Source organism: Mesorhizobium sp. M1322 (assembly GCF_040318085.1).
Lineage (GTDB): Bacteria > Pseudomonadota > Alphaproteobacteria > Rhizobiales > Rhizobiaceae > Mesorhizobium.
Genome location: NZ_JAMYLP010000045.1, coordinates 1 through 44060, shown reverse-complemented (window position 1 = coordinate 44060; position 44060 = coordinate 1). Strand labels below are relative to the sequence as shown.

Below are 44060 nucleotides of genomic sequence, written 5' to 3'. Positions count from 1 at the left end.
GTTTTTTATACTCGACCGGCCTATGGTGGCGCCGGCGGGTCGCCGTCATGGCCGCGCAGCCAGGCCTGCCGGCTAAAACTTACACAATCCCCGAAACTATTTCATCGGTATCTAGTAATGCGGCGTTGCGCCCGCGGGCGCGCGAAAGCAGGCTACTATCACGTAGCTTTTGGAATCGCGTCACCATCTCCGAGTAAAGGCCACTTTCTTGCGCGAGGAGGCTTTCGAGGGATTTCGATTTCATAGCCGTTCTCCAATTGAGTATGTCGTTAACATTCTCAATTGGAAAACTCAAGTGAGAAATCTTTTTCGGAGACCTCATCTCTCTGGCCCATCCCACGAGCATGAAATCGTCGGGTCCAGGAGATTGGACAGATGTGATCTCTGACCACGGCCGCGAAGCCGCCCAATGTGCCTCAAGTCACAACTGCGGGTTCGGATTCCTGAACCTGAAACAACTTATACAACTGGCCTCTCGTGGACTCGTCGCACAAACCAAGGGTATCTTTCAGCGAAATCATGTAGTCGACTTGCTCTTTTGTATGGTCCTTGAGACAATAAATATTAAGCAACTGCTCAGGTGTAAAATACGCATTGAGGTATTGATAAGGATTCAAGTTTTTCGGCACTGCGATTTGCAGCATAATACCCATTGTAGAGAGATGACCAGCAACCGTTCTCGCCTGCAATATTCGATAATAGTCTCGATAAGAGACGTTCTTGTAAATCCCAGTTCGAAATATGATGATGTCAAAGAACCTCTTTGCCATCTTATAATGTTCATTGATCAGATCGATCACCTGCAAATCCCCCTTGGCCTCAATGAACGGCTTGGTCTCTTGTGGCCAATCGTCATTCTTAAGTATTGCATCTTTGTCGAAAGCGATACCGCTAACGACTTCCTTACTATCTCCATGAGTTATCGTGTAATGAGGGCTGGCTATCAAAATCCGGCTATGGTTGTAGCTGTTTCGTAAATGAGAAAAGAACTTAACAATCTGAGAATCGCCAAACACCTCTACTCGTGTTGTGTCATAGTCGGCTTTGATTTCGGGATTCCCTGATAGGAGGTGCCTGTACGCCTGCACCAAGGACACCGCGGCTATGGAGTAGGTATAGACTTCCTTGGTAGCGACACTCAGCGCAAGTTCGAAGTCGCTTGTTTCCATATGATCATGCATCACGCGCGCATGAAATTTTCCGACAATTTCGATAAAAGCCTCTCGGGAGCGCGTGAGAATATCGAAAGCACGTTTCACGTTGTTGAGGTTTTCGACCAGAATTCGTGCTGGATGGAGAGACAAAACGCGCGAGTGAAATTCTTGGGAGCAAAACGCTGCATGGCGAAGAGCTGCCTTGTCCGTCAGTTCGCCATTTTTCTGCCATTGCTTTTGAAGCAGTTCTAGGGACTCCTTTTCCCTATTCTCCTGCTGCTTTCTAAGAATCTGGTCGATGGAACTTAAAAACGGGGATTCCATAATTGACCTCAGAACAGGTGCTAAATTCCCTCATCGTAGAATGCGGTCGGGCGGTGCAGGCGGCCTCCGGCGCACGCCGTCGGCGCTCTGGTCGCGAGGCCGCTAGTCAACGACAAAGTATATGCCGCTTGCAGCAACAGCCAGCGAAATAGCGATGCCTATTGCCATCGCCAAATGTTGGAGTTCTTGATCTATGCGATTCAAACGCTCCGAAGGACTCACTCACTCTGAGAAGGTTCTCGCCGGCCTGTGCGACCACTCTTTTCTGAAGCTGTGGACCTATCCCAATCTTTTCAAGAAGCCCGCCAAAGAGCTCACAGACCTGCTGGTGGTGTTCGGAAGCGACATTCTCCTTTTCTCCGACAAATCGTGCGGCTACCCCAACACCGGCAAACCGGCATTGGATTGGTCACGCTGGTATCGAAGATCCATTTCCGATTCAGCCCATCAGATCGACCAGGCCGAACGCTGGCTGCGCAGCTATCCGGATAGTGTCTTCCTTGATGCTAAATGCGCAACACCGCTTCCTCTCGCGCTACCGTCCGGAGCGGACACGCGAATTCATCGAATCTGTGTTGCGCTCGGCGCCGCCCGGCGGGCACAGACCGACACCGGCAAGCGCGGGCTGGCCGTCTGCCCGTCGGTTCAGAACGACGCCATGCTGTTCACGGTGGGAAACACGGACAGAGCCCGCGGCTGGGTCCACGTATTCGATGAGGAAAGCCTGGCCATCGTGCTTCGCGAGTTGTCGACAATCTCTGACTTCGTTCACTACCTTAACAGCAAAACGGCTCTCTTTGATGGCGGCCAATTCATCAGTGCCGAATCCGAACTCGATGTTATGGCCTACTATCTCTGGAACGATCGAACATTTCCGCCGACGGAGCAGCCTTTCCGCCTCGATCCGAACCTCTGGCCCAAAGTCGAAGCCGATCCTTCTTTCCTTCGCGGTCGCGCAGAAAACAAGGTCAGCTATTTCTGGGATAGGCTCATCGAATATGTCACCGGGCATTATCTTGGAGAGACGCTGGAGTTTGGCAACGAGATGGAGATGGCCGACCATGAGCGGCTGGTCAGGATAATGGCAGGCGAGACAAGGCTCTTTCGCCGTATCCTCTCCAACATGATCCTCCAGCGCGCGGCAGCCGCCCGGAAGCACGCAATAGGAAGTCTTTTGGAATCTGGCCAGCCTGACGTGAACTATGTCCTCTATGTCGGGCGCGGCGATCAGGGCGGCGATCATGCTACCTATCGAGCAGACCGAGCCTGGAACCTAAAAACTCGGTGCATTGCTGCCAAAGCGGTTAAGCCGGAAAAGCGCTACATCGTTGGCATCGGGCTGGATGCCCTCGGGGTTAAAGGATCGTCGGAGGACTTCGTCTTGATCGACACCGAAGATTGGCCTTCCGAAGCAGTAGAAAAAGCCGCGCAGTTGCGGCAGGAATGCGGCTACTTCCTTCCAGGTAAAGTGATCGAGAGCCAGGTACACGTGGACGAATACCCCGATAATTAGGGCATTCACTTGAAACTCTGCTCTATGGCAGCTTGAGAATGAGATCGCCGATTGCCGCCGCGACGCCGTGAAAGTCTAGGCCGCAGAGATAGAGAACGAGCGCGATTCCACCGTATTTTCCGATGGCCTTGCCAAATTCTTTGCCTGCTTCAGCAGTTCCGCTGTCCAGAAAAGTACCGCACAGCCCCAAGGATCGCGTAACAAAGCCATTGGCGGCCCGAGCGAAGGTGTTTTGCCATTCCGTCAGCGTGTCCCTTTCGGGCTCGCCGCTAGACAATATGCCCAGACCGCGCTGGGAGAGCCGGATGGCCTCTTCAATCTCGCTGGCATGAGGAAGAAAATCACTGTTGCTACCTGTCGCCTGAACGTCTTGGCGGAGCAAAGACAGGTCAATGCTTTCAAGCCGTGCGATTGTTTCCCGAACACGTTCGATAATTTCATGTCGCAGATCGGCAACGGCACCATTGGAGTATCCCGAGCCGTCGGAAAAAAAGCTCCCATCGCTATGGGGGATCGAATACCGGCGGCGCTCTGAAGTCTCAGCCCAATAGTCGTCAATGTCGTCAAGGGCGCGCACCTCGACAAGGTCACTATGTGTTCGCCGTCTCATATTCCGGGCCCAGGGCAGTTACGGGATCAGCCATGAGGACATGATATACATGCAAAACGCCATGCCAAAATAGACTTCCTGGCGAGGATCGCGGCTAGCTACAACGTCTCGCATTCGACCAGGTGCGCGCCTGATCGCGCAAGGAGCGTACACGTGCCGACTTGCCACACCTGCGGCGGCGAAATCGAATTTAGGCGCATGGGCGGCCGGCCTACGCCAATTCATGTCGATGGTCGCTGGTGCTCCGGCTATAGCAGCGGCCCAGGCACGGCAGCGGTCAGGCCGTTCGCCACCGTTGTTTCATATGTCAATCCGAACGCGCGTTGCCCGGTCTGCGGCAAACAGGTGTTTTATTACCAGAGCCCCCACGGCGGCCGAGTCTTCTTCGACAATCTGGGTTGGCCATGGCCTAAACATGGCTGCACCGATAATCCGCGATCTCAGCGCGGTGCGGTCGAAACCGTCGCCCAGAATGTCCACACGGCTTTCAAGAACGCTCAAGGCGAACAGCTCGACCTGTACGAGCTGCTTTCGCTTGCTGAAAAGCGCAACATCGTCCAAATGCGCTTCGGCAGGATGAACGAGAACCGAAGCTTCAGCGTGTCATTGCCGCTCGGCCAGCTACGTGAGCACGACATCACGACGGATGACCTCAAAAATGCACCGTCCTTCGTTGTGCGCACATACGAAACACACCGCATCGTCGAATTTATTTCGGGCAGGAAGAAGCGGATCGACACACTCAAGCTGGCGCGATCCAGCAAGGCCTCAGCATGAAAACTGCTTTGCTATCAGCTGGACGGTTCGATCAACGTCCTGACTGAGGCGTGACCGGCAGATTTCGGCGCTCAACAGCGTTCATCGGTCGTCAACACCTCACTTTTGCGGAGACGCGCGGCCCTTTCAGCGGCAGTTCATGCGCCAGCGAGACGCGACGACCGTGGCGTCTTCTCACCTTAAATTGCGAGAACGACTAAGAACGGCGCGCCAACTTTTCCCACTGAGCGAGTTTCGTGCACGCCTTCTGAAACGTACTTTCGTCTTTGACGTATTGCAGGGGGCTCATTCGGCCGAAATCGTCCTCGCGTGCCTTCAGAAACGCAATGGCGTCCTCGTGGGAAAGTCGGCCTTTTGCCAGATCGGCGATCTTATCGTGATATTTCGCCTTCTCCGCCGCGGCCTCGGCCTCCCGTCGGCGCTGCCTAACAAAGGTCGACAGAGCCTCCCGCGCGCGGGTCAATCCGGCGTCGCTATCCTCCGCCAATTCCACGGGCGACATGTCGTTCATGTCCGCGCGTTTGGTGTTCAGGAACGCATCGAGCTCCGGACCGCTCAAGTCCTTTTCCACATCGACGCAAAACCGGTCGCGTCGCGATTGACGGTTGCGGATCGCCTCTTGGAGCTGCTTCTCGCGACGCCCTTCCGCTTGCTTGGCCATCTGGACTTTGCGGCGGGCGATTGCAGCCTCGACCGGTAACCCCAATGTCGCTGGGGGTAGCGGCCCCTGCCCTTTCAGCATCGCTCCAATCTTCTCGACCTGCCCCACGATCTTCGGCGACTCGATATCCGACAGAAGCGCCTTACGATACGGCAAACCGGATTCCTGGTGGATCGATTGCAACCACACCTCGCCCGTCATGCCTGCACGTTCATTGTCGGGAAGCTCGCCAAGGATCCACTCCACATCCTGCACCGCCGCGTGCATGGCAGCGGTCCTCTCCTTTTCAGCTAGGGTCCGCGCGCTCCATGGTTTGGCGAACGTCACGGCAAGCGCGACATCGTAACCTTGTTGAACCAGGACACCCTCGCCGAGCAGATATTTCAGATAATTGTCGACCGCCTTCCAAGCCGGGGCGAAGCGGGCATCGATCGCGGTGACGTCCTCAGCCACGTCGCTGGACACACGGAGAAAAGGCTTCTGGATCAGACGGCGCTTTTCCAAATGGTTGGCGATCGGCACGGATTTGCACAAAGCGTTGCCGAGGCAGCGATCGTGAAAGATCTCAGCCAGGATGATCGCTTGCCATACCGCAGGTCGTTCCGAAAAGCAGGCGAAGCCCGCGACTTCGTAGCCGATGTACTCCAAAAGACCGATCGCTTGAAGTTCGGCCTGACGCGGTATGGCAATGTCTCGGCCGACAGGTTTCGCCAACGCCTGTCTGTATGCTGACGCGGTTTCCTCGACCCGGGTTCGGTGCTTTGCCGCCGCGGCGGCCAGAAGCCTGTCCTGTTCCTTCTGCCATGCGATTTCATCTGCTTCCTGCTGAGCGCGCGCGGCCTCGATGCCGGGATGATAAAGCCAATGACGCCGTGCGGTTTTCAGCACCGCTTCGGCGATGGCATCCCTTAGCGAGTCACGCGGAAGCTTGGAGAGATCGATTTCGACGGCCGGAATCTTGTGTTCCCTGATGCGCTGGATCTTGGCGTCGTCCGCGAAATGAGTGACCGCAACCTCGACGAACAAGTCATAGCCGAGAGCACGCACATAGAGATCGGGAATGATCGTCTTGGGATCGGTGTACTCGAGCCGAAGGAATTCAGTTTGCACCTCTCGCGTAGGCTTCGTCACAACGCGCTTGTTATTGAGCCCAGGCCGCTCGGGCAGCACCATCGTCGGGCTGCTGCGAAACGCTTCCTTGGCCAGCAAATGAAGGACCGTCTCAGGACCGCCCCCACATGCCTCGCCGCCATGGTGGGCGAAATGAGGCACCTGCTGATCGTCCTTCAGTCGGGCCACGATTTGACCATCGCAAGCAGGGCAAACACAGCCGCAAGCAAGACCGCGCGTGACCTCGCCTATATGGGCCAATGTTCCGTCGGGGCGCTTCCCATAGACGAGTCGCGCTCGGTCGGTGCCATAGGACTTCTGCGCTTGATCGTGATCCATACTTGCGACCTGGTGGCGTTTCACCGATCAAATGGGTTCAAGTTCCGCCACGAACGCCGGCATCGCCTCGGCTATACGGTTGTAGGCGAGTTCAAATAAGCCGAGCGAGCCGAGCAGCGCAATGGCGATCATGTCACCCGCGCCCTTCGTGTCTCCCAATCCGCGGCCGAATTCCGTCACATACCGTGTTGGGTCTTGCTTCGAATAGAGGCCAGCGGCACCGGCCCAATTGGGATGCGCGATCTCGCTCAAGCTGTCGTAGCTGGCACGCACCCCCGGCACCGCCTTGTTCATCCGGTCGATGCAGCTCAGGATTTGCATGGCCTGTGGCCCATCCGGCCTGTCCCTCGAGCCCGCGAGCAGCCGCATCAACACATCGTTTAGCGCCTGCGGCGAATGGGTATGCCTGGCATTGAGAATCTCCCACATCTTCCACATAAAAGCGGCGTTTTCGGTAAGCGCAGGGTCAACAGAGCGGCAACGCTCAGATCCTCCCGTTCAAGCGCATCGCATGCATTGCGCGCCAGCTCTTCGCTCCGCCAGATCAATGCTTCGCGTGCACAAAGCAATTGGAATGGTGCTTTGGAGCGGACGCCCAAAGCTGCGGCATCGATGGACGACGGCAGACTCTCGCGCAGCCTGGTCGCAGCTTCGCGCGCCTCAACAATCTCTGCAGAAACCATGTTTGGAGCGGCCTCAATTTTCCTGCCTCATCTTATCTGAGTCCCGCCGATCGGCGAAATTCGGCCAACCGAGGCGCGCGAAGCGAACCCGTGGCTTGGTCACACACCCCCCAAGCCTGGAACCGCTTTCTTCCAGTGATTTTCTGGCAAATTCAATTCGCCGACGAGATCCAGCGCACCCTGCCGGCTAACGTCCAGTTCTTTCTGGACCATAGCCGTCGACACCAACGGCCGCGCCAGCACCAAGTCTATCAGACGGGGCAATTTCGAGCTCGTCCGCCGCGACCGCAAGCGCCGCTCCAGCTGCGTGCGGGCGAGCAACAGCCGGTCATGCTCCTTCAGCCCGGCCGACGCCGTCGCGTGGATGGTCTCGAGCACGGCGAGCAGCCGCACGACTTTGTCGTGGGCGCGCCGCCGCTCACGCGGAATTTTTTGCGCGCCGACATGGAGGCCGATCAGGTGGTGGGCGGTCGTGCCTGTCTGCCGCAGCAGTGCCCCGACCAGCAGCGGCCCGAGCCATGGCGCGTGTTGCAAGACCTCGATCTCGGTCCAGGCGTCGATGAGCAACGCGACGCGAAGCACAGTAGGCAGGTCTTTAGTTGCCTGCAGCACAGCCTGCCACTCGGCCAGCCGTTCGTCCTCGTCCCAATCGAGATCGTAGACCAGTGTCGGCCGATTCTCCGCGATCGGCCTTTTTAGACCGGCCTCGATGCCGCGAGCACGTTTGTCGAGCGGGCGAGCAATGCATCGATTTCGGCGAATTCTTGCGCCAACGCGTCCTGCTCGGCCGACGACTCGCCCTCATCGACGCCCTCCTCAGAAGACGAGGTCCTCTCCCCGTCCCGGCCTTTTTGCGCCGGCCCCGCCGCCGCGCCGCCGCGGCCAGTCAGCGCCAAATGCCCGTCGCGACCGAGCGCCCAGGCCGGCTTGTTCGACAAAATTTGGCGGCGGGCGCGCAGGACCGCATGCGCCCGGGTGAGCTCGTGGGTCGGGGTGCGGATGTCCATGTGGGCGTCGTGCAGGACGAGGTCTTCGACATGGACGAGCTCGCCCGCGAGCCAGAGGGCGGCGGCCGCGTCGGCGAAGTGCTGGCGCTCGACGAAGCCGTCGCGGACGGGCGAGCGGGCCAGCCGCTCGTCGAGCCGCGCCAAGGCTTCGGTCGCGCGGGAAACCGGCCCGATCAGGGTTTTCAGGGGCAATTCGCCGATGTCGTAAGCCATTGTTTTCATGATGGCTGATTCGCGATAGTCAAGCTATCTCGATGTTAGGTTGACTTGCTGGGAGATCTTCTCTGGCACCGTCTAACTATCGATAATCACCTCTTGTCGATACTTAGATAATACCATCGGACAATTCGATTATTGTTTTGCCGTTTCTTTTGATACCCACCCGTCAAAAAACAAGAGTGCGTTTTCGACCATCGCCTTGGGGCGCTTCTTTCGCAGTATACGCGCAAACAGGGAACCCAGTCTGGCTCTTCACCCGCAGCAACGAAGTAGGTAGCGCCGATCTGGGAAAGGCGTAGCGCTCTCCCGTTCCTAAAATTCTATCTGAATTTTCTTACTAAATGTCGGCGACGTGTAGGGGCCCGCGATTTGCGCTGCCGAAACACAGCAGTCAGGACGTGATCTCGACCAGCGAGCCATCCAGCGTTCGTGCGACCGCTTCATAGAAGCCATCTCCGGTCATGCGCGGCTGCGAGACTAGCAAACCGTCTTCATCAAGTCGCCTGGCTAGGGCGTCTACCGCTTCATGTGAACCGACGGAGACAGCGATATGCGCCCAGCCCGGGACTTCCGCGCCAGCGCGCGTGATGTCTTCGGGAACCCACGGACCGGTCATCAATTCGATGGATGGCCCACCGTCCAATTCCACGAAGCGAGATGCGAAGCCTGGGCGTCGTCGACTTTCATACCGCTCACCGATCGTGGCGTCGAAATAGCGTGACCAGAAATCGGCGGATGTTTCCAGATCAGCGGTCCAAAGTGCAGCATGTGCTATCTTCACACTCATGGGATTGCCAACCATGTCGACGATCTGGACCGGAACGTTTCGAACACATTTGAACTGTTACGTCCGGTCATCACGACGATCGAGAACGGTCTATTAGACGCCCAGGGCATCGCTGTTGGTTTCCACATTTCGTATCGCATCGGCCAACCGGTGTTCAGGCAAATTTCCTGATCGGACGGCCGCGACGATGTGCATGGCAACCTCGTTTGCCCTGCCCGCCGGAAGAAGGATGAGGTCGGCACCCGCGTTCACGGCGGCGACTGCGGTTTCGCTATCAGAGAGGCCTCGCAGCATTCCAACAGCATCGATATCGTCACTGACGACGATGCCGGTAAAACCAAAATCGTGGCGCAGCATATCGATGGTTTTCTTCGAGCGAGAGGACGGAAAGTCCGAATCGACGGCGGGTACCAGCGCCGGGCCGGTCATGATTGCGCGGACGCCCGCTTGGATCGCCGAGCGGAAAACGTCAAATCCCGGGAGCAGATCTTCTGCTGTCCCTCGAACATCCGCGAGTTCGATTGCCGGGTCGCCGGTGATGTCATGGTGGCCGGGAAAGTGTTTGGCTGTCGCCACGACGCCGGCACTCTGAATGCCACTGATGAATGCCCTCGTGATGCGGGCGACCTGACGCGCATCTGAGTCAAGGGTTCGTCCATGCAGCCAGGGATTGCGACCAGTGAGGACATCGACCACGGGACCGAGGAACATTCCGACCCCTAGTTCCCTGGCCTTCCGGCCAATGACGTGCGCCCGTTGGCGAATTGTCTCATCCGGCATCGAGAGCAGTTCCGCCCGACCGCCAAGTCTTGGCGCCAGTCCATGCAGACGTTCGATTCCGGTTGGCTCCTGATCGAGCGCGATTAGCACCCTGTTGGCGCGGGTGGCCACTTCGTCAGCCAGACGGCGGAAATCCTCCGCTCGTTCTGAGGCGCGTCTGGCATCGCTCATTCGACGCGAAACATATTCGGCCCGTGTCTCGCCGAGCAGCAGAGATCGGCCACCTTCGTCGAAGTAGCGCTTCAAATCATCAGTCAACTCCAGACTGTCGATAGCAGGAAGGAGGACCGCGCGCGCGTTGCGTTCCATACTGTCCACGGTCCTGTCCTTTGCAAATGTGTTCGAGCCAGAGAATTGGCCGCGGCCGATGCGGATGAGAATGCTTCGGCTCGGGTATCACGATCGTCTGATGTTCTGCCCGACCCGTACTGCGGCCGCTTCCCGCGCCTATTCCGCGTCAACGGGCGCTTCGCAAAGTTGCTCGCTATACGCATGGGATACTTCAGAATAGGCCACGCACTTAATTCTGGATAACTCGACGTTCTCCTGGCTTGTGCGCATTATAAAAGCCACGATTTTTCCGCCGAAAAAATACGATCCCATCGACGACAATAGTATCAGGCCCGCCAGAGCTGGGATTGAAATTGAAGGCCTTTTTCGGGTTTGATTCAACATTGGCTTTTCCATGCAACATGGGCTCCATCTTGCCGCTTCAGTCGCCCAAACAGAGCATCTAGGGAATCGGGTGCAACTCGATAGCCAACCAGATCGAGTCGGTGTCCGCATAATAGCGATGCCACGGATACTCCCACCGGTTCTTGCCGGCGACGCGGCAGAATGGGTCATGCGTGTAACCAACCGGCATCATGATATCCTCATAGAGCGCGGACTGCTCCCGCTCATGGAATTTCTGCATGCGGCCGAGGCCATGGATCTGGGTATGCACCTCGAGGAACGGGTGCTCATTGTGGATGAAGCAGTCGGTTTCTCCCGGCGACCACCAAAGGTTCAGCTTCAGCTCGAACTCCTGATTTGCCGCGACGGCGGGGTTCTCGTTGGTAAATGCGAAAGGATTGGTCGTCACGGTGCCGATCGTATCCTGCGCCGAGATGTAAAGTGGCGTGTCGCGCGGAAAGCTCTTGATCCGGTTGCCAAGCCAGTCCCAGCCGCGCAGGGCGACGCCGCCGAGGTTGGTAGTCTTGTTCATCTTCAGCACTGCCGCACGCTCCGCGCTGACGATCTTCGCACCCTTCAGCGTGGTCGACTTCCAGGCTGGCACGATGCCGGGCACGGCCGATCCCGACGTCACCATCGGCTTTGGCGAAAGGTTGACGACCACACCGTCCTCGACGGCGAAGTCGCGCGCATTGTCGACCAATGCCGCCGAGATGAAATCATCGGCAAAAGCCAGATTGCGACACGCGTTCTCTTGATAAGCCATCAGCATCCTGATTCCGTTCGTCCAACTCTGGCGTATGGAACCACGCTCCAAATCGCCGTTCAATTTCGCGGCAAGCGTATTACCGGCGCAGAAGTAAGCAAATTATGCGCCAGTTTGCGTCAAGTTGACCTATATGGACGGGTCGCGGCGGCACCCAGTGTGATGACGGCGAAGGCGACGAACACGACCCACAGACTGGCGCGCAGCGAGGTTGCCTGTGCCAGCATGCCGATGAAGGCCGGGCCGACGAGCAGGCCAGCATAGCCGAGTGCAGCGACCAACGACATGGCCGAGCCTGCTGCATGGCCGCCGATCCGGCCGGCTGCGGCAAACAGCAACGGCACTACGTTGGCGATGCCGAAGCCGCACAAGATGAGCGCCAGGAAGATGACCGGCACCGTCGAGATGCCAAGGATCACCGCCAGCGCAAGAGCACTTGCCGCGGCGCCGAGCCGCAACAGCCGTGCCGGCCCAAACGCATTGGCCATCGCGTCGCCGACCACGCGACCGACCGCCATCATGCCGGCAAAAACCGCAAAGCCGAAGGCGCCCGTGCTCTCCGACGCACCGGCATTGCCGACCAAATAGACGGCTGTCCAGTCCATCAGCGCCCCTTCCGAAAACAGCGCCAGGAACGCAATCACACCAACGAGCAACAGCCGTCGCCGCTGGACGGGATCGAGCCGAGCCGAGCCTTCGTTCGACCTCTTGCGGACTGATATGTGCGGCTCGCTCAGCCAACAACCGGCTGCGCCGAATAGGATCACGCCCATTCCCGTGACGCCGAGGCACGCCTGCACATTGCCGCCAGCAGATAGAATCACTCCACAGACGCCTGCGCCCCCCAAATTGCCGACACTGAACAATGCGTGGAAGGACGACATGATATGGCGGCCGACGCGTCGCTCCAGGAAGGCGGCGTCCGTATTCATCAACACGTCGAGCGCTCCGAACGAGGCGCCCGCGAAGGCGACGACGAGCCCCAACGAGGTCACGCTCGGCGCATGCGGTGCAACGATCAACGCCAACCCGAAGCCGGTACAGGCGATAAGGCATAGGGTGCGCGTGCCGAACCGCGGCACCAGCCGGCCGACATTGGTCATGGTCAGGATGGCGCCGGCCGCGAAGCAGAGCAGCACGAAGCCTAGCGTGCCCTTGTCGATCTGCAGTTCCGCACTGATGGACGGCAGGCTCGCGGCCCACGCGCCGATACCAATGCCGCCCGCAAGAAAAACCATGAAGGAGGCATGGCGTGACGGCGGCTTTTTCTCGGCGGTGATCATTGGAATCCTGCTTGCCGTCGGGCCGGCTGGTGGTTGGCGGCATGGTCTGTGGATGAGAGGCTGGCCGGTCGGTAGATGCACCTGCGATGGGCCGATCATCACCCCTCGCCGGGATCGAAGCCTACTCGTGACGTTTGACGGCGGCCGCCCTGCCGGTCGCGGCAGCCTTTCCCACGGCTTCAGCGCCGGCGAGCGCCGCCAGCCCGTCGCGTCCGGTGGCACGAGGGCTGCCAGTCCCGGCGATGGCGTTCAGGAATTGCTCGACCGTATCCGCGTAGAGATCGTTGGCCCGCAGCGGGATCGATTCGTTGCGCCCATTCACCCGCCGCGTTAGCGTTCCCGTGGAACGCTGCGCCAGTGTGCCGGCCGCTATCAGCGCCCCTTCCGAGCCGAGCGCCACGACCTGGCTTTCCACGTCGGGCGTGACGAAGCTCTCATGCACCTGGACGAAGGTACCGCCGCTCATCTTCAGGGCGTACATCGCATGATCGTGGACGGTGTTGGAACTGAGCGCCACGCCCGCGCCCAACGCGACCGCCGTCACCGGCGTCTGCTCCAGCAGGAACGAAGCCAGGTCTATGTCGTGGACGCTGAGATCAAGGTAGATGCCGCCCTCGGCCGCGTCCTTGATCCGCCACGATTGCAGAACGGGTCTGAGATAGCCGGCATGGACGATCATCAGCGAACGGACGGCACCTATCTCGCCGGCCGCGATCATCCGCTGCATCGTCTGGTGCACCGGTGACGACCGTAGATGGTGGTTGACGGCAAGCACCACGCCGGCCTTCTCGCAGGCACGCACCATCTTAAGGGCATCTGCCGAGCGGGTGGCCAGCGGTTTGTCGCACAGCACATGTTTGCCGGCTGCCGCTGCGGCCAGCACTTGATATCGGTGCTGCGTGTTGATTGAGCTGATGTAGACCGCGCCGATCCGCCGGTCGTCGAGCAACGTGTCGAGATCGGAGCATGAGTCCGCAATGTCGAGGTCGCGCGCGAAGGCGGCGGCGCGCGCGCCGTCATGGCTCATCACGCTCAGGGGCCGGCCACCGCTGCGGCGGATCGCGTCGACCATGTATTCGCGCGCGATGGTGCTGGCGCCGATGAGACCCCAGCCGAAGCCGTCGAGGACCTCAACGGCGACCGTCAGGGCGCGCGGCATGGCCGTGGCCAAACCGGTATGGATGGAGTTCTTCGCTTTGCGCGGGGCCATTGGAACACTTCCAGTCAGGCGATTGAGACCCATTGGCGAAGCCGCGAGGAATCGAGGCAGGCGTCGACGATCTGGGTGATGTGGTGGCCGCTCTCGAAGGTCGGCCACATTTGCTCGCCGGTGACGATGGAGCGCACCACCTCGGCGATCTCGATCTGCTTGGATTCATTGTAGCCGAGCGCAAAATTGGCGATCGGCAGGAACGCGGCATAGGTGGCGTTCTCCGGCCCGACATCGATCTCGCGAAAACCCCGTCGGCCGACGACGTCGTCGTTGGTGTAGAAGCGCAGCCGGTTTACCTCGTCGTAGTCATAGGCGATGCTGCCCCTGGTGCCGTAGATCTCATAAGTCTGTTTGAACTTGCGGCCGGTCGCGACGCGGCTGAAATCGACGATGCCCATTGCGCCGTTCTTGAAACGGCAGAGCAGGTTCGTGGCGTCGGTGTTGGTCACTTCGGCCATGTCCTCATTGCCGGTAAGCTCGGCGCCGCTGCCATAGTTGAACCCGGCAACGACGGGGCGCTTGTGCGTGACGATCGCGCAATCGGCGATCAGTTCGGACACCCGCCCCACCAGCCGCTCCATGAAAGAAAAGACGTGGCTGCCGGTATCGCCGACGATGCCCGTCGGCGCGAGCTTGCCGTCCGCGCGCCACATGAAGGGTGCGTTCGGATCGCCCAGCACATCGACATGCTGGCACGCCCTGAACAGCTTGATGTCCCCGATCTCGCCGGAATCGATAATGTCCTTGGCAACGTCGTGGATCGGGTTGCGCGGGAACGCGTGGCCTACGCGCGTGATGACACCCTTCTCAGCCGCGATGTCGGCGAGCTCGCGCGCCTCGGTCGCCGTATTGGCAAGCGGCTTTTCGCAATAGACATGCTTTCCCTGGAGAAGCGCCGCTTTGGCGACCTCGTGGTGCAGACTGTCGGGAAGGCAGATATCGACCAACTCAACTGACGAATCGGCCACCGCTGCGCGCCAGTCGGTCGACAGTTTCGCATTCGGGACCAGCTTGCCGGCCTTCTCCAGCGCCTGCTCGCTTCCGTCGACCAGCCAGGCAATTTCGGCCGTACCTTTGTCCGAGCCAAAGACGAACGGTATGTTCCGGTAGGACATGGTGTGGACCTTGCCCATCCAGCCGCAGGCGCCCAGGACGGCTACTTTCACGGATCTACTCATTGGTCCTCTCCTGTCCACTCGAACTACTGGACCAGCTCGGCGCGCAGCTTTGATGCAGCGCGCAGTGTTACGGCGACGATCGTCAGCGCCGGATTCACCGCGGCCGAGGTCGGCAGCACGCTTGCATCCATGATGTAAAGGTTCTTGACGTCATGCGATCGGCAATGCGTATCGACGACCGAGGTCGCGCCATCAGTGCCCATCTTGGCTGTGCCGCACTGATGCGATGGCGTACGACGATCGAAAGCGCGCGACAGCACGATCGGAAATCCGGCCGCCTTGAACACGCCGCGCACCCGCTCGACCAGCGTCCTGTGACCGAGCATGTTGGAGCGCTGCCAGTCGACCACGATCGCCGACCCGTCAACCATGACCCGGCTTTCCTGATTGGGCAGGTCCTCGCTCATCACGTACCAGTCGAAGGAATACCGGGCGATCAGCCCCGTAACGAACTCCGGCACGCTGGGCATGTTGGCCTTGAAAATCGGTCCCGATATCTTGCCGAGCAGTTGCACGTTGCCGAGCGGAAAGCCGGTCTTGGAATCGTGCAGATAAAAGTCGTTGAAGCCGAAGGTCTTGGAATGGACCGCGGTGTTGCGCAGGCGTGGATCGAGCGTGATCATTGCGGTGCAGTTGTGGTTCATGAAGTTGCGGCCGACCTGGTCGGAGCCGTTGGCGAGACCGTTCGGATGCTGCCCGTTCGCCGAGCGCAGCAGGAGCGCCGCGGAATTGACCGCACCTGCCGCCAGGATAAAGCGGTTGGCGCGCACCGGCACGTCCTGCCCCTTGTGACGGATCATTGCTTGCGTGATCGTCCTGCCCGAGACGTCCGTGTCGAGGCGCAGCACCTCCGCGCCGGTCAAGAGTGCGACATTGTCGTGCACGAGTGCCGCCGCGAGCGGACCGGTTTCCGCGTCAATCTTCCCGGTAAAAGTGTCGGGGAAGGCATCCCACGGGGTCAGTGCGCGCTTCAGCCACGCGACATGATCGATCGCGATCGGCAGCGAACTTGGATGGATGCCGATCTTCCTCAGCCGCTGGCGGGCCTTGCCGATCGAGGGCTCGTCCGGAACGGCCGGAAAATCGTAGCGGGTCGAATGCAGCGGTTCTGTCGGATCGTCGCCCAGTTTGCCGCGGACGCAAAACAGCCGCTCGGCCTGGCCATACCACGGTTCGATCTCGTCATAGGAAAACGGCCAGCCCGGCGTCGAGCCCTCCATGTGCTGCTGCGGGGCGAAATCCTCCGCGCGGTTGCGGTACATGATCGCGCCATAGAATTTTGAATTGCCGCCGACATTGTAGAAATTGCCGGGGCTGAACGGCGTCCGCGTGCCGTCGAGCCAGGATTCCTTGGTGCGGAAATGCTTCCGCTGGAAGATCGCGCGCTCGTCGCGCGTCTCGGGCGTATCCTGAAGCTGCTCGCCGCGTTCGAGGATGAGGATGCGCGCTCCCGTGTCGGCAAGCACGGACGCAGCCGTCGCGCCGCCGATGCCCGATCCGATGATGACGATGTCAGCGGAAAGCTCTGTCACTGCGCATGCCTCGTGGGTGCTCGCCGCATGTTGGTTACGCCGCCTCGACCGCCTGCCCATACCCGACGTTCTTGCGCGCGAAGCGGCGTACCCGCACATTTGCCTGCTCGGCATGACCGGCGAAGCCTTCCATGATGCAAAGCCTGGAGCAGCGCTCGCCAATCATTGCCGAAGCCTCGTCAGTCACGATCCTCTGATACGTGCAGGTTTTCAGGAACTTGCCGACCCAGAGGCCGCCCGTATAGCGCGCTGCTGTCTTGGTCGGCAGCGTGTGATTGGTGCCAATTACCTTGTCGCCGTAAGCCACGGTCGTGCGATGGCCGAGGAACAGCGCGCCGTAGTTGGTCATGTTGGCGAGGAAGTAATCGGGATCTGCGGTCATCACCTGGACATGCTCGGAAGCCATGCGGTCGGCCTCTTCGACCATCTCTTCCAGCGTGTCGCAGACGATCACCTCACCGCAGTCTTCCCAGGCCTTGCCGGCAATGGCCGCGGTCGGCAGGATCTTCAGCAGCCGCTCGATCTCGCGCATTGTGTCACGGGCGAGCTTTTCGGAATTGGTCAAAAGCACCGCCGGCGAATTCACGCCGTGCTCGGCCTGGCCGAGCAGATCGGTGGCGCACAATTCACCGTCTGCCGTGTCGTCAGCGATGACCAGTGTTTCAGTCGGCCCGGCGAAAAGGTCAATGCCCACCTGACCGAACAGGAGACGCTTGGCCTCCGCGACATAGGCGTTGCCTGGTCCGGCCAGCATGTCGACCGGCTTGATGGTCTCGGTGCCATAGGCCATGGCGCCGATCGCCTGGACCCCGCCCATGCAGTAGATCTCGTCGGCGCCGGCAAGATGCTGCGCGGCGACGATCAGCGGTGCCGGGCGGCCCTTGAACGGCGGCGCACAGGTGATGACGCGGTCGCAACCGGCGACTCTCGCGGTCAGAACCGACATGTGCGCGGAGGCCAGAAGCGGATACTGTCCACCAGGTACGTAGCAGCCGACATTTTCGATCGGGATGTGTCGATGCCCGAGGATCACGCCGGGCAGCGTCTCTACCTCGATGTCGAGCAGGGAATCGCGTTGCGCTTGCGCGAAGTTGCGCACCTGGTCCTGCGCGAAGCCGATGTCGTCACGCTCCCGAGTCGTAAGGCTGTCGACACAGGCTCGGATCTCGGCTTCCGTGAGTTGGTAGGACGGCCGGTCAAGCCCGTCGAATTTCTTCGACAGTTCCCGAACCGCCGCATCGCCGCGTACCGCGACATCCGCCAGTAGCGCCTCCACGGTCGCGGTCAGCTTCGCGTCCTGCGCAAATCCCGTAGCAGCCTTGGACGATTTCAGCCGTCTGATCATGTCTGGACCTTTTGGCGAGGCGTTTCATTGCCCCTCATTCGAGGGTGAGGCCGGAGCGGCGCGTTTCAGAGGGCAACAGCTTTTGCGAAATCACATATGCTGTTCGAGTTCGCGGCCGGCGGCGTATTCCGCCTGCTCCTTCTCGTAGTAGGCGGGCGACGGGAAATCCCACCAGCCGGTGACGAACGGCCCAGCCGCATCGCGTGAGGTGGTCACCTCGACCAGCGCCGGCGCGTTGGAATCGAGCGCCGCCTTCAGCGTCTTCTCGAGGTCGGCCGAGTCCTCGACCTTCCAGGCTTCGATGCCGAAGTTCTTGGCCACTTCGGCAATGTTGGCGGTGTATGGCTCGCCGTTGCCCTTGTGGTGATTGAACTCGCTGCCGACATGGCGGCCCAACAACTTGCGCTGGCCGCCGCGGATCGACATATAGCCGCGGTTGTTCTGGACCAGGAACACGGCAGGGATGTCGTTCATGACAGCTGTGCCCATTTCCGGCAGTGACATCATGAAATCGCCGTCGCCGACCACTGCAACTACTTGGCGGTCAGGCTGGGCGAGCTTTGCGCCGAGTGCCGCCGGCACCGCCCATCCCATCGGCGAGAACGAACCCGAAGTGAGGTGCGTTCGCGGTTCATAGACCGGAAAGGTCTGCTTGACCGCGCCCTGCGTATTGCCCGACCCGGCCAAGATGATGCCCGAGCGGTCCATCACCTTGCGCAGCGCGCCGAGCGGCCGCTGCGACGTGAAGGGGCTTTCATTCGAGTCGCGGCGCGGCGCCAGCATCTCTTCCCATTCCGCCTTGGCCTTGCGAATATCGGCATGGAAGCGGTCACGCCGGCCGAGCGCGCGGCTCGACTGCTGGTCCGAGATCAGCGCCAGCATCGCCTCGAGCGTCGCGCGGGCATCGGCGACGATGCCGACTTCGGTCGGATAATTCTTGCCGATCTCATGATGATCGAGATCGATATGGATGAGCTTGCCCGGAGGGATGGAGAAGGACGCGCCCTTGCGGTAGCTCGACGCCGACCAGTCGGTGAAGCGGCAGCCGACCGACATGACGACATCGGCGCTGGCAGTGATCTGATTGCCGCAGGCTGTGCCGGTCTGACCGACGGCGCCGATCGACAGCGGGTGATCCTCGGGGAAGGCGCCCTTGCCATTCCAGGTCGAGGAGACGGCCGCCCCGACCTTCTCGGCCAGCGCAAGCAGCGCCTCCGAGGCATTGGAGCTGATTGCGCCACCGCCCGCGATGATGACCGGCCGCCCTGCCGAGAGCAGCAACGCTGCCGCCCTCTCGACAGCAATAGGATCGGGATAGGCCACGCCGATCGCCATGCGCGAAGCGAGCGGATGGATGGTGACGTCGGCCGCTTCGGTCTGAAGGTCCATTGGCACTTCTACATGCACCGGTCCGGGACGGCCCGACAGCATTGTGTTGAAGGCACGGTGCATGATGAACGGCAGTTCATCGACGCGGCCCGCCTTGTACACGCGCTTTGTCACCTGCTCGGTGATGCGCGGGAATGCGTTCTCCTGCTGGCGCTCCAGCTCCTGCATGACGCCATGGCCCTTCATGTGCGTCGCCGGACCGCCGGAAACATAGAAGGCCGGAATGGAGTCGGTGTAGCAGGTTGCCAAGCCGATGATGGTGTTGGTCGCGCCCGGCCCGATCGAGGTCGAGCACGCCATCGGCTTGCCCGAAGCCCGAAAATAGCCGTCGGCCATGTGCACGGCGCTCTGCTCGTGCATGACCTGGATGAACGGAATCTGCGAGCCTGACTCCAGAAATGCGTCGAACAACGACCAGATGCCGTGGCCGGGAACGCCGGCGACATATTCGACGCCGTACTCCTTCAGCGCTCGTGCTACAATTTGTCCGCCTGTCAAGTTCATGGGTTCCACCTCGTTTTCGCGTGGCCGGCGGGTCGATGGCTCGGCACCCGGCAGCAGGATCGAGGCAGAGTTTCAGGAAATTGTCATTGACGCACAATTTCGCAGACACTTGAATATTGACGCGACATGACGCAACATATGCGACATGTGACTTAAAGTGGGCGAGTTCGATGGAACACGACGAAAACCAGGTGGCCCACTTCTCGGCCAACCTGCGCCTGCTCTGCGAGCGTCACGGCTCGATCTCCGCCGTTTGCCGGAAGATCAATCTTAACCGTCAGCAATTCAACAAATATCTTTCTGGGCTGCACATGCCCTCGCCGCAGAACCTGCGGCTGATCGCCAATTACTTCGGCCTGAGCGTGCCGATCCTGTTTTCGCAGCCGGACGAGTTCCGCACTCTCGTGGAGGGAAATTTTTTCCACGCGATGGAAAATGTGCGCCGTTCGCCCGAGCTCAACAAATTCGTCGAAGCGATGATCGTCGAATCGAGCGGCGACCAGAAAGAGGTGCTGGGCGTCTGGGACCGCTACCAGTACTCGTCGATCTACAAGGGGTTCGTCCTGCGGTCGGCGTTCTGCATCTACAAGAACAACCAGTTCCTGCAGCACTACTATATCGAGCGGTTTCCGAGCTACGACGATCCGACGAAGACGGAATATGTTTTCAAATATTACGGCTTCGTCTTTCCGGTCGCCGGCCGACTTTTCACCGCCGACTTCGAAGGCATTCAGCGTAACGAGCTCACCTTCGGCGTCTATGCGCCGGTCAAACGCAGCTCATCAAAATTCATGTTCGGCATTGCCACAGGCATCGCGGCCACCATGTTCCGCCAGCCTTATTCGACCAAGGTGGCGCTGCACTACCGGGGACCTGGGTTGCTCAAGCGCGAGCACCTCGACGCACTGACCGTGCTCGACCGTGGCGACCCCTCAATCCCGCGCGAGGCCTTGCAATTTCTTGGCGATGGCTCCGAAATGATCCAGCTCGGCTGACGCAATCCGACGCGGCCGAAGCGTCAAACACGCTCGCCAAAGCGTTCGCCACGAAATTGCGGGAGCGTGCGCGGCCGTGTCAAATGGCGCGGTCCGGCTGAGCGCCGAACGGCCGGTCAGAAGGAGCGCGATTTTGGTAGCCACCGTCAACTCGACCATGATGCCGTTTTCCAACGTGGCGCACCTGCCATTCGAGGAAAAGCTGCGCGCCACGCGGTTGGCTGGATTCGGCGAACTTTCGCTGATGCCCCTGGAGGTCGAGCGCCTGCTGGAAGGTGGCATGAGTTTTGCCGAGATGAGGTCCCGCGCGGCCGACCAGGGCGTCTCGATCACCCGGCTCGATCCGCTCAACACCTGGCCGCGCATCTGGCGGCCCGACAACATGGACGAAGCCTATATCCGCTCTGTCGACACGACGCCGGATGAGTTCTTTCGGCTGATCGATGGGCTGGGTTGCACGCATATGAGCCTGAATGCCACATTCCCGTTGAATGCGATGTCGATCGACGAGATCACCCAGCACTACGCCGCCATCTGCCGTCGCGCCGCAATGTACGGGGTAACCTGCGACCTCGAATTCATCCCACTGTGGGGTGTGCCGGCGCTTGAGATGGCCTGGCAAATCGTCAGCGCAGCGGACCAGCCGAATTCGGGGCTGGTCTTCGATGTCTGGCATTTCGTCCGGAGCCGCTCGAAGCTCGATACCCTTCGCCAGATTCCCAGCGGCATGATCCACTGCCTGCAGCTGAACGACGGGCCGCTCGACCTTCCGGCCGGCATCTCGATCAAGGATGACTGCTACAACAGGCTCTTTCCGGGGGACGGCGACTTTCCCAACGTGGAGATCATCCGGATCCTGGCCGAGGGCGGCGGCCTCAACCAGGTCGGGCCGGAGGTCTTCTCCCCGATGCTTGCGACCATGTCGACCGAAGCGGTCGCGGCCAAATCCGCGGCCTCGATCGCTGCCGCTTTCGATGCGGCCGGCGTGAACGCCTGACGGCTTCCCTCTCCCGAGAGCTGACGCCTCGATTGGAAGCGATACTTAGCGCATCGTGCGCAACATCGCTTCACGAAACCCTGTCGTGCGAAATTGTTAACCGGCACGAAACTGCGGACTATCACCTGGCAAGAGCAGGCGACGGATCGATCTGACGACCTGCCGACGGGAACCACGAAGGCGTCGTTGATCGGCGCGGACAGTGTCGGACGGGGCCGGCTCGGATGGGCGGGCGATGGACGAAGCCTTGGGAGTGCTGCGAATGAGCCTTTCACGCACGAGGACGGGAGCATTGCTGGCCACGCCGGCGATACTCTACATGCTCGTCTTCTTCGTCGTGCCAAGCCTGATCCTGTTCGCCTACAGTTTCTGGTCGTCTGCGTCCTATCGGATCGTGCCGGACTTCCAGTTCGAGAACTATCTCGGCTCGCTGGCCTCGCCGGTCTTCTGGAAGGTCACCTCCAACGCCATCCGCATCGGTCTCTTCACCGCCACGGTCACGCTGATCCTGTCGATCCCGGTCGGCTACTATCTGGTCTATGTCAGCCGTTCGCAGACCATCCTCTATCTCATCCTTATAACGTGGTTCTCGAGCTATCTGGTGCGCATTTACGCTTGGCGCACGCTGCTCGGCACGAGTGGCGTGCTCAACACTGTGCTCCTCCAGCTCGGTGTTATCGATCACCCGGTCTCGGCTTTCCTGTTCAGCCCCTTCGCGGTGACGATCACCCTGGTCCATATATACCTGCCGTTCTGCATCCTGCTGGTCGTGTCCTCGCTGAGCGAGATCAAGCGCGACTTGGTCGATGCGGCGCGTGACCTGGGCACCTCGTCAGTCGGCGCATTCTTCAAGGTCATCGCGCCCAACGCGGCCAACGGCCTGGTCGGTGCCTTCATGCTGACCTTCATCCTTGTTGCGGGCGACTATGTGACACCGCAGATGCTGGGTGGCTCTTCGGGACAGACCACTGGCCTCCTGATCGCTGATCAGTTCCGCAAGACTGGCAACTGGCCGCTCGGCGCGGCGCAGGCTTTCCTGATGTTCGGTGTCTCGATCATCCTCTACGTCGTCATCACCGTGCTTGGCCGCGCCACCGGCCTGATCGTCAAGCGGCGAGCGAAAACCGAGCGGGAGATCTGACTGTGCTGCTGCGGATCATCGTCTGGGCCATCCTGGCCTTCCTGCTCGCGCCGCTGTTGATTATCGTGCTGTTCTCATTCCACGCGTCGCCGTCGCTGTCCTTCCCCTTCGCGGGATTTTCGCTGCGTTGGTACGAGGAGCTGTTCGGCAATGCGCAACTGGCCTCTGCGGTCATCAAGAGCCTGACGATCGCTCTACTCACCGCGCTGGTGACCCTGCTGCTTGGCGCCACGGCGTCGCTGGCCTGGCTGCGCTTCGGCCGCGCCGGCCGCGGCATGATCGAGGCGCTGACGATCACGCCGATCGCCCTGCCCGGCCTGTTCGTTGGCGTTTCGCTGCTTGTACTCTTCGCCCAGTCGGGCACCCAGCTCTCGACCGCCACGATCGTGATCGCTCATGTCGTCATCGCGATCCCGATCCTGATTGTGGCGATGAAGGCGCGACTGGCGCTGTTTGACCCCTCGCTGGAGGAGGCCGCGCGTGATCTTGGCGCCTCGCAGATGCAGACCTTTGCCCGCGTTACCCTGCCGTTGATCGCGCCGACCCTGATTGCATCCTCGATCCTGGCCTTCGCCGTGTCTTTCGATGAGTTCGTGGTCACCTCCTTCGTCGCCGGCACTGAAACGACCCTGCCCATGTACATCTGGTCGATGATGCGCCGCACGGTGACGCCGCTGGTCAATGCCATTTCGACACTCGCCCTCTTCTTCTCGATCGCAATCCTGGTTGCTTCCTGGCTGATCGGTCAGGCCCGTCGGCGCTCTGCGATTGCCGGCCGCCTCGAACAGTTGGAACCTTTGCCATGACCAATCCCAAGACGATCATCGATATCCGCGATGGCAAGAAAGTCTTCGGCAGTTTTACCGCGTTGACTGACATCAATCTCTCGATCCGCCAGGGTGAGATCCTGACGCTGCTCGGACCTTCCGGCTGCGGCAAGACCACGTTGATGCGCTTGATCGCCGGCTTCGAGACGCTGACCTCGGGCGCCATCAGCATCGACGGAAGCGATTGCGCCGGCACGCCGCCGGAACGCCGTCCGGTGAACATGGTTTTCCAGCGCTATGCACTCTTTCCTCATCTCGATGTCTTCGAAAACGTGGCCTTCGGCCTGAAGGTCAAGGGCATGCCCAGGGCCGACGTCAAGGAGCGGGTGAACCGCATGCTGCACATCGTGCAGCTGGACAATTTCGCCAGCCGCTACATCGACGAGATCAGCGGCGGCCAGAGCCAGCGCGTGGCGCTGGCGCGTGCCCTGGTCAACGGCCCCAAGGTGCTCCTGCTGGACGAACCGCTGGCCGCGCTCGACCTGAAGATCCGCCAGCACATGCTGGCCGAGATGAAGCGCATCCATACCGAGACAGGAGCCACCTTCGTCTATGTCACCCATGACCAGGACGAGGCGATGATCCTGTCGGACCGCGTCGTCTTGATGGAAAAGGGTCGCCTCGTGCAGATCGACCGGCCCGAGGACATGTATGCCAGGCCGAAATCGCTGTTTGCCGCGAAATTCCTTGGGGAAACCAACCTGTTCGATGCGACTGTCACCGCAGTGAACGGCATCGGCACCACCGCGGTCACGCCGGCCGGCATCCCCTTCCTCGGCGCCGAGACTGCGGATCGCCACGTATCGGAACGCATTACTGTTTCCATCCGCCCGGAATCCTTGAGTTTCCATGGTGGCGAAACGGCAGCCCAATCGGCCGAAGGTACTGTTGAAGATGTCGTCTTCATCGGCAGCCGCTCGTTCTACACTGTGCGTCTCGACGACCAGTCCCCGGTCCGCATCCAGGTGCAGCGTAACGGTCGCCTCGCTTTGCCGTCGATTGGCGACCGTACCCGCGTCTACTGGGACTCGGCCAACGTCGTCATGCTCCCGCATACCTGATGCGGCGCCAGAACTTGTGCATCTCCGGCGAGGTGCTTTCGCACACTGACGCACACAGCGCGCCATGAAGCGCCGGCATTCGGCACCATGCGAAATTGTTTCTTGCGAGCGCAGCCAACACAATCAAGCTCTTAACGGATCTCAAAAGGGGAATTCGACAATGAGAAAAATCTGGTCCACCGACGAAATCATGCAATTCGCAACAAGCCGCCGGTCTTTTCTTGGCGGCGCAACGGCGCTTGCCGGCGGCGCGATGCTCGCGCCGTTCATTCCCAATCTGGCGCATGCGGGCTCAGGCGATCTCCAGATCATGGCCTGGGAAGGCTGGGAACTGACCGACGAGCTTGCCGACTGGATTTCCAAGAACAACCTCAACGTCGAGGTCTCGGCGATGGGCAACCAGGACGACGTCACCACGAAGTTCAGCGTGCCGAATCCACCGCCTTTCGACGCTGCCGAATACAACCAGGGCTATGCCGACCTTTATCTCGATGTGCTGAAGATCACCAAGCCGCTCGACAAGTCCAAGCTGCCGAACTACAGCGCCGACAACCTTTTCGACGTCTTCTACGACAAGCCGACCTGGTTCCGTAACGGCGAACTGCACGGCGTACCCTACGCCTGGGGCCTGAACACCATCGTCTACAATCCGAAGATGATGGAAAAACCGACCTCCTATGAGGATCTCCTGAAGCCGGAACTGAAGGGGAAGATCGTGCTGGTCGACGACACGCTGGTTACCTGGCCGGTCGCGGCGGTGCTGGCGGGCTTCAAGACCTTTCCGAACCTCACCAAGGACGAGATGGCCAAGACCTTCGAGCACCTGAAGCTCTATCGCGATCAGGCCCGCACCATCAGCCTGACCTATGGCGACGTCGTGTCGCTGATGGTGTCCGGCGAGGTCGCTGCCTGCTTCGCCGGCTGGACCGGCATCCCGACCGAGACCGCAAAGCAGAATGTCGAGACGATCTATACCATCCCCAAGGAAGGCGCCGCGACCTGGTGCGACGCCTGGTTCATGCCGCCTGGCGCCGACAACGAGGAAGCTGCCTACGAGTTCTTCAACCAGGCGATTTCACCGGAGGTGCAGGCCAAGGTCGTCACCCGAAATGCGGCCGGTGTCGTCTCGTCGAAAGCGGTCGACCTGCTGCCGCCCGAGACCAAGGCGCTGTTCGACTATTCCGACGTCGAAGGCATCTTCAAGGCCGCGCCGCTTCTCGGCATTCCGCCGCTCGAGTCGAACCAGTATGCGACGTATGCCGACTGGGTCGCCGCCTGGAACGAATTCAAAGCAGGCTGACCACACCCAACCAGAGCGAGGCGCATCCTCCCAGCGCTACCTGCGAGGCGGCGGCCGTGCATGCGGCTGCCGCACCTTTACCGAGCAGCTTGTGCAACAGGGGCAGCACCAATGCCAGACTACATCGTCATTGGCGGCGGCTCCGCCGGCTGCGTAGCCGCTTCGCGGCTGTCGGAGGATGCTGGCAGTTCCGTGCTCCTGCTGGAGGAAGGGCCTGAAGATCGGGCCATCGAAATCCATCTGCCGGTGATGGTCTACAAGACCGCAACCGGCAACCTCTTGCAGCGGTTTGAACAGGAGCCGACGGCCGAGAATCCAAAGGCCACGCCGCCGACCATGGTGCAGGCGCGCGTGCTGGGCGGCGGCAGTTCCGTCAATGCCATGCTCTACATACGTGGCATTCCGTCGGACTATGACTGCTGGGCCGAACAAGGTGCCGAGGGCTGGGCTTACAAGGATGTGCTGCCCTTTTTTCTGCGCGCCGAGGACAACGACACGCTGGCGGGCGACGCGCATGCATCGGGCGGGCCGCTGAAGGTTTCCAATCCGCAATATGTCAACCCGTTGACGCGGACCTGGCTCAAGGCCTGCCAGCAGGCGGGGATTCCCTATGTCGCCGATTTCAACGCCGGTGAGCAGGCCGGTTCGGGTCTCTACCAGATCACGGCGCGCAACGGCCGCCGTGCCAGCGCCGCGGTCTGCTATCTGAAACCGGCGCGCAGTCGGCCGAACCTCAAGGTGCAGACTGGCGCCCGGGCTACGCGTATCCTGGTCGAGAACAATCGCACCGTCGGGGTTGAATACGTCCAGGGTGGGCGCACGCGCGTCGCGCGTGCCGAGCGTGAAGTGATATTGTCGGCAGGCGCGATCAACTCGCCCCGCCTGCTGCTGATTTCCGGCATCGGCCCGGCCGAGCATCTGAAAAAGACCGGCATCCCCGTCGTACACGATCTTCCCGGTGTCGGACGCGGTCTGCAGGACCATGTGGATTGCTACCTGATCTATGAGCTGAACGGTCCCCACGGCTACGACAAATACAAGAAGCTACATTGGAAGGCTTGGGCGGGTCTTCAGTATGCGCTGTTTCGGCAGGGACCTGTCTGCTCCAACATCATTGAGGGGGGCGCCTTTTGGTGGGGCAATGCCGACGATCCGCACCCCGACCTGCAGTATGCCTTCCTGGCCGGTTCGGGCGTCGAGGAAGGCGTGGCGACGGTCGAAAGCGGCCATGGCTGCACGCTCAATGTGTGTCAGACACGGCCGCGGTCGCGTGGATTCGTCGAGTTGCGTTCGCCAGATCCGTTCGCACCGCCAAGAATCGTGCCGAACTACCTGTCCGACCCGTACGACCTCGACACGATGGCCGAGGGGGTACGGCTTGGCCAAGAGATCATGGGACAGCCAGCCCTTAAGCCGATCGTCAAGCGCGAGCAATATCCCGGACGGCTGATGCGCACCAAGGATGACTATCGCGGCTATGTGAAGGAGATGGCGCAGGGCGCACTGCACCCGACCGGCACCTGCCGGATCGGCAGGGATCGCATGGCCGTGGTCGACAGCGAGTTGCGGCTGCATGGCCTCGACGGGCTACGCGTCGCGGACGCCTCGGTCATGCCGAGTGTGCCTTCAGGCAATACCAACGCTCCATCGATCATGATCGGTGAGCGCGTCGCCGACTTCATAGGTCGCCGCCGCAACGCGCACTGAACCGAGATTATTTTCTTATGCAGGAGGCATAAAATGAGCGACAGAAAAGGAATGCCGGGGTTGACCGCCATGGACCATATCGGCCTTGTGGTGCCCGACATGAAGGAGGCGATCGCCTTCTTCGGAGATGTCATCGGCTGCGACTTCATCTATTCCGGCGGCTCGATGAAGGACGACAACGGCACCTTCATGCAGGACAAGATGAACATCCATCCGCGCGCCAACATGAAGGAAGTCGTCTTCATGCGCTGCGGGAACGGCAGCAACATCGAGCTGTTCGACTTCGAGGCGCCCGACCAGAAGCGGGTGTATCCGAGGAACAGCGACATCGGCGGCTACCACCTTTGCTTCTATGTCGAGGATATCGAGGCGGCCGCCGACTACCTGACAGGTAAGGGCGTCAAGGTCTTCGACCGACCCGAACTCGAAAAGCAAGGACCGGGAGCGGGAGAATCCTGGGTTTATTTCGAGGCACCGTGGGGGTTGCAGATGGAGCTGATCAGCTATCCAAACGGCAAGGCCTACGAGACAGATGCGCCAACGCTTCTCTGGAAGCCGGCTCGCTAGCTCGCAGTATTTGGGGCACTAAATGTTCGCGGGACAACCGCGAACAGTGGAGTTCGTTGCACCGATCCTAGATCCAACCGCCGTCCACGATAAATTCCTGCGACGTGCACAACGCGCTGTCATCAGCAGCCAAAAACAATGCCATTGCCGCGATATCGTCGGGCTGGATGCGCGTTGGAATTGCCTGCAGCGCGTCGATACGAGCTTCCCCCTCGGGCGTAAGGTGTTCGCGCCTCTGTCTTTCCGTCATCACCCATCCCGGAACAAGCGTGTTGACCCGGATATTGAAAGGACCGAGGTCTCGGGCCAGGCCCTTTGTCAGACCGTGCGCGCCAGCCTTGGCTGTCATGTATGCGGGGAAGTTCGACCCGATACGCGTGCTTACCGAGCCAAAGTTGATGATCGACCCGCCTCCAAGACGCTTCATCTGCGGGATAACGGCCTGTGCAGCGAAGAACATCGGCCGCTGGTTGATAGCCATTCTGTTGTCCCAGTATTCAACGGTAACGTCCTCGATCTTGTGGCGTGTGTCATTGGCGGCATTGTTGACCAAAACCGAGACCTCGCCGAGATCTCGCCCGACACGCTCTATTGCCATCTGGAGCGCGGCGATATCGCGGATGTCACATTCGATGAACACCGGTGGATGAACGTGCTCGCTCAGCGATGTCACAACCGCTTCAGACAAGGCTTTCTCGATATCCACGAAGGCAACCTTTGCTCCTTGCCAGGAAAATCTCTGGACAAGCGCTGCGCCGATGCCAGAGCCACCTCCGGTGATGAAGATGACTTTGCCCTTGAGCGAAGGGTAACAGGCCGAGTGCCTTCGAGAACCCATCGTCTGCATGTAAATCCGCTTTCATTTTTTGGATGATAGGGGAGCAAGTCAGACAGGCTGCCCCGAGGTGGCGTCACGCGCTCAAACCGTCACGGTGATGCCGCCGTCGACGAAGAGCGTATGACCGTTGATGAACGAGGAAGCTCCGCTGGCAAGAAACACTGCGGCCCCGATGAGTTCTTCAACATTGCCCCATCGACCGGCAGGTGTGCGCCTCTCCAGCCACGCGGAAAACTCGGGATCGTGAACGAGTGAATCGTTGAGCGGCGTCTTGAAATAACCAGGGGCGATGGCGTTGACCTGCAAACCATATTTTGCCCAGTCCGCACACATGCCTCGGGTCAGATTTCTGACCGCCCCTTTAGTCGCTGTGTAAGGCGCGATGCCTTGACGGGCGAGTTCGCTCTGGACTGAGCCGATATTGATGATCTTCCCGCCGCCGCGGCTGATCATGCCTTTCGCCACGGCTTTGCTCATATGGAAAATGCTTGAGAGATTGGTACGCAGAAGCTCGTCCCATTTGTCTTCCGGAAAATCCTGCAATGCCGTGCGATGCTGCATGCCGGCGTTGTTGATGAGGATGTCGATCGGGCCGATCGACCTTTCAATTTCATGGACCCCTTGCCGGGCCGCTGGGGCATCTGTCACGTCGAAGGCCGCCACCTTGACCGACAGGCCGTTGTTGATCAGATTTTTGGCGGCGTCCGTCAGTTGCGGTTCGCGGCGGCCGTTCAGGACGACACAGGCGCCGTGCTCCGCCAGGCCGCTGGCAAGGGCCAGGCCGATGCCCTGGCCCGAGCCCGTAACCAAGGCGATTTTGCCTTTGAGGTCGAAAAGCGATTGCACCGGCACGCTTTCGATCACGAAGCGTACGACACCGGCGTCGCGTGCCAGCCGTCTTTTCGTTTCTCCCAGAAGGCCGCTCTCAGCTGCGCGGAGATCGGACCCGGGCGGTCGTTCCCGAGGATTCTCTTTGCAAGTCGGCTTACCGGCATAATGCCGCCAGCCGTGGTCGAGAAAAAGATCTCGTCGGCGGCTTCAAATTCGTTGCGGGAGATATCCCGGACCTCACAACGAATTCCAAACTCGTCGCAGAGTTCGATTACTGTTTTTCGAGTGATGCCCTGGAGCGCACCATGTTTCGGCGTGATGACCTTGCCATCGATGACGGCGAAGACATTGAAACCCGGGCCTTCGGTTACGTTTCCATCGCGATCCAGCAAAACGCATGTTTCAGCGCCTTCATCATGCGCTTCGAAGTTCCCGCGCGTCAGGTCGCCCCAATGAAAATTCTTGATCGTCGGGTCGAGCGACTCCGGCGCAATTCGCTGCGGAGACGCGACCATTGCATGCACGCCGCGTTCCTGTTGCTCAGGTGTGAACACCCACACCCAAGGCATGACATGGCAGATCAGGTAACTGCGGCCGTTGATGGGATGAAGCGGCACACCGCGCGGCGGACGGGAGCGGACACAGTCCATCGCCACATAGGCCTCACGCAATCCGGTGCGTCGCACCAGTTCGGCGAGGACAGATTTGATCTCATCGTCGCTTTCCTTCGGATTCATCCGCAGCTTCGTCATTGAGGTGCGAAAGCGATTGATATGATCGTCAAGCCGAAAGAATGCGCCGTAGTAGACGCCCACGACATCGTAGGTAACGTCTGACCGGCGGTAACCCCATTCGGTGATGCCAAGTTTTGCATCCTTGAGAGGCATGAATTCACCGTCAATGTAAGCCGCACCGGCGGACCAATCGACTTCTGTCATTGCAATTCTCCTTGATCTGAAAGTTTGGCTGCGGGCGGAGCTACGCGGTCCGATTCAAAAAACAATCGGGCATTGGCCGGTGGCTACACGGCCACCGCCAGTTCGTTCCGGCCGGATCGCAGGATGCGTGTTTGGACGATGTCCAATTCAAGATTGTCGTCTTCAGGAGATCCCTTGACCGCAACTCCGTAGACATCTCGCGCGCGCTGCACGCTGATCCAACCTTCCGCAAGATCGTGCAGCACCCGCGCCGGATCGCGTTCCTGGGGGGAGCCATATCCACCGCCGCCTGAGGAGTGAGAGATCATGCGCTCGCCCGGCTGCAGAGTTGCCCCGTAGCAGGGGGGAAGATCGACGACTGAACCATCGGACTTGCGCATGGCCGCCCTGGACACACCGCCTGCGCCACCGCTGCGAGCGCCCGCGGCGGGGGTGATGGTACCGTCAGCGGTGTAGAGAACCGTCAGCGGGTTTCCGCCCCAGGGGCCGTACTCGCAATAGACCGATGGCGCTCCGCGAAAAGTGCCTGCCCCCTCGGTGTCATCGAGGATATGGCGATCGTAGACAATGATTGGATGGTGGAGCTCATCGACCTCAACGCTGTCGATATGGCACATCCCCGCGTTGCCAGCATGGATCATGGTGAGAAAGCCGTCGGTAACCGGCGTGCCGGCACCGCCGCTGATGCCGATGTGGACTTGATTGATGAATGGCTCGTCATTGTTGTAGGGATCGCGCCCGGAGATGACACCCATTCCTGGGGGCTGGATTGGACCGGTCGCGGCTTGCCCATAGCCGGCCGAAAGCTCTGCTATCGCGCGCTGCACCGGATTGGTAACGTGGTCGGCGAGATTGGTGGTCGCCACCGAACACGAAGCCGGATGCCTCGGTATGCCGACGCAGCAGTTTTCGCGAAGCCGAATGTCAATTCGTCGAAAGCTGCCCGCATTGGCTGTGACATGGTGATCGAGGATTCCGTTGAAAATCCCGATCATCGCCGCGCTCTTGGCGGTTGCCTCCGTAAGATTGAGACCGCAGGGCTGGCAATCAGGGTTATCGCGCAGATCGACAATAATCCTGGCCTGGGCCGTATCGACTTCAACGTCTACCTTGACGGGAATGCCATCCGGGATACCAGGGAACGGGTCGTGCGCGGATACAAGGACGACACGGCCGGAAGACAGTCTTGCGATCGCCTCGATCATTTTTTGCTCGGAATAGTCAAACCAGCGGGTGGCGTAGCCTTCAAGCATGTCCCAGCCGATCTCGCGGCCAAGGTTGAGAAGCTCGCGTTCGCCGATGCGGACCGATCCGAGGCTTGCAAGAAAATCGCCCCACCATTGGTCCGGAACCCGGATACGGGCCTGACACATACGGACGATGTCTTGGTTGGTCTTGTAGTCTTCCTGAATCTTCGTTGCGGAAAAGACCAGGGCGCCCTCTTCGTACAAATCCTTCACGTCAGCGAGATAGCTGGAAGGACGGGAATTGCCGCAGTCTGCCTGATGTGCCTTGGCCAGCACGAAGAAGCGCAGGATGCCCTCATCGTCGATGACGGGAACGATCATGCAGTGGTCGGCCGCGTGGGAGTTTCCCTCATATGGACTGTTATGGAGGAAGCAGTCACCGCGCTTCAGTATCGGATGGTGCTTGAGGACCGCCTGGCACATCAAATCAGGGCCGATGAGCGTATGGTTAGGCAGGCTTTCTGCGGCCGCCAGCAGCTTGCAGTCGGCGGTCAGAACGACACATGAGAAATCATGGGCCGTGTTGAGGATCCCGGAGCGGGCGGTTCGGAAAAGAGTGTTTTGCATCTTGCGTGCAATCGTCTCCATACGACTGGAAATCATCGCCATCTGAACGCCGTCCGGCGCCTTCTTCAAAATTTGCTCAGACATAGGTAAGCACCTCCTTAGAATGTCACGCGCAGGCCACCGCTGGCCGTGCGTTCTGCGACTGTGCCGGGATCAACCACGACGGTGGTGAACGAGGATTCGATGATGGCCGGGCCGGGAACCGGTTCGCCCGGCTGCATGGCCTCGTAACGATGAACGGCGACGTCGCTCCAGCCGAGTTCGGTGAAGTAGACCGGTCGCTTTGCGCGACCACCGGCAAAATCGCCTTCGGGAGGGAGCGTGCCGGCAGCCCGATCGTTCAGCCTGCATCTGACCTTGGCGCGCCAGGTCACGAATTCCACATGGGAATTGCGGTCGCTTATTTCGAAAATACGCTGGTGGGTGTCATGGAAGGCATCCGTCACCTGCTGCAGATCGTCTTCGCTCTTCACCTGATCGAGCGGGAGGGGAACGTCGATTTCCCAGATCTGATGTGGATACCTCGCTTCCACGGAATACTCGATCTGGCAGTCGAGAGCCCCGGCGCCGGGTCCTTCCGTGAACTCAAGGCATCGCTTCCTCAGGTCTGCCAGAACCTCGTTGATCCTCTCACCCGCAAATCTGTCGCTCGTCGTAAACTGCAGTTGCGCATAGTCCGACGAAAGCTCCGACATCAGGGCCCCGGCTGCGCTCATCACGGCACCTGCCTCGGGGATGAGGACGCCGGCACATTGAAGACGCCTTGCGACCGCGACCGCATTGAGTCCGGCAGCACCACCGCCGCCGATCATCACGGCCGAGGTGGGATCGATGCCCTGATTGACCGTGATTTCCTCGATCGCTCCGACCATCTTTTCGGTCGACAGTCTCAGGACGGCGGCAGCGGCTTCCTCCACTTTGATGCCGAGCGGCTCGGCCACCTTCATGCGCAATTGCCGGCTAGCCTCCTTCCGATCGAGGACCATGGCGCCACCCAGAAAGAAGTCCGGATCGATGTAGCCCAAGACCAAGGCGCAGTCGGTGACGGTAGGTTCGGTTCCACCGCGGCCGTATGCGACCGGCCCGGGCGTCGAGCCGGCGCTCTGCGGACCGACCTGCAGAATTCCGCCGCTGTCGACCCATGCGATCGAGCCGCCTCCGGCGCCGATACTCTTGATATCGACAGATGGAAAGCCGGTCATATGGCCGCGCGTGCGCTGGCCGATCCACGTTTCACGGCTCCAGGGGATGCGTCCGTCACGCACCAGGCTGACGTCAAAGGTGGTTCCACCCGTGTCCGCGACAATCGCGACGGCGTTGCGAAAATCGCGCTCTGCATAATAGCGGCCGGCGACGGGCGCCATCGCCGGTCCGGAATTGATCGAATGGATGGGAGCACGTGCAACTGCCGCCGCATCCATGATGCCGCCACCCGAGGTAACCATCAGCGTGCGGCCGTTGAAACCGGCGTCCTGCAACCTGTTGGTCAAACCATCGAGATAACTGGACATCAGCGGTTTCAGCGAGGCGTCGATAACGGTCGCGGAAGCTCGACGATATTCGCGCAGGGTTGGATTCAGCTGATGCGAGAGCGTGTATGGAACATCCGGCAGATGCACCTTGAGCAGTTCTCCGATCCGCCGCTCATGAACCGGGTTGACAACCGACCACAGGAGGCAGACGCCAACGGCTTCAATTTTCAGCGCCTCCAGTTTTTTGATTGTGGCGACGAAGTCGGCTTCGTTCAGCCCTTCGACGATATTGCCGCGAGCATCGACGCGCTCATTCGCTTCGAACGTATATCGCCGGGGCACATAAGGTTCAGGGTAGGCAACCGTGAAATTGAACGGCTCTATTCGTCCGCCTTCGCGCATGACCAGGATGTCACGATGACCTTTGGTCGTGATGAAGGCCGTTTTCGCGGTCTTGCCAGTAATGATCGCGTTGATGGCGCGGGTGGTGCCGTGTACGAACATGGCGCAGCGGTTCAGAAAGTCCCCGAGCTCCAGTCGGTAGTGCCTGGCTGCGAGGTCCAGGGCATCGAGCACGCCGCGCACCGGGTCGTCAGGCGTCGTCGATGCTTTGAACAGCCTAATCTCGTTGCCATCTTCAACGACAAGGTCGGTGAAAGTACCACCGGTGTCGCACGCCATCCTGAGATGATTTGCGCTGGGGCTGGTCTGGGTGGCGTGGGTGTCCATAAGGCAAGCCTCTTTCGTGCCGGCGCGGATGCATCCGGCCGGATATTCTGGGGTTGTTGGAAGAAGCGCAGTTCGGGGGCTGTTATTCCAAGGGCTTCCGGACACGTGTGCTAGCCTCTTCCTGTGGCTTGGCACATGTGTCTCGAATGACGAGTTCGGGCAGAAAGATCGTGTCGGAGCCGGCACTGGTCGGCGCCGCATTCGGGTTGAGAACGCGCTCGACGGCAGCGCTGGCCATCGCCTCGATAGGCTGACGTATGGTTGTCAGTGCAGGGAATGACAGCTGGCTGATCCAGGCATCGTCCACGCCAATAATCGACATGTCCTTTGGAACGGCAATGCCGGCGGAACGGAATGTCGCCAGCAACCCCAGCGCGATCATGTCGTTGAACGCGATGATAGCCGTGGGCCTGGGCGACAGCGCCGCCACATCGGAAGCGGCATCGCGACCGACCTCGACCATCTGGGCGTCTGCGATATCAAGCGCGCTCTGGTGACGCTCCAGCACAACAGCCTGACTGTCATCGAGTTCACGATCTTTCATCGCTTTCTTGAAACCGGACAACCGCATCACCCGGCTGTGGGTGATGAGGGGATCGGTGACATAGGCAATCCGCCGATGACCAAGGGCAAACAGATGCTCCACAGCCATCCCGATTGCCGCCTCGTGATCGAGATTGACCGTATCAAGCCGAGCAAGCTTCAAATCGAGCCTGTTGGCGTCCACAGCAACGATCGAAAGGTCGCTCCACGCAGAGTAATAACCCCGCCTGGTGTTCAGGGGCGCGATCGTGATGAGGTCGGCAACGCCAACGGCGGCCAGATTGTCCAGAAACTCCTTCTCAAGCTTCGGGTCGCGCATGGTGTTGCACAGATGAACCCTGTAACCCGCCTTCACCGCAGCCTGTTCTATCGAGAACACCATCTGCCCGTTGAAGGGATTGACGATGCTGGGCACGACAAGGGCAATTACCCGGGCCCTGCCGGTCTTTAGCTGGCGGGCTGCCTGGTTCGGCCGGAAATCCAGTTCGGCAATTGCGGTTGCAATGCGTGTCCGTGTCTCCGTTCCGAGGCGGTGGAATCGATTGTTTATGTAATTCGAGACGCTGCTCACGGATACGCTCGCGGCTTTCGCAACATCCTGAATGGTGACGCGCTCGGCGGCATCCGTGGGCGATCCGCTCTTTGGTGGCATGACGTTCAAATCTCCCAAGGTCCCAAAGAACCTCATTCTACGACTCCCACGGCAGAACGGAACCTCGACTGGTCGCCAGCCAGCTCGCAGTCAAAATGGCGATCTGTTTGTAAAACGATACACCGATAAATATCCGTGTCAATCGAGAATCAAACAGAGGTCTCACCAAGCCCTAACCCCGTTAACTGCCGAGCATCGAGAGATTCTCGTGTTTGGCCCGATCAGGTCCTTAGCCAAGGGAGTTGACATATTAAAAAATTTCAGTGTATCGTTTTACCTAATGCAGCAAGCCGAAGAGCTTCGCAGCAGGCTCACCGACGCTGACCAAGCCGAGCATTGGCAACGCAGAGCCTGAAACTTGCACGATCGTTTTTTGCGATGCCGCAAGTCCGACGGGTACCGGGACGAAGTCGGCAACGACAGAGCTTTACATCATCAAAAACCGACGGAGACGGAACATGAAAAAGATTCTTCTGGCTGCCGCTTGCCTAGCGCTACTCGGTGTACCTGCCGAGGCTGAAACGATCGGCTTCAGTATGCAGCGGTTCGACGACAACTTTCTTGCGATTCTTCGCAGCGGCCTGGAGGCACATGCCAAAGACCTTGGGAACGTGACCTTGTTGATCGAGGATGCGCAGGGCGACATCGCGCGGCAGCAAAGCCAGATCGAGAATTTCATTGCCGCCAAAGTCGATGGGATGATCGTGATTCCGGTTGAGGCCGATGCCGGCGTTGCAATGTCGAAGACTGCCGACAAGGCTGGAATCCCTCTGGTTTTCGCCAACAATCAGCCTTCCAACGTCGATGCGCTGCCAGAAAAGCAGGCTTTCGTCGGGTCCGACCAGATCCAGGCAGGCAGCCTAGAGGCGCGCGAGGTGTGTCGCCTGCTGGGCGGCAAGGGCAAGGCCGTGATTCTGATGGGCGAGCTCGGAACCCTGGTTGCGCGTGGCCGCACCGAGGCGGTGCACGAGGTCTTCAAGTCCGATGACTGCAAGGGCATCGAAATCGTCGAAGAGCAGACGGCGACCTGGTCGCGCACGCAAGCGCTCGACCTGACCACAAACTGGCTGTCGGCAGGCCTGAACTTCAACGCTGTCATCGCCAACAACGACGAGATGGCGCTCGGTGCGCTTCAGGCCATCAAGGCAAGCGGCGGATCAACCGGCGATTACGTGGTTGCCGGCATTGATGCGACGCAGGACGCCTTGACAGCCATGAAGTCAGGCGACCTCAAGGTGACCGTTTTCCAGGACGCCATCAGCCAGGGAAAAGGTGCGCTCGATACCGTTCTAAAGCTGGCGCGAGGCGAGAATACCGACAGAAAGGTCTTCACCACGCTCGAACTCGTCACCAAGGACAACATGGACAAGTACCTGAACAGGAATTGATCGCCAACATCGCGCGCCGGTCATTGATCGGCGCGCGCGGACTGTTTCGTTCGATCTGGATTGGGGACTACTTCCATGCAGACCACAGTCGCCGTTACACCAATCCCACTCGGCATTGAGGACAAGCGTCAGCCCTGCCTGCTGAGCGTGACCGGGATCAGCAAGTCGTTTCCGGGCGTGGTGGCACTCGACGACGTGAGCTTTCAACTCAGGCGGGGCACTGTCCATGCACTCATGGGCGAAAACGGCGCGGGGAAATCCACGCTGATGAAGATCCTGGCCGGGATATACCAACCCGATGCGGGAAAAATCCACCTTGACGGCGTTTCCGCTCAGTTCAAGACGCCGCTCGACGCGCTGATGCAGGGTGTAGGCATGATCCATCAGGAGTTGAACCTGATGCCCTCGATGACAGTCGCGGAAAACATCTGGATCGGCAGAGAGCCGCGCAACCGATTTGGGATGGTCGATCATCGGCGCATGAATCGCCTGTCTTATGAGCTTCTGACGGAACTGAAAATCAACCTAAATCCAGAGGCGGAAGTTCGCCATCTGTCGATTGCCAGCAGGCAGATGGTAGAAATCGCGAAGGTGGTTTCCTACCGCTCACGCGTCCTGATCATGGACGAGCCCACATCGGCGCTGACAGAGCGCGAGTCGGCCCACCTCTTCGAGATAATAGACGGCCTGAGAAACCAGGGCATCGGTATCGTCTACATCTCGCACAAGATGCATGAGATCTTCGAGATCGCTGACGAAATCTCCGTTTTCCGTGACGGCAGATATATCGGCACCCATGCGGCGGCGGCCACCAGCCGCGACGAGATCATTCGCATGATGGTCGGCAGGGACATCTCAACGCTGTTTCCGAAAGAGAACGTACCGACCGATGATGACTTACTTTCGGTTCGGGACCTCGCTTTGCGCGGCGTCTTCTCGGACGTCTCTTTCGATCTGCGGGCGGGCGAGATACTGGGCCTCGCCGGTCTGATCGGCTCGGGGCGGTCCAACGTTGCCGAAACCATCTTCGGCGTGACGCCCGCCACCAGCGGCGAGATACGGATAAGGGGGCAACGCGTCGATTTGAAATCGCCACGCGATGCGGTCGACAACGGAATGGCTTTCCTGACAGAAGACAGAAAACAAAGCGGCTGTTTTCTCGTCCTCGACATCCTCGAGAACATGCAGATTGCCGCTCTTCAAAGCCAATTCGTCAAAGCCGGATTCGTCCAGAGCAAGGCGATTGCCGCGGCATGCCGCGAGATGAGCAAGACCTTGCGTGTCAAGAGTTCCGGAATTCACACCACAGTCGAAAACCTTTCAGGTGGCAACCAGCAGAAGGTGCTGATCGGCCGCTGGCTTTTGACCAAACCGGGCATCCTCATCCTCGACGAACCGACACGCGGCATCGACGTTGCCGCCAAAGCAGAGATTCACGCTCTGGTTTCATCGCTCGCCAGCGCGGGAGCGGGCGTCATTCTAATTTCCTCGGAAATGCCGGAGATCCTTGGAATGAGCGATCGGATCATGGTGATGCATGAAGGCAAGATCACCGGCGTTCTGGACCGCGATGAAGCGACGCAGGTCAAGATAATGGAACTCGCTTCAAAGTAGGCGAGGAATAGAGGAACTGCACGATGGGAAAAGACACAACAGCCGCCGCCATTCCTGAGTACAGTGGTAGCTTTGGCGGCTGGCGAAAACCGCATGAGCTCAATATCTTCCTAGTTCTGGTGGGGATCGTTCTTCTCTGCGAGGTGTGCGGCTGGCTTTTGATCGGGCAGAGTTTTGTCTGGAATCCGCAGCGTCTTACGATCACCATCCTGCAGGTTTCCGTGGTCGGGATCATCGCAATCGGCGTGACACAGGTCATCATCACCGGCGGCATCGACCTTTCTTCGGGTTCCGTCGTGGCGGCAAGCGCGATGATGGCGGCTGGGTTTGCCCAATCCGCGGAATGGTCGAAGGCTCTCTATCCATCACTGACCGATTTGCCGGCTATCGTCCCGGTCGCCATCGGTGTCCTGATCGGCTTGGTTGCAGGCATAACCAACGGCGTTTTTGTTGCCTATGCCCGAATCCCGCCGTTCATCGCGACGCTCGGAATGATGGTTTCGGCAAGGGGCATTTCGAAATGGTATACAAAAGGGCAGCCCATTTCGGGGTTGACCGAGCAATTCACCGCAATCGGCTCGGCTGCGTGGCCGGTGCTTGTCTTTGTGGCCGTTGCCATGATTTTCCATGTGGCGCTTCGCTACACACGATACGGCAAGTACACCTATGCCATTGGCGCGAACGTCCAGGCAGCGCGGGTCTCCGGCATAGATGTCGAGAGGCATCTCGTTAAGGTGTACGCGATTGCTGGAATGCTCGCTGGGCTCGCCGGCATCGTCACCGCGGCACGCGCGCAGACGGCTCAATCTGGCATGGGATACATGTATGAACTCGATGCGATTGCCGCAGCAGTGATCGGCGGAACGTCCCTTGCTGGCGGGGTGGGCCGGATTGGGGGCACCGTTATCGGCGTGGTGATCTTGGGCGTGATGTCGTCAGGCTTCACGTTTCTGCGGGTCGACGCCTACTATCAGGAAATCGTGAAGGGCTTAATCATCGTCACGGCCGTGACCATTGATGTCTACCGGAATCGGCAGAAGCGCTCCTAGATTGAGTCCATTTTCGAAGGGTTTCTCGTCGCCTTGTTGACAAACATGGGCCAAGCCGCGCGTCTGATCCTATAAAGAGGGGCCGCTGCTCGAGCGTCGGGAGGCGCGGGGCGATCTTGGCCGTCACAGAGGCAGCGGACGATCGACCGCAACACTTTCGGGGCGGGGCCTGTGGTGGACAGCGCCCGGCGCTCATGCAAGGGCCGCGTATATTTCACCGACTTCTTTGGCAACCAGGACGATTTGACGATCAGCGTCAAATTAGACGTGACCGACTTTGACCGCCTCCATCTCTTAAGCTGGTCAGCCATGTCGCTTTGGACGCACCGCTGAGGGCCTGCTGTAAGGCTTCTGCTCACGGATCTGTAGGCCTGCGGGGGTGGGTCTCAGGGTAAGCCGGCAACACTACTGGAAGTGCATTTGGTGGCGCATACGCCAGCGCATGTTGCACAATTATTTCACTGGGCTAGACGGCCTCAACCTCGCGGAAATTCCGCCACAGGCGGTTCACGGCGGGGAACAAGTTGTGCACCCCCTCCAGCTGGGCGATACGATCGCGGACGGCAGCCTCGCTGATCACATCCAGCGGCATGCCCATCTGCTGGAGCCAGAGCGCCGAGAACTGCCAATCAGAACACTTACCACCCGAGAGCCACTCGGCGATCTTGTCCGGGCGATAATATATGCGGTTGCCCTGCCCCCGCCGCATCGGTTCGGTTGCGGGCCCGAGATCTCGCATTCTCCAATTCGCCAAAACTTGAATCGAGGTGCCCAGAAACCGTGCTGCAAGGCGAGAGGGTATCGGGCGCCATGGAGGAAGGTTTGTCGTCATGGCAACCGCGATGAAGTGCTTAATGTCGACGTGCTTGGCGATCCCCTTCGGTGTCCAACTGTCCAATTGTCCAACCTCTTTTTCTTCAAAATGATAGTTAGAAGAGATATAAGTCTGCATGCTCCCTTGCTCCGCGCACCTGGCTAGATTGCCAGTTTGACAGCTGCCGCGACGACTGGCATCAATCCCGATGTGATGACATCCGAGTCTCTACCCAGCAGAGCAGCTCTGACCTGGTCGTTCGATGCACTCATCCACCGTTCCACTTCCTGCCACGCCCAGACATAGCCACGTTGCGTCACTCCCACAGGGCGCGGAATGGATGTCTTCGTGCTCCGCTTGCAATCCCCCAGCTTCTTCAAGATTGGCGTGATCTGCTGCACGGTAATCGTCTTCTTCATGCGCTCTTCAACGGCACCGGCTACGTCCTCGGCCAGATACACCGGACGATTGAACGGCGAAGAGCCGCTCTCCCGAAGCTCCGCAATGATCTGCTCCGGCACGGATGCGCTAGCCCGGATCAACTCTTCCTTCGCACCGGTTCGCGGCGGCTCGGCATTTGCGTCGAAGTCGGAGAGGTCGAAGTTCAGAAGATAGTGTTTGAAGGCGGCAATGCTCTCGTCCGAGAGACCGGCGTCCACGAGCTGACGATAATATGTGTCTTCCCGTTTTGCGGCTTCCACCTTACACACGAAGAGCCGCCGGTCGTCATGCTCGATGGCCATGGGCTTATCGCTGTTGGTCATGATGATTATGCCGCGAGGCGTCCTCACGTTGAAAGCATCAATCCCCTTGCGCTCGACAGATTGGATCTCCTCTGTCGCCCATCGCTTAAGGCGGTTGTAAGCCGTCTTCAGCTCATCGATCTGCAGTTCGTCGAGGGCCAGAAGACGAACGTTTCCGAGCTCAGCCTGCCAACGCTCGCCCAGAACGCCACCGTACACCTCACGAACATCATTCTCATGGAACATGCGCTTGACGGCCTGCACCAGAAGGTTCTTGCCAACACCCTGTCTGGATTGCAGCACGATCGCCGACTTGATCTTGGCGGCCGGCCGCTGGATGAGATGGGCAAGGTATTGAAGGACCCAATGCCTCTCCCCGTCGCCAGGCAGAAGATAGCGAAGGTGGTCAAGCCAAAGAGAGGCATCGCCTTCCGCGGAAGCGATCCCCCCGTCCTTCCAGGTGTTAAAAGTCCGGACCCCATTTCCCTCGACAATGAGCTTTTCATTCCCGACCAGGAAGTCGTGCTCGTCGGCCAGACACGACAGTTTCGAATTGCGGAAGGCCGTGCTGGCCAGCTGGTTCTTGCGCATGTTCCGCGTGAAGGAGCGATCGAAATCCTCCTTCGTCTTGTCTCGCCCCGTCGAGATGTCAAAGAACAGACCCGTTTTTGAGTCGAGCACGTACTTCGCCTGCAGCGGTCCGAGCCCCGGATCTGTGCGGGCCAGCTCCACCGGAGTCCGAATGACCATTCCTTCCCGGAAGAGGCAGCCTCCGCACTCGGAGTTAGTCGCAGCGATCGTCTGGCACAGCTTAGGGCGGTACTTGCTGGCGTGATCCAGCTTGGCTTGGGCTTCGCGATAAACGTATCGCGGGTCGCGGGCAGACATCAGATGAAAATAGCGCTGCCCTTGGGGGATGTGCGCCAGAATATCAGCGGCGTCCTTCCACTGCGGCTCGGTCAGGCGCTCACTGGCCTCGTCACATGAACGAAGAAAGCTGCAGGCTGTGACCATCGCAAGAGCACCAGCGGCACTCTTGCTGGCGTCCTCATCCTCCGAGATCATTTCCTGACGAAGTGCGTCAGCCAAGGCATGCCCGCCAGAACGCGACGAACTGTCAGAGCTCTCGGCTATTCGGGCCGCGACGACGCCTTCCATCTGCTCGAGGGTCCAGGTCCGACCACTTGCCCCGTCCAAGATGTGGACGGGTTTGGCCGGCTTGGTCTTAGGGTTGAACGTTCCCGGCACCCTGAGGACGCGTGCGAGCTCTGCGATAAAGTCCAGCTTGAGCCCATGTCGTTCCCAGACCACCCGAGCCTGCTCGTTCCAGGCTGACCAGAGTCGCTCAACGCGGCTCCGATCTTCCGACGTCTTCAGAAGCAAGGGCTGCTCGAACTGCCAGATCGGGTAGATCCCCCCACCGGAATGGACGATCAGAGTGGGCTCGGGTAGTCCGGCCTCCCCTAGCAACTTGAGCGCTTGCTCTTCGTTTTCCGGGAGGTTTTTGGCGGAGTGCACCCCAGTGGCGAGGTCGATGTCGAGCGCCAGGAAGGCGACGGCACAGGCCGTGTCTTTTTGGCGCGTCTGTTTGTCGAGGGCTTGCCCATCGTGAAGGGCTACCGCGAGGTACCGATGAACGTTATCGGGCTGTGCTGCCAAAAAATCGAAGGCGATTTCTCGACTGCTATACGGAAACACCGTGTGCCGCGGACGCCCACCCGACAATTCGAACACAACGAGGTTGCCCTCGCCTTCCTGCCCGAACATCAGCTCGATGTAGTCCTTAATCTGCTTCCTGTTGGAGTGCATGGGCGCTTACCATGCCTTCCTGGAGAACACGGTCGTGAGAAACGTTCGCGGATCGGCGTCGTCGTAATGGGCGAACTCACGGATGCGTCGAGCGCGATCGTCCTTCAAGATGATGTCCGCGGCCCGTCGGATCTCTTCGTCACTAGCTTCGCGAGCTGCCCAAGATTTCCAGCTCGGAACGAACGGCTTCGGAAACCAATAGTGGTCTGAGGCGTAAGCAGGATGCGGCCTCGGGCCAAGCCCTGCCTGAACGAGCTCGATGAGTGCATCCCGGGGGATATGAAGTTTTAGTGTCTGAATCAAAACGACTGGTGCAATTTCAAGGTCTTGCGAGGCGACGCGTGAGCAGGCGGATGTGGGCGATGAAGACCCAGGCTTCGGC

General features: G+C 59.8%; 37 protein-coding genes. 13 read left to right on the top strand and 24 right to left on the bottom strand.

Annotation, left to right across the window (positions count from 1 at the left end):
* Positions 1-416: 416 nt before the first annotated feature.
* A complete protein-coding gene (locus tag NKH12_RS17705) occupies positions 417-1478 on the bottom strand; it encodes a hypothetical protein (protein WP_352954314.1) in 1062 nt (353 codons plus the stop codon).
* A gap of 193 nt (positions 1479-1671) precedes the next feature.
* Between NKH12_RS17705 and NKH12_RS17700 the strand changes: the two genes are divergently transcribed.
* Positions 1672-2991, top strand: coding sequence for a hypothetical protein (locus NKH12_RS17700; RefSeq protein ID WP_352954313.1), 1320 nt, complete (start codon positions 1672-1674; stop codon positions 2989-2991).
* A 22-nt stretch (positions 2992-3013) separates the two neighbouring features.
* Here NKH12_RS17700 and NKH12_RS17695 read toward each other — a convergent pair whose 3' ends face one another.
* A complete protein-coding gene (locus tag NKH12_RS17695; RefSeq protein WP_352954312.1) occupies positions 3014-3568 on the bottom strand; it encodes a hypothetical protein in 555 nt (184 codons plus the stop codon).
* A gap of 186 nt (positions 3569-3754) precedes the next feature.
* On the opposite strand from NKH12_RS17695, the gene NKH12_RS17690 reads away from it, so the two are divergent.
* Positions 3755-4378, top strand: coding sequence for a hypothetical protein (locus NKH12_RS17690; protein WP_352954311.1), 624 nt, complete (start codon positions 3755-3757; stop codon positions 4376-4378).
* A 196-nt stretch (positions 4379-4574) separates the two neighbouring features.
* On the opposite strand, the gene NKH12_RS17685 is transcribed toward NKH12_RS17690, so the two are convergent.
* The 13 genes from NKH12_RS17685 to NKH12_RS17625 form a co-directional block, all read right to left on the bottom strand.
* Positions 4575-6488, bottom strand: coding sequence for a competence protein CoiA family protein (locus tag NKH12_RS17685; RefSeq protein WP_352954310.1), 1914 nt, complete (start codon positions 6486-6488; stop codon positions 4575-4577).
* A 27-nt stretch (positions 6489-6515) separates the two neighbouring features.
* Positions 6516-6926: a hypothetical protein gene (locus NKH12_RS17680; RefSeq protein WP_352954309.1), complete on the bottom strand. Its 411-nt coding sequence runs from the start codon at positions 6924-6926 to the stop codon at positions 6516-6518.
* Positions 6927-7270: 344 nt separating this feature from the next.
* Positions 7271-7783, bottom strand: coding sequence for a DUF1612 domain-containing protein (locus NKH12_RS17675; protein WP_352954308.1), 513 nt, complete (start codon positions 7781-7783; stop codon positions 7271-7273).
* Between the two features lie 83 nt (positions 7784-7866).
* A complete protein-coding gene (locus NKH12_RS17670; protein WP_352954307.1) occupies positions 7867-8391 on the bottom strand; it encodes a hypothetical protein in 525 nt (174 codons plus the stop codon).
* Between the two features lie 397 nt (positions 8392-8788).
* Positions 8789-9184: a VOC family protein gene (locus NKH12_RS17665; protein ID WP_352954306.1), complete on the bottom strand. Its 396-nt coding sequence runs from the start codon at positions 9182-9184 to the stop codon at positions 8789-8791.
* Between the two features lie 93 nt (positions 9185-9277).
* On the bottom strand, positions 9278-10273 hold the full coding sequence (locus tag NKH12_RS17660; protein WP_352954317.1) for a glycoside hydrolase family 3 N-terminal domain-containing protein: 996 nt from the start codon (positions 10271-10273) through the stop codon (positions 9278-9280).
* Positions 10274-10697: 424 nt separating this feature from the next.
* Positions 10698-11405, bottom strand: coding sequence for a hypothetical protein (locus NKH12_RS17655; protein WP_236377365.1), 708 nt, complete (start codon positions 11403-11405; stop codon positions 10698-10700).
* Between the two features lie 119 nt (positions 11406-11524).
* On the bottom strand, positions 11525-12688 hold the full coding sequence (locus NKH12_RS17650; RefSeq protein ID WP_352954305.1) for an MFS transporter: 1164 nt from the start codon (positions 12686-12688) through the stop codon (positions 11525-11527).
* A gap of 121 nt (positions 12689-12809) precedes the next feature.
* Complete coding sequence (locus NKH12_RS17645; RefSeq protein ID WP_352954304.1) at positions 12810-13898, bottom strand: Gfo/Idh/MocA family protein; 1089 nt, start codon at positions 13896-13898, stop codon at positions 12810-12812.
* A gap of 14 nt (positions 13899-13912) precedes the next feature.
* Complete coding sequence (locus NKH12_RS17640; RefSeq protein WP_352954303.1) at positions 13913-15079, bottom strand: Gfo/Idh/MocA family protein; 1167 nt, start codon at positions 15077-15079, stop codon at positions 13913-13915.
* A gap of 23 nt (positions 15080-15102) precedes the next feature.
* Positions 15103-16611 (bottom strand): GMC oxidoreductase, encoded by a 1509-nt coding sequence (locus tag NKH12_RS17635; protein ID WP_352954302.1) that lies wholly within the window; start codon positions 16609-16611, stop codon positions 15103-15105.
* Positions 16612-16645: 34 nt separating this feature from the next.
* The gene (gene hisD, locus NKH12_RS17630) at positions 16646-17956 is read right to left on the bottom strand and encodes a histidinol dehydrogenase (protein ID WP_287237818.1); all 1311 of its coding nucleotides are present in this window, start codon (positions 17954-17956) and stop codon (positions 16646-16648) included.
* A 90-nt stretch (positions 17957-18046) separates the two neighbouring features.
* On the bottom strand, positions 18047-19849 hold the full coding sequence (locus tag NKH12_RS17625; protein WP_352954301.1) for a thiamine pyrophosphate-binding protein: 1803 nt from the start codon (positions 19847-19849) through the stop codon (positions 18047-18049).
* Positions 19850-20019: 170 nt separating this feature from the next.
* On the opposite strand from NKH12_RS17625, the gene NKH12_RS17620 reads away from it, so the two are divergent.
* The 8 genes from NKH12_RS17620 (at position 20020) to NKH12_RS17585 (ending at position 28444) form a co-directional block, all read left to right on the top strand.
* Positions 20020-20844, top strand: coding sequence for a helix-turn-helix domain-containing protein (locus tag NKH12_RS17620; protein WP_065010843.1), 825 nt, complete (start codon positions 20020-20022; stop codon positions 20842-20844).
* A 133-nt stretch (positions 20845-20977) separates the two neighbouring features.
* Positions 20978-21841 carry a sugar phosphate isomerase/epimerase family protein gene (locus NKH12_RS17615; protein WP_352954300.1) on the top strand — a complete coding sequence of 288 codons (864 nt, stop codon included), beginning with the start codon at positions 20978-20980 and terminating at the stop codon, positions 21839-21841.
* Positions 21842-22103: 262 nt separating this feature from the next.
* Positions 22104-22982, top strand: coding sequence for an ABC transporter permease (locus NKH12_RS17610; RefSeq protein WP_352954299.1), 879 nt, complete (start codon positions 22104-22106; stop codon positions 22980-22982).
* Positions 22983-22984: 2 nt separating this feature from the next.
* Positions 22985-23788, top strand: a complete 804-nt coding sequence (locus NKH12_RS17605) for an ABC transporter permease (protein ID WP_352954298.1) — start codon at positions 22985-22987, stop codon at positions 23786-23788.
* A complete protein-coding gene (locus tag NKH12_RS17600) occupies positions 23785-24870 on the top strand; it encodes an ABC transporter ATP-binding protein (RefSeq protein ID WP_352954297.1) in 1086 nt (361 codons plus the stop codon). Before NKH12_RS17605 ends, NKH12_RS17600 begins: the two co-directional genes overlap by 4 nt.
* Positions 24871-25030: 160 nt before the next feature.
* Positions 25031-26170 carry an ABC transporter substrate-binding protein gene (locus NKH12_RS17595; RefSeq protein WP_287362992.1) on the top strand — a complete coding sequence of 380 codons (1140 nt, stop codon included), beginning with the start codon at positions 25031-25033 and terminating at the stop codon, positions 26168-26170.
* Positions 26171-26281: 111 nt separating this feature from the next.
* A complete protein-coding gene (locus NKH12_RS17590; protein WP_352954296.1) occupies positions 26282-27877 on the top strand; it encodes a GMC family oxidoreductase in 1596 nt (531 codons plus the stop codon).
* A gap of 33 nt (positions 27878-27910) precedes the next feature.
* Positions 27911-28444: a VOC family protein gene (locus NKH12_RS17585; RefSeq protein WP_352954295.1), complete on the top strand. Its 534-nt coding sequence runs from the start codon at positions 27911-27913 to the stop codon at positions 28442-28444.
* A 67-nt stretch (positions 28445-28511) separates the two neighbouring features.
* On the opposite strand, the gene NKH12_RS17580 is transcribed toward NKH12_RS17585, so the two are convergent.
* The 6 genes from NKH12_RS17580 to NKH12_RS17555 form a co-directional block, all read right to left on the bottom strand.
* Positions 28512-29291 carry an SDR family NAD(P)-dependent oxidoreductase gene (locus tag NKH12_RS17580; protein ID WP_352954294.1) on the bottom strand — a complete coding sequence of 260 codons (780 nt, stop codon included), beginning with the start codon at positions 29289-29291 and terminating at the stop codon, positions 28512-28514.
* A gap of 72 nt (positions 29292-29363) precedes the next feature.
* The gene (locus NKH12_RS17575) at positions 29364-30128 is read right to left on the bottom strand and encodes an SDR family oxidoreductase (protein WP_352954316.1); all 765 of its coding nucleotides are present in this window, start codon (positions 30126-30128) and stop codon (positions 29364-29366) included.
* Positions 30129-30142: 14 nt separating this feature from the next.
* Complete coding sequence (locus NKH12_RS17570) at positions 30143-31051, bottom strand: aminotransferase class IV (protein WP_352954293.1); 909 nt, start codon at positions 31049-31051, stop codon at positions 30143-30145.
* An 83-nt stretch (positions 31052-31134) separates the two neighbouring features.
* Entirely contained in the window at positions 31135-32949 is a 1815-nt protein-coding gene (locus tag NKH12_RS17565; RefSeq protein WP_352954292.1) for a hydantoinase B/oxoprolinase family protein, read from the bottom strand.
* Between the two features lie 14 nt (positions 32950-32963).
* The gene (locus tag NKH12_RS17560; RefSeq protein WP_352954291.1) at positions 32964-35066 is read right to left on the bottom strand and encodes a hydantoinase/oxoprolinase family protein; all 2103 of its coding nucleotides are present in this window, start codon (positions 35064-35066) and stop codon (positions 32964-32966) included.
* An 82-nt stretch (positions 35067-35148) separates the two neighbouring features.
* The gene (locus tag NKH12_RS17555; protein ID WP_352954315.1) at positions 35149-36261 is read right to left on the bottom strand and encodes a LacI family DNA-binding transcriptional regulator; all 1113 of its coding nucleotides are present in this window, start codon (positions 36259-36261) and stop codon (positions 35149-35151) included.
* Between the two features lie 458 nt (positions 36262-36719).
* Between NKH12_RS17555 and NKH12_RS17550 the strand changes: the two genes are divergently transcribed.
* The 3 genes from NKH12_RS17550 to NKH12_RS17540 all read left to right on the top strand — a co-directional run bounded on the left by NKH12_RS17550 (position 36720) and on the right by NKH12_RS17540 (position 40312).
* Positions 36720-37649: a sugar ABC transporter substrate-binding protein gene (locus NKH12_RS17550; protein WP_352954290.1), complete on the top strand. Its 930-nt coding sequence runs from the start codon at positions 36720-36722 to the stop codon at positions 37647-37649.
* Between the two features lie 75 nt (positions 37650-37724).
* Complete coding sequence (locus NKH12_RS17545) at positions 37725-39263, top strand: sugar ABC transporter ATP-binding protein (RefSeq protein WP_352954289.1); 1539 nt, start codon at positions 37725-37727, stop codon at positions 39261-39263.
* Between the two features lie 23 nt (positions 39264-39286).
* A complete protein-coding gene (locus tag NKH12_RS17540; protein ID WP_352954288.1) occupies positions 39287-40312 on the top strand; it encodes an ABC transporter permease in 1026 nt (341 codons plus the stop codon).
* 466 nt (positions 40313-40778) lie between these two features.
* Here the strand turns inward: NKH12_RS17540 and NKH12_RS17535 are convergent, their stop codons facing one another.
* From NKH12_RS17535 to NKH12_RS17525, 3 genes are all read right to left on the bottom strand, one after another.
* Positions 40779-41264: a hypothetical protein gene (locus tag NKH12_RS17535; RefSeq protein WP_352954287.1), complete on the bottom strand. Its 486-nt coding sequence runs from the start codon at positions 41262-41264 to the stop codon at positions 40779-40781.
* Between the two features lie 23 nt (positions 41265-41287).
* The gene (locus NKH12_RS17530) at positions 41288-43678 is read right to left on the bottom strand and encodes a primase-helicase family protein (RefSeq protein WP_352954286.1); all 2391 of its coding nucleotides are present in this window, start codon (positions 43676-43678) and stop codon (positions 41288-41290) included.
* A 6-nt stretch (positions 43679-43684) separates the two neighbouring features.
* Positions 43685-44060, bottom strand: a 376-nt coding sequence (locus NKH12_RS17525; RefSeq protein WP_352954285.1) for a hypothetical protein, incomplete at its 5' end; no start/stop codon positions are given.

What these genes read in the sequence shown, in the direction of transcription:
- NKH12_RS17530 (WP_352954286.1), bottom strand. Translation starts at nt 43,678, where the DNA reads ATGCACTCCAACAGGAAGCAGATTAAGGACTACATCGAGCTGATGTTC.
- NKH12_RS17665 (WP_352954306.1), bottom strand. Translation starts at nt 9,184, where the DNA reads ATGAGTGTGAAGATAGCACATGCTGCACTTTGGACCGCTGATCTGGAA.
- NKH12_RS17620 (WP_065010843.1), top strand. Translation starts at nt 20,020, where the DNA reads ATGGAACACGACGAAAACCAGGTGGCCCACTTCTCGGCCAACCTGCGC.
- NKH12_RS17660 (WP_352954317.1), bottom strand. Translation starts at nt 10,273, where the DNA reads ATGGAACGCAACGCGCGCGCGGTCCTCCTTCCTGCTATCGACAGTCTG.
- NKH12_RS17595 (WP_287362992.1), top strand. Translation starts at nt 25,031, where the DNA reads ATGAGAAAAATCTGGTCCACCGACGAAATCATGCAATTCGCAACAAGC.
- NKH12_RS17565 (WP_352954292.1), bottom strand. Translation starts at nt 32,949, where the DNA reads ATGTCTGAGCAAATTTTGAAGAAGGCGCCGGACGGCGTTCAGATGGCG.
- NKH12_RS17540 (WP_352954288.1), top strand. Translation starts at nt 39,287, where the DNA reads ATGGGAAAAGACACAACAGCCGCCGCCATTCCTGAGTACAGTGGTAGC.
- NKH12_RS17650 (WP_352954305.1), bottom strand. Translation starts at nt 12,688, where the DNA reads ATGATCACCGCCGAGAAAAAGCCGCCGTCACGCCATGCCTCCTTCATG.
- NKH12_RS17685 (WP_352954310.1), bottom strand. Translation starts at nt 6,488, where the DNA reads ATGGATCACGATCAAGCGCAGAAGTCCTATGGCACCGACCGAGCGCGA.
- NKH12_RS17625 (WP_352954301.1), bottom strand. Translation starts at nt 19,849, where the DNA reads ATGAACTTGACAGGCGGACAAATTGTAGCACGAGCGCTGAAGGAGTAC.
- NKH12_RS17670 (WP_352954307.1), bottom strand. Translation starts at nt 8,391, where the DNA reads ATGGCTTACGACATCGGCGAATTGCCCCTGAAAACCCTGATCGGGCCG.
- NKH12_RS17545 (WP_352954289.1), top strand. Translation starts at nt 37,725, where the DNA reads ATGCAGACCACAGTCGCCGTTACACCAATCCCACTCGGCATTGAGGAC.
- NKH12_RS17645 (WP_352954304.1), bottom strand. Translation starts at nt 13,898, where the DNA reads ATGGCCCCGCGCAAAGCGAAGAACTCCATCCATACCGGTTTGGCCACG.
- NKH12_RS17700 (WP_352954313.1), top strand. Translation starts at nt 1,672, where the DNA reads ATGCGATTCAAACGCTCCGAAGGACTCACTCACTCTGAGAAGGTTCTC.
- NKH12_RS17555 (WP_352954315.1), bottom strand. Translation starts at nt 36,261, where the DNA reads ATGCCACCAAAGAGCGGATCGCCCACGGATGCCGCCGAGCGCGTCACC.
- NKH12_RS17580 (WP_352954294.1), bottom strand. Translation starts at nt 29,291, where the DNA reads ATGCAGACGATGGGTTCTCGAAGGCACTCGGCCTGTTACCCTTCGCTC.
- NKH12_RS17640 (WP_352954303.1), bottom strand. Translation starts at nt 15,079, where the DNA reads ATGAGTAGATCCGTGAAAGTAGCCGTCCTGGGCGCCTGCGGCTGGATG.
- NKH12_RS17600 (WP_352954297.1), top strand. Translation starts at nt 23,785, where the DNA reads ATGACCAATCCCAAGACGATCATCGATATCCGCGATGGCAAGAAAGTC.
- NKH12_RS17570 (WP_352954293.1), bottom strand. Translation starts at nt 31,051, where the DNA reads ATGACAGAAGTCGATTGGTCCGCCGGTGCGGCTTACATTGACGGTGAA.
- NKH12_RS17590 (WP_352954296.1), top strand. Translation starts at nt 26,282, where the DNA reads ATGCCAGACTACATCGTCATTGGCGGCGGCTCCGCCGGCTGCGTAGCC.
- NKH12_RS17655 (WP_236377365.1), bottom strand. Translation starts at nt 11,405, where the DNA reads ATGGCTTATCAAGAGAACGCGTGTCGCAATCTGGCTTTTGCCGATGAT.
- NKH12_RS17560 (WP_352954291.1), bottom strand. Translation starts at nt 35,066, where the DNA reads ATGGACACCCACGCCACCCAGACCAGCCCCAGCGCAAATCATCTCAGG.
- NKH12_RS17535 (WP_352954287.1), bottom strand. Translation starts at nt 41,264, where the DNA reads ATGCAGACTTATATCTCTTCTAACTATCATTTTGAAGAAAAAGAGGTT.
- NKH12_RS17610 (WP_352954299.1), top strand. Translation starts at nt 22,104, where the DNA reads ATGAGCCTTTCACGCACGAGGACGGGAGCATTGCTGGCCACGCCGGCG.
- hisD (WP_287237818.1), bottom strand. Translation starts at nt 17,956, where the DNA reads ATGATCAGACGGCTGAAATCGTCCAAGGCTGCTACGGGATTTGCGCAG.
- NKH12_RS17680 (WP_352954309.1), bottom strand. Translation starts at nt 6,926, where the DNA reads ATGTGGAAGATGTGGGAGATTCTCAATGCCAGGCATACCCATTCGCCG.
- NKH12_RS17585 (WP_352954295.1), top strand. Translation starts at nt 27,911, where the DNA reads ATGAGCGACAGAAAAGGAATGCCGGGGTTGACCGCCATGGACCATATC.
- NKH12_RS17705 (WP_352954314.1), bottom strand. Translation starts at nt 1,478, where the DNA reads ATGGAATCCCCGTTTTTAAGTTCCATCGACCAGATTCTTAGAAAGCAG.
- NKH12_RS17550 (WP_352954290.1), top strand. Translation starts at nt 36,720, where the DNA reads ATGAAAAAGATTCTTCTGGCTGCCGCTTGCCTAGCGCTACTCGGTGTA.